Raw genomic sequence first — 55,931 nt, 5'->3', positions numbered from 1 at the left:
TCGCCCCACACCCCGCCTCGCCCGTGCCCGTCCCCGCCGGTCAGACGGTACCCACCCGGACCGCGCCCACGCCGACCGGTCCCCACCGTCGCCCCACCCGACTAACCTAGGTCGAATGACCACACAGCAGGGCCCGCAACGCCCCGCGGCCCGACGCCCCGCCCCGCAACGCCCCGGCAGGGCCGCCGCCCCCCGCACCCTCGCGGAGGAGCTCCGCGGCCGCGCGGACGACGACCTCGCCACCCTGCTCCGGTCCCGCCCCGATCTGCTCAACCCCGTTCCGGGCGACCTCACCCAGCTCGCCGCCCGGCTCTCCTCCCGCGCCTCCGCGCTGCGCGCGCTGGAACGCCTCGACCGCTTCACCCTGCAGGTCGCCGAGGCGCTGGCGGCGGCGCCGGACGGCGCTTCGCCGGCCACCGTCCGCACGCTGCTCACCGGCCCGGCCAAGGTCAAGCCGCACCCCGACGCCACGCCGCTGACCGCCGCCGACCGGGCCGCCGTCGCCGCGGCCCTCCCCCGGGCGCTCGCCACCCTGCGCGACCGCGCCCTGCTCTGGGGCCCGGAGAACGGGCTGCGCCTGGTCATCGCGGCCCGCGAGGCGCTCGCGCCGACGGCCGCCAACCCCGGCCGCACCGGCCTCGGTCCGACGCTCGCCGACGCCACCCTCGGCATGTCCCCGGCCCGGCTGCAGCAGCTCCTCACCTCCGCCGGGCAGCCCGCCACCCCGGACCCGGTCACCGCCGTCGCCGCGCTCACCGCGCTGCTCGCCGACCGGGCCCGCTGCGACGCCCTGCTCGCCACCGCCCCCGAACCGGCCCTGCGGCTGCTGGACCGGCTGGTCTGGGGCCCGCCGACGGGCACCGTCCCGGACGCCACCCGCCCGGTCACCGCCGAGGACGCCCAGAGCCCGGTGGAATGGCTGCTCGCCCGCGGCCTGCTGCTGCCCAGCGGCCCCGGCAGCGTGGTGCTGCCCCGCGAACTCGCCCTGCACCTGCGCGGCGGCCGCAGCCACCGCACGGTCGAGCCGGTCCAGCCCGAGCCGGCCCCGGCCGGAGCCCCGCGTGATCCGCAGACCGTGGACCGCGCCGCCGCCGGGCAGGCCCACACCGCCGTGCGCACCGTCGAGGAGCTGCTCGACCTCTGGGGCCTCAACCCCCCGCCCACCCTGCGGGCCGGCGGGCTCGGCGTCCGCGACCTCAAGCGGACCGCGCAGGCGCTGGAGACCACCGAGCAGCAGGCCGCCTTCTGGCTCGAACTCGCCTACACCGCGGGCCTGCTGGCCCCCGACACGGAGGCCGACGAGCGCTGGGCGCCGACCCCGGCGTACGACGGCTGGCTGCAGCAGGACATCGCCGACCGCTGGACTCTGCTGGCCGAGAGCTGGCTCGCCGCCACCCGCGTGCCCGCGCTGGCCGGCACTCCGGACGGCAAGGGCAAGCAGCGCGCCGCGCTGGGCCCCGAGCTGGACCGCACCCTGGCCCCGTCCGTCCGCCGGGCCGCCCTCGCGCTGCTCGCCGAGCTGCCGCCCGGCACCCCGGCCACCGCCGACGAGCTGCTGCCGACCCTGCGCTGGCAGCGCCCGCTGCGCGGCGGCCCGGCCACCGGCCCCGGCCCCGCCGCCGGGCCCACCGCCGGGCCCGCCCCGGCCGGCCACGGTCCGGCCCAGCAGACGTCCGCCAACGGCCAGGGCCGCGAGCTGCGCGACGACCTCACCGGCTGGACGCTCGCCGAGGCCGAACTGCTCGGCATCACCGGCCGCGGCGCCCTCGCCGCCCCCGCCCGGGCGCTGCTCACCGCCGAGGCCGACCCCGCCGAGGTGCTCGCCCCGCTGCTCCCGCAGCCGCTGGACCACGTCATCCTGCAGCCGGACCTCACCGCGATCGCCCCCGGCCCGCTGCTCACCCCGCTCGCCCAGGCGCTCGCGCTCTGCGCCGACATCGAGTCCAAGGGCGGCGCCACCGTCTACCGGTTCACCGCCGAGTCGGTCCGCCGCGCCCTCGACGCCGGGCGCACCGCCGCCGACCTCCAGGCCTTCCTGGAGCAGCACTCGCGCACGCCCGTCCCGCAGCCGCTCGCCTACCTGGTCGACGACGTCGCGCGCCGGCACGGCATCCTGCGGGTCGGCGCCGCCTCCTCGTACCTGCGCTGCGACGACCCGGCGCTGTTGGGTGAGGTGCTGGCCGACCGCCGCGCCGCCGACCTGCGGCTGCGGCTGCTGGCCCCCACCGTGCTGGCCGCCCAGGCCGCGCCCGACGTCCTGCTCGCCACCCTGCGCACCATGGGCTACGCGCCGGCGGCCGAGTCCGCCGAGGGCGACGTCCTGATCACCCGGCCGGACAGCCACCGGACCCCGCCGCGCGCGGCCCCGGTCCCGGTACCGGACGGCCCGCCCACGCCGGACGACACCCTGCTCGCGGCCGCCATCAAGGCGATCCGGGCCGGCGACCGCGCCGCCACCGCCGTACGCCGCGAGCCGGCCCCGGACGCCCAGCGGCTCCCGCGCACCCCGGCCGCCGAGACGCTGGCGGCGCTCCAGACCGCGGTGCTGCTCGGCGAGCGGATGTGGATCGGCTACCTCAACGCCGAGGGGCTGGCCAGCCAGCGGATCATCGACCCGGTCAAGGTGGAGGGCGGCTTCGTCACCGCGTTCGACCACCACGCCGACGAGATCCGGACCTTCGCCCTGCACCGGATCACCGGCGTGGCCGAACTGGAGGAGTGACCCCCGGGCGGCCGGCGGCCCCGGGCCCGAGGCCGTCGGCGGCCCGCTCAGTGGCCGCGGGCCTCCTTCATCTTCTCCTTGACCGCCTGGTCCGCCAGGGTGCCGATCTGGCCCTGGCCGACCGGCAGCTCGGGGGCGCCGGCCAGGTCGGCGAGCAGGAAGGCGGGGGCTCCCACCAGCCCGCCCGGGCCCTCGCCGATGCCCGCGAGGGCGTGGGCGGAACCGGCGGACGTGGCGGTCGCGGCGAAGGCCGTACCGACGAGGGCGAGAGCGGTGAGGGCGCGCTTCGGCTTGTTCATGCCCGGCTCAACGACCGACCGACCCGGTGGTCACCGCCTGTGGCCACCGACCGGTCGCGGCCACCCCGCCGACCGCGTCACCGACCACCTCACCGACCACCTCACCGGCCACGTCACCGGCCCTGGACGGCGGCCCCGGCCGCCGGGCGGCCACCACGGGCGGTGACCACCGCTACGCCCCTTCTCCACGGCGGAGGGCCGCCCTTGACGGCGGGTCGCACCCGGCGTACTCCGGAAGAGGGGATCCCGAAAGGAGTCATCATGCTCGGCGATCTCATCGGCGAATTCCAGGGCCAGGACACCGGTCGGCGCGTCATCTCCACCGGTGACGGCCACGTGCTGGTCGAGGTCTCCTTCGCGGGCACCGGCACCTACTACGGCACCGCGGTCAACGGCTTCGGCACCTACGAGTCCGAACTGCGGCCCGACGGCACGCTCCGCGGCGAGGGCCAGGGCGTCGACATGTCCGCCGACGGCGGCACCCTCAGCTGGCAGGGCGTCGGCATCGGCCACTTCACCGAGGGCGGCGGCACCAGCTGGCGCGGCTCGCTCTTCTTCTCCAGCGCCTCGCCGCAGTTCGAGCGGCTCAACGACGTCGTCGGGCTGTTCGAGTACGAGGTCAGCCCGGACGGGAAGTCCACCGGCAAGTACTACGAGTGGAAGTAGCCCGCCCGCCCGCGCGGCGGATGCGGGACACTGGAGGGTCTGAGTCCCGACAGACCTGTCAGCCAGTGGAGGGCTTCCCCGCGTGAACGACGGACCGCTCATCGTCCAGAGCGACAAAACTCTCCTCCTGGAGATCGACCACCCCAAGGCCGCCGACTGCCGCCGCGCCATCGCGCCGTTCGCCGAGCTGGAGCGCGCGCCGGAGCACGTGCACACCTACCGGGTCACCCCGCTCGGGCTCTGGAACGCGCGCGCCGCGGGCCACGACGCCGAGCAGGTGGTCGACGCCCTGGTCACCTACTCCCGCTACCCCGTCCCGCACGCGCTGCTGGTCGACGTGGCCGACACCATGGGCCGCTACGGCCGCCTGCAGCTCACCAAGCACCCCACCCACGGCCTGGTGCTGAGCACCACCGACCGCCCGGTGCTGGAGGAGGTGCTGCGCTCCAAGAAGATCGCCCCGCTGGTCGGCGCGCGGGTGGACCCGGACACCGTGGTGGTCCACCCGTCCGAACGCGGCCAGATCAAGCAGGTGCTGCTCAAGCTCGGCTGGCCCGCCGAGGACTTCGCCGGCTACGTGGACGGCGAGGCGCACCCCATCCACCTGGAACAGGACGGCTGGCAGCTGCGCCCCTACCAGGCCCAGGCCGTCGAGGGCTTCTGGCACGGCGGCTCCGGCGTCGTGGTGCTGCCCTGCGGCGCCGGCAAGACGCTGGTCGGCGCGGCCGCGATGGCCGAGGCCAAGTCGACCACGCTGATCCTGGTCACCAACACCGTCTCGGCCCGGCAGTGGAAGCACGAGCTGGTCAAGCGCACCTCGCTCACCGAGGACGAGATCGGCGAGTACAGCGGCACCCGGAAGGAGATCCGCCCGGTCACCATCGCCACCTACCAGGTGATGACGACCAAGCGGAAGGGCGTCTACGCCCACCTGGAGCTGTTCGACGCCCGCAACTGGGGCCTGGTGGTCTACGACGAGGTGCACCTGCTGCCCGCGCCGGTCTTCAAGTTCACCGCCGACCTGCAGGCCCGCCGCCGGCTCGGGCTGACCGCCACCCTGGTCCGCGAGGACGGCCGCGAGGGCGACGTCTTCTCGCTCATCGGCCCCAAGCGCTTCGACGCCCCGTGGAAGGAGATCGAGGCCCAGGGCTACATCGCGCCGGCCGACTGCTGCGAGGTCCGGGTCACCCTGACCGACTCCGAGCGGCTCGCCTACGCGACCGCCGAGCCCGAGGAGCGCTACCGCTTCTGCGCGACCACCGCCACCAAGCGGCGGGTGGTCGAGGCCCTGGTCAAGAAGCACGAGAACGACCAGACGCTGATCATCGGCCAGTACATCGACCAGTTGGACGAGCTCGGCGAGGCCCTGAACGCCCCGGTGATCAAGGGCGAGACCAGCAACGCCCAGCGCGAGAAGCTGTTCGACGCCTTCCGCAACAAGGAGATCGGCGTCCTGGTGGTCTCCAAGGTGGCCAACTTCTCGATCGATCTGCCGGAGGCCACCGTGGCCATCCAGGTCTCCGGGACCTTCGGCTCCCGCCAGGAGGAGGCCCAGCGGCTCGGGCGCGTCCTGCGCCCCAAGGCGGACGGCCACGCGGCCCACTTCTACTCGGTGGTGGCCCGCGACACCGTCGACCAGGACTTCGCCGCCCACCGGCAGCGCTTCCTGGCCGAGCAGGGCTACGCCTACCGCATCATCGACGCGGACGACGTCCTGTAGTCACCCGTCGGTGCCCAGTACCTGACACCGCTCAGTACCTGACACCGTCGCGCCCGAGGAGCACCACGCGCGCGGCGGTGTCGAGGGCGATGCCGAGGTTGCGGACGGCGGTCTTCAGCGGGCTGTGGCGGCGGCCGGGGACGGCCGCCGCCGTGGCGCCGGCGGGGCTGTCGGGGGTGGACTTCTGGTTCGGCACTCTCGGCGCCGTGACGTGTACGGTGCTCATACTCCAACGGTAGGTTCCGGACGCGCCGGGCACATCGCCCCAAAGGCCGTATCCGGCAGGACGTAGGTCGTCCTCCGGGTGTACGGCGCCCCTGAGGCCCCCCGGGGCCGGAACGGGCTGGAACCCCGAGGCGCGCGGGTCTAAGATCGTTCGCCTGCCCCCTCCCGAACCGTGGTACCTGCTGAGTCGCGCAGGCAGCCGGGGGAGGCGCCGACCGCACGGCAACCGGCCGGCTGTATCCACCGTGAGCTCCTACGATCCGCTGCGCCCGCTTCCGGCGCAGCCGGGAAGGTTCGCCGTGCCCGCCACCCCCACCACCGACCCCCTCCAGCGCGAACGCGACCACCTCGCCGCCTCCCGGGCCGCGCTGCGCGCCATGCGCGAGGACGTGCAGTCGCTCGACATCCGCGACGTGACCGGCACCTGGGTCACCGCCCTCGTCCTGCAGAACCAGATCGAGGCCCGGATCGCCGCCCTGGCCGACCTCTCGCACACCCCGCTGTTCTTCGGCCGCCTCGACTACCTGCACGCGATCAGTGAGCCGGGCCCCTCCTCGCCGAGGGCGGGCAAGGAGGGCCTCTCGGAGGGCTCCGGCGGCGAGAGCTTCTACATCGGCCGCCGGCACGTCCACGACGCCGACGGCGACCCGATGGTGATCGACTGGCGCGCGCCGGTCTCCCAGCCGTTCTACCGGGCCAGCCGGAACGAGCCGATGGACGTCGAGCGCCGCCGCCGCTTCGGCTACACCGGTGGCGATCTCACCGCGTACGAGGACGAGCACCTCACCGACCCCGCGGAGTCGGACACCGCCTCCGCCCTGCTCGCCGCCGAGATCGAGAAGCCCCGCGTCGGCCCGATGCGCGACATCGTCGCCACCATCCAGCCCGAGCAGGACGAGATCGTCCGCGCCGACATCGGCGGCACGGTCTGCGTCCAGGGCGCCCCCGGCACCGGGAAGACCGCCGTCGGCCTGCACCGCGTGGCGTACCTGCTGTACGCCCACCGCGAGCGGCTGGCCCGCACCGGCACGCTGGTGATCGGCCCGAACAACGCCTTCCTCTCCTACATCGAGCAGGTGCTGCCCGCCCTCGGCGAGCTGGACGTGGCCCAGGCCACCGTGCAGCAGCTGGTCGCGCACGTCGAGGTCCGGGGCGAGGACACCGCCGAGGCCGCCCGGCTGAAGGGCGACGCCCGGATGGCCGAGGTGCTGCGCCGGGCGGTCCGGTCCGGCATCGGACTGCCCACCGAGCCCTGCGTGGTGATCCGCGGCTCCCGGCGCTGGCGCGTCCCGGCCTACGAACTGGTCGAGATCATCGAGGAGTTGAAGGGGCGTGAGATCCGCTACGGCGCGGCCCGGGACGCCCTGCCGCAGCGGATCGCGCACGCCGTGCTGCTGAAGATGGAGCAGGGCGGCGAGGCCCCGGACGACCGGGTGCAGGACGCGGTGGCCCGCAACGCCGCGGTCAAGGCGGTGGTCAAGGAGTGCTGGCCGCTGGTCGAGCCGGCCAAGCTGGTGCTGCGGCTGCTCTCGGACCCGGAGTTCCTGGCCGCGTGCGCGGAGGGCGTCCTCACCCCCGAGGAGCAGGCCGTGGTGCTCTGGCCCAGGCCCGGCCGCTCGGTGAAGACCGCCCGCTGGACCGCGGCCGACGCCGTCCTGGTCGACGAGGCGACCGACCTGGTGCAGCGCACGCCCTCGCTCGGCCACGTGGTGCTGGACGAGGCGCAGGACCTCTCCCCCATGCAGTACCGCGCGGTCGGCCGCCGCTGCACCACCGGTTCGGCGACCGTCCTCGGCGACCTCGCCCAGGGCACCACCCCGTGGGCGACCGCGAGTTGGCCGGACGCCCTGCACCACCTGGGCAAGCCGGCCGCCCACGTCGAGGAGCTGACCAAGGGCTTCCGCGTCCCGGAGGAGGTCATCGCCTACGCCTCCCGGCTGCTGCCGGCGATCGCCCCCGGCCTCGCCCCGGCGAGCTCGGTCCGCGAGGCACCCGGTTCGCTGACCGTCACCGCGGTCCCGGAGGACGGGCTGGAGAAGGCGGTGGTCGAGGCCTGCCACCGGGCGCTGGAGCGCGAGGGCTCGACCGGCCTGATCGCCGCCGACGCCCGCATCCCGCTGCTGGCCGAGGCGCTGGCCGCGGCCGGCCTGCCGCACCTCGCCCCCGGCACCGAGACCAGCGCCGAGGCCCGGCTGACCCTCGTCCCGGCCTCGCTGGCCAAGGGTCTGGAGTACGACTACGTGGTGCTGGACGAGCCGGCCGCGGTGGTCGCCGGCGAGCCGGACGAGCGGACCGGGCTGCGCCGGCTGTACGTGGCGCTCACCCGCGCGGTCTCCGGGCTCGCGGTGCTGCACGCCGAGCCGCTGCCCGCACAGCTGGCCTGACACCGGGCGCACGGTTCGGGCACCGGACCCGCGGTTGCGGCACCGGACCCGCCGTTGCGGCGCCGGACCCGCCGTTGCGGCACCGGACCCGCCGTTGCGGCACCGGACGCGCCGTTCCGGCACCGGACATGGGAAGGGGACCGGCGCCCGCCGGTCCCCTTCCCACCGAGCCGCCGGCCGCCGATCGCTCAGCCGTCGGCGCTCCCACGCTCAGCCATCGATCAGCGACCGCCACTCGGCGACCCTGCCGGCGTCCACCGGCGACCGCCACCCGTCGGGGCGCACCGCGCCGCCGACGTGGAAGGCGTCGAAGCCCGCCGCCCGCAGCCCCGGCACGTGCTCGGCCCGCAGCCCGCCACCGATCAGGATCCGCTGGCCGTACCCGGGCCCGCCGGCCCGCGCCAGCTCGGCCAGCAGGACGTCCCGGCCGGCGTCCACCCCACCGGCCGCACCGGAGGTGAGGAAGGTGTCGAGGCCGGGCAGCCCGCCGACGGCGGCGCGGACGGCGGCCCGGTCGGCGCTGTGGTCGAGCGCCCGGTGGAAGGTCCAGCGACAGCCGGCCACCGCCTCGGCGACGGCCGCGGTGGCGGCCAGGTCGACGCCGCCGTCGGCGTCGAGGAAGCCGAAGACGAACTCGTCGGCGCCCTCGGCCCGCAGGGCGTCGGCGCGGGTGCAGAGCCCGTCCAGGTCGCCCGGGGCGAAGCCGTCCCGCAGGCGGAGCATGACGCGGAGCGGGAGCTCCACGGCGGCACGGATCCCGGCGAAGTCCCGGACGGACGGGGTGAGACCGTCGGCGGCCATGTCCGTGACCAGTTCGAGCCGGTCGGCGCCGCCCGACTCGGCGGCCTGGGCGTCCTGGGGCGTCAGCGCGATGACTTCGAAAATTGGTCTAGACATATCGGTAGACTGCCACACCCCGAAGCCCGCGGCGACACCCACCCCGCCGGCCCGCCGGGTTCACGCCGCCGGGTCACACCAGCTGCCGGTCCCCGTCACCCGGAGCCGCCCCGCCGGTCGGCCGGCGCAGCATGAGCAGCCCGACCATCGCGGCCACCACCAGCACGGCCGCCGGCAACAGCCTGGCGATCCCGCCGGCCTGCTGCCAGAGCCCGTGGAGGTTGGCGCTGAGCGTCCAGGGCAGCGCGGCCAGCCCGGGCACCGCGACCACGTACCAGCGGCGCAGTGCCGCCAGCGCCATGAACAGCGGCACGCCGACCATCAGACCCCGCCACAGCGGATCGATCGTGCTCCAGGAGGCGTAGGCGTCGATCGAAACGGCCACAGCCGGGGCCGCCACCGCCGACACCAGCACCAGGCACCACTCCCGCCAGGCGGGCGACGGCAGGGCGTCCCGGGGAGCGGCGAGCTGCACCAGACTCCAGAGCAGGAAGGCGCCCTCGAACTGGAACGCGTACATGGCCACCCAGATCCCGTCCCCCGGCGCCGTGACCGCCGCCAGCAGGGCCAGGTGCGCCAGCACCGCGAACGCCGTTCCACCGGCCAGCACCCGCGCGGCCGACCACCGCCCGAACAGGGCGGCGACCGCCCCGAGCACCGGCAGCGTGGTCATCGCCGCCACGACCAGGAAGAACGGCACGTCCCTGGCCCCGTCGGGGAGTTCGACGTGGAGCCAGGAGTGCCCGACGAGATGGTAGGCGGCGGCCAGCCCGGCCGACGCGCCGGCGGCGAGCGGCGCCGTCAGCGCCGTCAACCGCCCGCCCGACGAACTGGACGTCAACCCGGTCCGGATGCGCAGGCCGTACGCCGCGAGGTCGAAGGCCTCCCGCGCGGTGGACAGCCGTCCGGAGCCCGCCGTGGTGTCGGCGAAGACGGCGGCCATCTCGTCGGCCCGCTCCCGGCGGTAACGGGCCGGGTAGAGCCGCAGGGCGGCCCTCAGGGTCAAATCGGTCATGCGAAGGCCCCCCTGACCCTCGGACGGACAATGGCGACGGCCAGCCGCCGCTGGGCCTCCTCGGCGACGGCGCGCAGCCGCTGGGCCTCGGCGGCCAGCACCTCGCGGCCACCACCGGTGAGCGCGTAGGTGCGGCGGGCCCGGCCGTCGACGACCTCCTCGGCGGCGACCTCGATCAGGCCCTGCTGGAGCAGCCGGTCCAGGGCACCGTAGAGCGTGCCGGTACGCATCTTCACCCGACCGTCGGAGATCGCGGCGACCTCCTGGATGAGCGCGTAGCCGTGCCTGGGCGCATCGGCCAGCGCGGTGAGCAGGAGCATCGTGGGCTCCTGCATGGCTCGTTCTGTCATGGGACTACATATACCGGTCAGCGACATATACAGTCCAGAGGAATCGCCGGATCGACCGCCCGCACCCAGCAGAATGGCCCCCATGCCCGACCGAGACCTGCTCGCCGACTGGACCGCCCTGCTCCGCCGTTGCGGCGCGAGCGCCGACCCGGAGCCCTCCGGGCGCGAACTGCTGCGCCGCTGGGCCGAGCCGCAGCGGCGCTACCACACCACCGCCCACCTGCGGGCGGTGCTCGACCACGTGGACGCGCTGGCCGCGCACGCCGCGGACCCGGACGCCGTCCGGCTGGCCGCCTGGTTCCACGACGCCGTCTACCGGCCGGACCGCTCCGAGAACGAGGAGCGCAGCGCCGCCCTCGCCGCCCGGGCCCTCACCGAGGCGGGCCTGTCGGCGGAGCGGGTGGCCGAAGTGGTCCGGCTGGTCCGGCTCACCGTCACCCACCGGCCCGAGCCGGGGGACCGCGACGGGGAGGTGCTCTGCGACGCGGACCTCGCCGTCCTCGGCGGCGCCCCGGAGGCGTACGCCGGCTACGCGGAGGCCGTGCGGGCGGAGTACGCCTTCGTCCCCGAGCCGGACTTCCGGGCCGGGCGGGCCGCGGTCCTGCGGCAGCTGCTGGCGCTCCCCGCGCTCTACCGCACCCCGGCCGCCCACGAGCGGTTCGACGCCCGGGCCCGGGCCAACCTCGCCACCGAACTCGGCGCGCTGGAGGCTTAGGGTCTCTCGCGGACGGGCCCGGGCGTCCGGGCCTCACGCGGACGTGCGGGCCCGTCCGCGGACGACTTCACGCGTACGGGCCCGGGCGGGCGGCCTCAGGCCAGCTGCCCGACGGGCGCGACCACGGCGCCCTCCTTGCCGCAGACCCAGTGCGGGTCCGGCCCCAGCTCGGGCTCCACGCTGAGCGCGTGCGGATCCCCCTCCGCCGCGCACGCGGCGCAGAGCGGCCAGCGGCCGTACGCCTCCAGCAGCGCGTCCTGGACGTCCTGGGCGACCAGCCCGAGCACGTACTCGGTGCCGTCCGGCCACTGCTCCAGCCACCAGCGCCGGTGCGTCACCGCCTTCTCGACCAGCGACACCACGGCGGCGTCCGCCACGTCCCGGGCGGTCAGGTCGGCCAGGATCAGTGCCCGCGCACTGTGCAGCGCGGTCTCGATGTCATCTGCGGAAGCCATCCGTCCATTCTCCCAGAGAACGCCGCACGGGCGGCTCCCCGAGGGGAACCGCCCGTGCGATCGAAGACTTGACCGATCCGGCGAGGGATCAGAAGTCCATGTCACCGCCCGGCATGCCGCCGCCGGCGGCCGCAGCGGCCTTCTCCGGCTTGTCGGCGATGACGGCCTCGGTGGTGAGGAACAGCGCCGCGATGGAGGCGGCGTTCTGCAGCGCGGAGCGGGTGACCTTGGCCGGGTCGATGATGCCCTCGGCGACCAGGTCGACGTACTCGTTGGTGGCGGCGTTCAGGCCGTGACCGGCGGGGAGGTTGCGCACCTTCTCCACCACGACGCCACCCTCCAGGCCGGCGTTGGTCGCGATCTGCTTGATCGGGGCCTCCAGCGCGACCTTGACGATGTTGGCACCGGTGGCCTCGTCGCCGTCCAGCTCCAGCTTGTCGAAGGCGACACCGGCCTGCAGCAGCGCGACGCCACCACCGGCGACGATGCCCTCCTCGACGGCGGCCTTGGCGTTGCGGACGGCGTCCTCGATGCGGTGCTTGCGCTCCTTGAGCTCCACCTCGGTGGCCGCGCCGGCCTTGATGACGGCCACGCCGCCGGCCAGCTTGGCGAGGCGCTCCTGGAGCTTCTCGCGGTCGTAGTCCGAGTCGCTGTTCTCGATCTCGGCGCGGATCTGGTTCACGCGGCCCGCGACCTGCTCGCTGTCGCCGCCACCGTCGACGATGGTGGTCTCGTCCTTGGTGATGACCACCTTGCGGGCGGTGCCCAGCAGGTCGATGCCGGCGTTCTCCAGCTTGAGGCCGACCTCCTCGGAGATCACGGTGCCACCGGTGAGGATGGCGATGTCGCCGAGCATGGCCTTGCGGCGGTCGCCGAAGCCCGGGGCCTTGACGGCGACGGACTTGAAGGTGCCGCGGATCTTGTTCACGACCAGGGTCGACAGGGCCTCGCCCTCGACGTCCTCGGCGATGATGACGAGCGGCTTGCCGCTCTGCATGACCTTCTCCAGCAGCGGGAGCAGGTCCTTGACCGAGCCGATCTTGGAGTTGGCGATGAGGATGTAGGGGTCCTCGAAGGTCGCCTCCATCCGCTCCAGGTCGGTGGCGAAGTAGGCCGAGATGTAGCCCTTGTCGAAGCGCATGCCCTCGGTGAGCTCCAGCTCCAGACCGAAGGTGTTGCTCTCCTCGACGGTGATGACGCCTTCCTTGCCGACCTTGTCCATGGCCTCGGCGATGAGCTCGCCGATCTGGGTGTCGGCGGCCGAGATGGAGGCGGTGGAGGCGATCTGCTCCTTGGTCTCCACGTCCTTGGCCTGGGCCAGCAGCTGGTCGGAGACGGCCGCGACGGCCTTCTCGATACCGCGCTTCAGGGCCATCGGGTTGGCGCCGGCGGCGACGTTGCGCAGACCCTCGCGGACGAGCGCCTGGGCCAGCACGGTGGCGGTGGTGGTGCCGTCACCCGCGACGTCGTCGGTCTTCTTGGCGACCTCCTTGACGAGCTCCGCGCCGATCTTCTCGTAGGGGTCCTCGAGCTCGATCTCCTTGGCGATGGAGACACCGTCGTTGGTGATCGTGGGGGCGCCCCACTTCTTCTCCAGCACGACGTTGCGGCCCTTGGGGCCGAGCGTGACCTTCACTGCGTCGGCGAGCTGGTTCATGCCACGCTCAAGGCCGCGGCGAGCTTCCTCATCAAAGGCGATGATCTTGGCCATCAGAAGTGGTCCTCCGGGACACGGTCGACTGCTCGGACCAAGGGGTGCCCGCGACGGACGGCCCTGGTGTGCGGGGGTCCTTTCCCCTACCGCTCCCGGGGGCCTCACCGACCCGGTCCGCTGTCACTCTCACGCTGTGAGTGCTAACGCCAATGATTAGCACTCCGGGTAGGCGAGTGCAAGCCCAATCGCCAACCCGCGAGCCGCGCCGCACCCCCGCGCCGCGCTCGCACCGGGCCCGCCGACGGGCCCGGACCGCGCCCCGCGGCCGGCCCGCACCCGCGCCCCCGCACACGGCGGCGGGCCCGCACGACACGTGTCGTGCGGGCCCGCCGCGAAGCAAGAGGTGCACCAGCCGATGGGCCGAGCCGAACTCCTGGGTGTCGGAAAGGTCAGACCGCCGCGCGGACCATGTCCGCCTGCGGGCCCTTCTGCCCCTGAGAGATCTCGAACTCGACCCGCTGGCCCTCCTCAAGGGTGCGGTAGCCGTCCATCTGGATCGCGCTGTAGTGGACGAAGACGTCCGCACCACCGTCGACCGCGATGAAGCCGTAACCCTTCTCCGCGTTGAACCACTTGACGGTGCCCTGAGCCATTCCGAACTCCCCTAGTGCTGTGCTGGCCCTTCACGCGCCCGCGGGTCTGCGGGTGCGGGTCTGGTTGAGGCCGGCCCGGGGAACCCCCCCTGGGCACAGCCGTGCACGCCGCAATCCCCGCCGAGACCACCGAACGGCGTCCGGTGCACGGGCGATTGCGTCGACCGCGGCTGAATGTATCCGGATCGACGCCCTCTGCAACAGGCCCAATCGCCGTGAATTCACCGGGCCCGCCAAGGGGCAGATCCGACGGAATCGGAAGGAACGTCGCAATTCACGCCGGACATAGCGGACGAATTACCCAAATCCCCTGAAGAATTCTGACATCGGCCTGACATGTTTCACGGCCGCGGAGCGGTCTACGGCCTCGGCGGCCGGACGGGAAACGGCGGTGCGGGCGCGGACGGATTCGACCACCGGTGCGAGGGGGAGGGGAGCCCCGTTCCCGGTCGAGCCACACTCTACTCCGACTGGGACCGCAAATATTCCCGCCAAAATACGACCGGCCGCCCCGGGTCGGAATTCCGTCCCGGGGCGGCCGACTCGGCGGTCGGACGGCTCAGCAGCCGCCGGCCACCGCCGGAATGATCGAGACGCTAGCGCCGTCCTTGATCTCGGTGGCCAGGCCCTCCGCGAACCGCACGTCGTCGTCGTTGACGTAGACGTTGACGAAACGCCGCAGCTTGCCGGTGTCGTCCAGGACGCGCGCGGCGATCCCGGCGTGGTTACGGTCCAGGTCGGCGATCACCTCGCCCAGGGTGGCGCCCTCGGCGCTCACCTCGGCGGCGCCGCCGGTGTAGGTGCGCAGGATGGTCGGGATGCGGACGTTGGCGCTCATGGGGGGGCTTCTCCTAGCTGCGGGTGGGTCAGGCGGAGGCGAGGCCGGCGTCGCGGAACGAGGCCAGCGTCGGGCGGATGACGGCGGTCATCCCGGCGTCGGAGACGGCGTCCAGCGTCTTCAGGCCGTCGCCGGTGTTGATCGCGACGGTCTCCTTGGCCGGGTCCAGCTGTCCGGTCTCGACCAGCTTCTTCAGCACGCCGACGGTGACGCCGCCGGCGGTCTCCGCGAAGATGCCCTCGGTGCGGGCCAGCAGCTTGATCGCGGCCACCACCTCGACGTCCGTCACGTCCTCGACCGCACCGCCGGTGCGCCGGGCGATGTCCAGCACGTACGGGCCGTCGGCCGGGTTGCCGATCGCCAGCGACTTGGCGATGGTGTCCGGCTTGACCGGGCGGATCACGTCGTGGCCGGCCTTGAACGCCGCCGACACCGGCGAGCAGCCCTCGGCCTGGGCGCCGAAGATCTTGTACGGCCGGTCCTCGACCAGGCCGAGCTTCACCAGCTCCCGCAGCCCCTTGTCGATCTTCGTCAGCTGGGAGCCCGAGGCGATCGGGATGACGATCTGCTCCGGCAGGCGCCAGCCCAGCTGCTCGCAGATCTCGTACGCCAGCGTCTTGGAGCCCTCGCCGTAGTACGGGCGCAGGTTGACGTTGACGAAGCCCCAGCCCTCGCCGGCCGGGTCGCCGATCAGCTCCGAGCAGAAGCGGTTCACGTCGTCGTAGTTGCCCTCGATGCCGACCAGCTCGCCGCCGTAGACACCGGCCATGACGACCTTGCCCTGCTCCAGGTCGTGCGGGATGAACACGCAGGACTTGAAGCCGGCCCGGGCGGCCGCGGCGCCCACCGCGCCGGCCAGGTTGCCGGTCGAGGAGCAGGAGAGCGTGGTGAAGCCGAACGCCCGCGCCGCCTCGATCGCGCAGGCGACCACGCGGTCCTTGAAGGAGTGGGTCGGGTTGCCGGAGTCGTCCTTGATGTGCAGCTGCGCGGTGAAGCCGAGCTCGCGGCCCAGGTTGTCCGCCTTGACCAGCGGGGTCCAGCCCGGGTTCAGGTTCGGCTTGGTGGCGACGTCGGCCGGCACCGGCAGCAGCGGGGCGTAGCGCCAGATCGACGCCGGGCCGGACTCGATCCGCTTGCGCAGCGCCTCGGCGCCCTCGCTCCCGAAGTCGTACGCGATCTCCAGCGGCCCGAAGCACTCCAGGCAGGCGAAGCTGGGGCCGAGCGGGAAGCGGGTGCCGCACTCGCGACAGGACAGCGCGGCGGCGGGGCCGAGATCAACGGTGCTGACGGGTGCGGCTGTGTCGATAGCCATGGTGGCGGAGGCCTCTCTCCTCATCTTCCCCGCGGCGCGGTCGCGCCACAGGCCGGAATTGGCACCTGTCCCGCCGGGGCCTGTGACGACAGCCGCGCGAGAAGGTTGCCGGGACGTCAACGGGCCGTTCCCTCAGTCCCTCTGGATGAGCTCTGTGAAGTTGTCGGTCGTGCTCAGCGGCGACCCCGGCGTGCGAAGGTCCGACCGCTGTACGAAGACTGTATCCGAAGGCGTGAAGCTTGAACGGGACCGTCCGCCACGCGAGATGGCCCGTTCCACCCGCCCCTTCCACCCCGATCAGCTCCACCCGATCCCGCCGAGGAGAGACCCGTGCCCGCCGACCCGACACCCGAGCTCGTCCCGCAGGCGGCGTCCTGGCTGCGCCGCCGCTCGTGGAGCGCGGCCGACCGTCCGGTGCGCACCCTGCTGGAGGCCAAGCGGGCCGCCGGCCGCGCGGGCAGCGTCAGCGTCGTCCTGCCCGCACTCGACGAGGAGGCCACGGTCGGCGACATCGTCCGGACGGTCCGCCGGGAGCTGATGGAGCGCCTGCCGCTGGTCGACGAGCTCGTCGTGGTCGACTCCGGCTCCGCCGACGGCACCGCCGCCGTGGCCGCCGCGGCCGGCGCCCGGGTGGTCCACCGGGACGAGATCCTCCCCCGGCTGCCCGCCGCCCCCGGCAAGGGCGAGGTGCTCTGGCGCTCGCTGCTGGTCACCCGCGGCGAGATCGTCTGCTTCATCGACGCCGACCTGCGCGAGTTCGACCCGGCCTTCGTCTCCGGCATCGTCGGGCCGCTGCTCACCGACCCCGGCATCCAGCTGGTCAAGGCCATGTACGACCGGCCGCTCGAAGTGACGCCGAGCGACTCCGCCGCGGGCGACGCCGCGGTGGTCCCGTCCGGCGGCGGCCGGGTCACCGAACTGGTCGCCCGCCCCCTGCTGAACCTGCACTGGCCGGAACTCGCCGGTTTCGTCCAGCCGCTCGGCGGCGAGTACGCGGCCCGCCGCTCACTGCTCGAACGGCTGCCCTTCCCCACCGGCTACGGCGTCGAGCTCGGGCTGCTGGTCGACGCACTGGAGACCGCCGGTCTGGACGCCCTGGCCCAGGTGGACGTCGGCGTGCGCCACCACCGCCACCAGGACGGCCAGGCGCTCGGCCGGATGGCCGCCACCATCTACCGCACCGCACTCGAACGGCTCGACCGGACGCACCGGCTCAAGGCCTCCGCCGATCTGGTGCACCCGCTGCTCACCCAGTTCACCCGCGATCCGGAGACCAGGGAGTTCACCGCCCACACCCACCCGGTCACGGCCCTGGAACGGCCCCCGATGCACACCGTCCCCGAGTACGCAGGCCGCCACCTGCCCCGCTGAGGGGTTTGCGGCCCCGGGCCCCCGGCAACCTACCCATCATGGGCGATCTCACGACCGAGCGTTCGAATCCGACCGGCACCGCCCCGGTCCTGGTGGCCTCCAACCGGGGACCGGTGTCGTTCAGCACGGCGGAGGACGGCACGCTGGCCCTCCGCCGGGGCGGCGGGGGCCTGGTCTCCGGGCTCTCCGCGATCGGCGACCCCGACGCCGTCTGGGTCTGCGCGGCCCTCGGCGACGCGGACCGCCGGGCCGCCCGGGAGGCCCCGGACGGCCGCCTCGACCGGGCCGGCCACGACGTCGGCGGGCAGGCCGTCCGGATGCTGGACATCGACCCGGAGACCTTCGCCCGCGCCTACAACGGCGTGGCCAACTCGACCCTCTGGTTCGTCCACCACCTGCTCTACGCCACCCCCACCGCCCCCGCCTTCGGCGCCGCCTTCCGCACCGAGTGGCAGGCGTACACCGCCTACAACGCCGCCTTCGCCGAGGCGCTGGCCGCCGAGGCCGCCCCCGGCGCCGCCGTCCTGGTGCAGGACTACCACCTCTCGCTGGCCCCCGCCCTGCTCCGCGCCGCCCGGCCGGACCTGCGGATCGGCCACTTCTCGCACACCCCGTGGGCCCCGCCCGAGTACTTCCGGCTGCTGCCCGACGACGTGGCCGAGTCCGTGCTGACCGGCATCCTCGGCGCCGACCGGGCCGCCTTCCTGACCCGCCGCTGGGCGCTCGCCTTCGCCGAGTGCTGCGCCGCGGTGCTCGGGGCCGAGGTCGACCGCGAGGCCCTCACCGTCACCCACGCGGGCCGCACCACCCGCCTCGGCGTCCACGGCCTCGGGGCGGACGCCGACTTCCTGCGCGAGCGCGCCCACCGCCCGGACGTCGAGGAGCGGCTCGCCGCGCTACGCGAGGCCGTCGGCGACCGCCGCACCGTGGTCCGGGTCGACCGCACCGAGCTGAGCAAGAACATCGTGCGCGGCTTCCAGGCCTACCGGCACCTGCTCCGCACCCGCCCGGAGTGGCACGACCGCGTCGTCCACATCGCCTTCGCCTACCCCTCGCGGACCGACCTCGCCGAGTACCGCGACTACACCGCGCGGGTCCGGGAGCTGGCCGCGGAGATCAACACCGAGTTCGGCACGGACTCCTGGCAGCCGCTGATCCTGCACGTCAACGACGACTTCCCGCGTTCGCTCGCCGCCTACCGGCTGGCCGACGTCGCCCTGGTCAACCCGATCCGCGACGGCATGAACCTGGTCGCCAAGGAGGTGCCGGTGGTCTCCGACCGGGGCTGCGCGCTCGTCCTCTCGCGCGAGGCCGGCGCGCACGCGGAGCTCGGCGAGGACGCGCTGAGCGTCAACCCCTACGACGTGATCGCCACCGCCGACGCGCTGCACACCGGGCTCACCATGGCCGCCGACGAGCGCGCCGACCGCACCAAGCGGCTCGCCGCCGCGGCCACCGCGCTGCCGCCCCAGCAGTGGTTCCTCGACCAGCTGGACGCGCTCCGCTGACCGCCCGGACGCGCTGAGCCGACCGCCCGGACGGCTCGGCGCTCAGCCCTCCGCGCCGAGCGCCGTGCCGAGCGCCGTCAGCAGCTCCACCACGCCGGCCGGGCCCGCCACCACGAGGTCGGCCCGGTCGGCGAGCTCCTTGACCGGCGCGTCGCCCACCGTGCCGCTGCAGACCAGCAGCCCCGCGACGCCCTCGCCGCGCAGCCGCTCCACCGCGTCGAAGGCCGCCAGGTCGCCCAGGTCGTCCCCCGCGTACAGCACCGCGCGCGCTCCGCGCTCGCGCAGGTAGCCGGTCAGCGCGGCCCCCTTGTCGACCCCCGGCGGACGCAGCTCCAGCACCAGCCGGCCCGGCTCCACCACCAGTCCGTGGGACTCGGCCAGCGCCCCGACCGGCGCACGCAGCAGCGCCAGCGTCTCCTCGGGTGCCTCGGTGCGCCGCGTGTGCACCGCCAGCGACCGCCCCTTGTCCTCCACCCACGTCCCGGCCGGCGCCCCGGACTCAGCCAGCACCGCGGCCAGCTCGGCCCGTGCCCGCTCGACCCCCGGGTGCACCGGCGGCGCGGTCAGCTCCCCCGACTCCCAGCGCTCGGCGCCGTAGTGGCCGAGCACCACCACACCGGTGAGCGTGTCCAGGCCTCCGTACTCCACCGCCAGCGCGGCTGGCCGGCCGGTCACCACCACGATCGACCCGACCCGCGGCGCCAGGGCGGTCAGCGCCCCGGCCGCGTCCGGGTGCGCCCGTGCGGACGCGGGGTCGGCCACGATCGGCGCCAGCGTCCCGTCGAAGTCCAGTGCGACCACCGCGTCCCGAGGCGCCCGGAGGATCTCCGCCAGGCCCGCGCGCCCGGCGTCCGTGGTCGGCAGCACACTCTGCTCAAGGCCCATGCCCGGACCCTACCCACGCGGCCGCGCCCGGACTCCCGCTAGCGGGCGGCCCGGCGGGCGTCCCGGATCCGGCGCAGCCGGTTCACCAGGACCGGAGCGTGCGCCAGCGCCTCCGGCCGGTCCAGCAGCGCGTTCAGCAGCTGGTAGTACCGGGTGCTGGAGAGGCCCAGCTCCTCCCGGATGGCCCGCTCCTTCGCCCCGGCCGTCCGCCACTGGCGGCCTTCGAGCTCCAGTACCGCCAAGTCACGCTCACCGAGTCCACCCGTGCCGGCCACGAGCCACACCTCCGCCCACCACTACGGAGTGTCATTCTGCCCCGCGGACCCGACACACTCTGCGCCCCGCGGCCGGAGCCGTCCCCGGCTAGCGTCGACCCCATGACCGCCACGACGCCCAGCTTCGCCCTGCACATCCCCGCCGCCGAGCTCGAACCCGACCCGCTCGACCCGGCCCAGATCGTCTCCGGAACCCCCGAGGTCTCCGGCCGCGTGCTCTCCGAGTCCGCCGACGGCCGCCAGCTCCGCGGGATCTGGCAGATCACCCCGGGCGTGGTCACCGACGTGGAGGCCGACGAGATGTTCGTGGTGCTCAGCGGCCGGGCCACCATCGAGATCGAGGACGGCCCGACGCTCCACGTCGGCCCGGGCGACTGCGGCGTCCTGCGCGCCGGGGACCGCACCACCTGGACGGTCCACGAGACCCTCCGCAAGGCCTACGCGATCAGCCTCTGACGCTGACCGCGCAGCCCACGATGGCAGCTCGGGTCCTCACTTTCGGACTCGGGCTGCTTCCTTCACCGCGGCCTCCTGCAGCCCCTCCAGCACCTGCTTGGGGTCGCCGGTCACGGCACCGCCGATGCCCGTCTTGATGCGGTTGCTGACCTCGGCCCAGGCCGGGTCCCCGAACGGGTAGAAGCTGGCGCTGGCCAGCCCGGCCGCGAACTGCTTCAGGTCCTCGTGCCGGCCGCCGCCCCTGGTCATCTCGGTGAAGGCGTCCTGGGTGACCGGCAGCAGGTTGTAGGCCTCGTCGAACTTGAGCTGGTTCTCCTTGGCGTAGACGAAGGAGAGGAACCTGCGGATCTCGTTCTTGTGCCCGTTGGCCTTGAACGCCATCATCCAGTCCGCCACGCCGAGGCTGGCGGTCTTCGCCAGGCCGTCCTTCCGCGGGATCGGCGCCGTGCCGAAGTCGACCTTGGCGTTGGCGGCCATCCGCAGCAGCGTCGGGTGCCCGTTGAGCATCGCCACCTTGCCGGCCGCGAAGTCGGTGAACACCGGGGTGCGGTTCATCCTGCCCGGCTCGGGGTACGTCAGCTTCGTCTCGACCAGGTTGGTCCGCAGCCATCCGAACGTGGCCTGGTTCTGGGCACTGTCGATGGTGTAGTTGCCGACGTCGTCGGAGAGGCTCCCGCCGCCGCTCAGCGTCCACAGCATCGACTCGGCCGGCGCCTCCTCGGGCCCCAGCGGCAGCCCGTACGGCACGACCCCGGGTACCTTCGCCCGGATCTTCTCGGCAGCCTGCCGCAGCTCGTTCCAGGTGGCCGGCGGCTGGGTGATGCCGGCCTTCTGGAAGATCGCCTTGTTGTAGAAGAGCACCCGCGAGGAGGAGACGAACGGGATCCCGTACTGCGTGCCGAGCACCTGCCCGGCGTGGCTGAACGACTCCAGCATGTTGGCCTGGGTGTCCAGCGAGAGCACGTCGGCGACCGGGTAGAGCCGGTTCGCGGCGGCCTGGTCGGCGAAGCCGCCGGTCTGCACCAGGTCGGGCGACTTGCCGCTGCCCACCAGGTCGGCGACCCGCTTGCCGATGTCCGTCCAGCCGACCACCTCGACGTCGACCCTGATGCCCGGGTTGGCGGTCTCGAAGCGGCGGGCCACGTCCTCCCAGTAGAGCTTGGAGCTGGTGGCGGCGTCCTCGCCGTAGTCGGCCGCCACCAGCTTGAGGGTGACCGTCCGGTCGCCCTGGCCGCCGCAGCCGGTGAGCAGCAGCGCTCCGGCCAGCGCGGTGCCGAGCAGCCGGGTGGGGGCCTGGGCACGCCTGTTCAACGCGGGTACCGCCTTCGGGGGGAGGAAACCGGCCGGACGGGGGGAAATCCGGCGGGCAGGCCGCCACCCTGCCAAACCTCCGGCACAGTGGTCCAGACCTCCGGGCGGTACCCGGCAGGTAGTTACCGAAGTGCGGGGGTCGTTGCGCGATGCGCAACGACCCGGCTCCGAACCGGGGCGAACCCGGCCGTGCGGGGCGCGCGCAAAGTGCCGCACACCACATGGATCTGCGACAAAGCTCACCCCAGTTGGACCAGACCAATCCGACAACTGGACTAGACCTCTCCGACCTGGCCAAGGGAAACTGTCCTCCGTGAAGCACGTCATCGCACTCGATGTAGGCGGCACCGGCATGAAGGCCGCGCTGCTCGCCCAGGACGGCTCCGTGCTGTTCGAAGCACGCCGACCGACCGGGCGGGAGCACGGCACGGAAGCCGTCGTCGCCGCCATCCTCGACTTCGCCGCCGATCTGGCGGACGAGGGCCGCAGCCGCTTCGGCGTCGCGCCGCTGGCGGCGGGGGTCGCCGTCCCGGGGACGATCGACGAGAAGAACGGCGTCGCGGTCTTCTCGGCCAATCTCGGCTGGCGGGACCTCCCGCTGCGCGAGCTGCTGGGCGCGCGCCTGGCCACGCCGGGCGGCGCGGCGATGCCGGTCGCCCTGGGCCACGACGTGCGCTCGGGCGGCCTGGCCGAGGGCCGCCTCGGGGCCGGGCGCGGTGTCGACCGCTTCCTGTTCGTCGCCCTCGGGACCGGCATCGCCGGCGCCATCGGCATCGACGGCCGGATCGAGGCCGGCGCCCACGGCTACGGCGGCGAGATCGGCCACGTCGTGGTCCGCCCGGGCGGACCGCCGTGCGGCTGCGGCGCCCGCGGCTGTCTGGAGACCCTCGCCTCCGCCTCCGCCGTCTCCCGCGCCTGGGCCGGGGCCAGCGGGGACCCCGACGCCGACGCGGCATCCTGCGCCGTCGCGGTGGACGCCGGGGACGCCCGCGCGGTCGCGGTCTGGCAGCACGCGGTGGACGCCCTCGCGGACGGGATCGTGCTCGCCCAGAGCCTGCTCGACCCGTCCACCGTGATCGTCGGCGGCGGGCTGGCCGAGGCCGGCGACACCCTCTTCACCCCCCTGCGCGCGGCCGTCGCCGAGCGGCTGACCTTCCAGATGCCCCCCGAGGTCGTACCCGCCATGCTCAAAGACACCGCCGCATCCCTGGGCGCCGGACTGCTCGCCTGGGACCTGCTCTCGATGGAGGTGGCCGCGTGATTGCCGCGGATCGTACTGCACTGTCCGGCGCCCGGTTGGTCCTGCCGTCCGGGGTGGTCGAGGACGGCCGTCTGGTGGTGGAGGGCGCGGTGGTGGCGGGTGTCGGCGGTCCGGTGGTGCCGGGGGACCTCGATCTGTCGGGGTTCACGGTGGTGCCGGGGTTCGTGGACCTGCACGTGCACGGTGGTGGTGGTGCGTCGTACGCGTCGGGGGTGGCGGAGGAGGCGCTGCGGGTGGCGCGCACGCATCTGGAGCACGGTACGACGACGACGATGGCCTCGACGGTGACCGGGGAGATCGACGAGGTGGCGCGGCAGGCGGCGGTGCTGTCGGAGCTGGTGGAGGACGGCGTGCTGGCCGGGATCCACTTCGAGGGGCCGTTCATCTCGCACAACCGGTGTGGTGCGCATCGTCCGGACCTGTTGCGGGATCCGGATCCGGCGTTGGTGCGCAAGCTGGTGGACGCGGCGCGGGGGCGGGCGCGGATGGTGACGTTGGCGCCGGAGCTGCCGGGTGGGCTGGAGTCGGTGCGGATGCTGGCGGAGCTGGGGGTGGTGGCGGCGGTGGGGCACACCGATGCGGACTACGGGCGGACGTTGGAGGCGGTGGAGGCGGGGGCGACGGTGGCGACGCACCTGTTCAACGCGATGCCGGGGATCGCGCACCGGGCGCCGGGGCCGATCGTGGCGTTGTTGGAGGACGAGCGGGTCACGGTGGAGCTGATCAACGACGGGGTGCACCTGCATCCGTCGGTGCTGGATCTGGCGTACGGGACGGCGGGGGCGGCCCGGGTCGCGCTGATCACGGACGCGATGGGGGCGGCGGGGATGGGTGACGGGCTGTACCCGCTCGGCCCGCTCCAGGTCGAGGTCAGGGACGGCGTCGCCCGGCTGGTCGAGGGCGGCGCGATCGCCGGTTCGACGCTCACCCTGGACGTGGCCTTCAAGCGGTCGGTCACCGTCAACGGGCTGACGCTCGGCCAGGCCGTCGAATCGCTCTCCGCCACTCCGGCGCGGTTGCTCGGCCTCGCCGACCGGGTCGGCTCGCTGGAGCCCGGCAAGCAGGCCGACCTGGTCGTGCTCGACTCCGCGGGCTACGACCTGGTGGCCGTGATGCGCAGCGGCGAGTGGATCGTCGGCGGCGACGCGTTCGCCCCGGTCGCGGCGGCCTGACGCCCCGACGGCGACGGCCGCCCGTCCCCTGGTGGGGACCGGGCGGCCGTCGCCGGGTGCGGGGCGGATCAGGACGCCTCCACCACCACCTGGTCGATCAGGATCGTCCCGCCGGCCGGGCCGGAGATCGTGATGGTGTTCGACCCCGCCTGCAGCGCCGGCGTTATGTACGTCGTGTACCAGGAGGAGGCGGGCTCCTTGCCCGGCGAGTAGTTCCGGAAGGACAGCCCGCTCGGCCAGTCCTTGCCGTTCACGCTCGCCGCGGCCTTGACGTCGCCGCCCGGGTTGTTGAAGTGCACGGTGAACTTGTACGTGCCGGCCGCGGCCACCTCGCCGGTCCAGCTGACCGACCCGCCCGGCTGGAGCGTCAGGTAGCCGCCGTCCGCCGACTTGGCACCCTTGACGGTGTTCCCGGACGGCGCGTTCTGGCCCTGCAGCTGCGCCGCGTCGACCGCGCCCAGGGCGGACGCCCCGGAGGCACCCGCCGACGGCGAGGCGGAGCCGGAGGCCGACGCGGTGCCGCCGGTCGTGCTGCTCGGGGCCGGCGGCGCGGCGGTCTGGGTGGCGTTCTTGGCGCTCTTCTCGCCGCCGTCCTGGTCCCCGGTGGACAGCGCGATGCCCGCACCGATCGCGATGGCCGCGACCACCGCCACCGCGCCGATCACCGCGCCCTTGCTCCGGCCGCTACTCGGCCGCTCCTCGCCCGGCTGCGGGCGGGAGTGCTCGGCGTACCGGGCCTGCTGGGTGGGCGCGCCGCCGAACTCGGCCTGCGGCGGGTAGGGGCGGCCCTGCGGGTGGCCCGGCTGCTGCGGCGGGTACGGCTGCTGGCGTTGCTGCGGGTAGGGGTGCTGCCCGTACTGCGCCCGGCCGACCTCCATCGGGCGGCTGTACGGCGTACGCGGCACGCCCTGCTGCGGCTCGGCCGACTGCGCGGCGCTGCCGTCGGCCGGGCGGTAGAGGTAGCCGAAGGGGTCGTCGTCCTGCGGGGCACCGCCCTCCGGGCCCTCGGGCACTCCGTTGCTGCCGGCGGTCGTCACGGTGGTCAACTCCCCCATCGCGGTCGCGCCGCCTGGCAGCCGTGCCGGCGGCGCTCCTGGTGTCGCTCGTACCCGGGCACCCTACCTGCCGCCCCGGGTCCTTCGAAAAGAACCCTTGACAACTCGCCGGTAGCTTTGTCCGGGCGCGGCGCCGGAGCGTGCCCTATCCGGCCCGCCGGTGCGAGCGTTCACCGCGGGCTCCGCGCACCGCGCCGCCCCGGGCCCGCTTCTCGTCGTACATCCGCTCGTCGGCGGTGTGCAGCACCTCTTCGATGCTCATCCCGCAGCCCGCCCAGCCGATGCCGAGGCTGACGCCGACCCGCATCGCCCGGCCGTCGATCCGCATCGGCGGGATGATCGCGTTGCGCAGCCGGTGGGCGAGGTCCTTGGCCTCCTCCCGCCCGATGCCGTCGGCGAGCACCACGAACTCGTCGCCGCCGAGCCGGGCCACCGTGTCGCCGTCCCGGACGGCCTGGCTGAGCCGGCGGGCCACCTCGACCAGCACCGCGTCACCGGCGTTGTGGCCGAACCGGTCGTTGATCGACTTGAACCCGTCCAGGTCACAAAAAAATGACGGCGAGGCCCTTGTCCGCCGGTGCTGCCCCGCCCGAGCGGAAGGGGCCGGACCAGACGTCGCCGGCGGCGGCGTGGTCGGCCGGGACCACCGCGTGCACGTGCTCGCCGTAGCCGAGCGGGCCGTCGGTCACGGCCGGCGGCGGGTAGCCCTCCGCGCCGTAGTGGTGCACGGGCTCGACGCGCAGCTCCGCACCGTCCGGGCCGTCGAACCCGGCGTACGGGTCCGCCTGGTAGCCGCCGTACGGCTGCGGGTGGGCCCCGTCGCCGGGCCCGGCGACGGCGCCCGCGGTCTGCGGCTCGGGACAGAGCCGCCGGGCCAGCCGAGCCTTCAGCTCGGCGCTGTTCGGGAGGCCGGTCAGCGCGTCGTGGCTGGCCCGGTGGGCGAGCTGCAGCTCGTGCCGCTTGCGGTCCTCGATGTCCTCGACGTGGGTGAGCAGGAAGCTCGGCCCCTCCGCCGCGTCGGCGACGATCGAGTTACGCAGGCAGACCCACTGGTAGCCGCCGTCGCGCCGGGACAGGCGGAGTTCGGCCCGGCCGCTCTCGGCGCTGGTGCGCTCCAGCAGGGCCCGGTCGTCGGGGTGGACGAGGTCGGCGAAGCTCTGCTGGCGCAGCACCGCCCGGGGGCGGCCGAGCAGCCGGCAGAGCGCGTCGTTGACCCTGGTCAGCTGGCCGCGCCCGGCGCCGTGCAGTTCGGTGATGGCCATCCCGCTGGGCGCGTACTCGAAGGCCTGGCGGAAGCTCTCCTCGCTGGCCCGCAGGGCCTGCTGCTCCTTCTCCAGGCGGGCCAGCGCGCGCTGCATCTCGGCCCGCAGGCGGGCGTTGCCGATCGCGATCGAGGCCTGCAGCGAGAACATCTCCAGTGCCTCGCGGGTCCAGGCCCCGGGCCGCTTCCCGCTGCGCGGGCGGTCCACCGAGAGGACCCCGAGCAGGTCGCCGCCGGCGCTGTACATCGGGGCGAGCAGGCCGTCGGCGGGGTGCCAGTCGTTGGCGTAGACGGGCATCGGACCGTCGCCGATCCAGCGCGGGATGTCGCTGGCCACGGCCCAGCCGCGGTCGTAGGGGAGGAAGCGGAGCGTGCCCCAGTGGTCGCTGACGCCGAGCAGCCGGTCCCAGGACTCGCGCGAGCCGACCTGCCCGAGCAGCACGGAGGGGCCGCCCATGGCGCTCTCCTCCAGCTCCCAGACGGCCGCCACCACCAGGTCGCCGTCCGGCCGGACCAGGCTCACCGCGGCGGCGTCGAATCCGAGCCCGTGCACCGCACCCTCGACGACGGCCTGCAGCGTGCCCGCCAGGCTGCGGGCAGCGTTGAGGTCCGCCACGACCCGGTGCAAGGTGCGGAGGGTCGCGAGACGGACGTAGGGCTCCGACTCGGCTTCCATGCGGGGGCTCCCCGGCTGCTTCGGATAGTTCTTGAATGGTTATCGTCCGATTGCCAGAAGAACTGAATCACAGGGAGCACAGCGTTCGGCACGCTCGGTCAGCAATAGGCCGTCACTTGTGACTTAAATCACACGAGACTTATGCGCCTTTATTCAGCTCATCCGCCCCAGAGTGGGACACAAGGCTTTATCGGAACATTTCCGGTGGTCGGCCGCATTGGTCGGGCGCTGAAGCCGCCTGGCGGCCGGCAGGCCCCCTGCCTTCACTCCTGGGGGTGAGCGCGGCCGGGAACCGTAACTTCTGCGCCGCTGGTCCTACGACCACGGCCCGATGCCGTTCACGGCCGGCGCCGACTACCGTGCGGTACGTGTACTCGTCCCCGCAGCCGGAAGCTGCCACCCAAGCCACGCCCGATGAGTTCCGGGCGGCACTCTCCCAGCTCGCTTCGGGCGTGAGCCTGGTAACCGTCCACGACCCGGACGACGGCGAGGACGTCGGCATGACCGCGACGTCGTTCCTGTCCGTGTCGCTGGAGCCGCCGCTGGTGCTGATCTCGGTCCGCGAGGACTCCCGGATGGACGAGGTGCTCTCCCGCGCCGAGACCTGGGCGGTCTCGCTGCTCTCCGAGGAGCAGAAGGCGCTCGGCTCGCGGTTCGCCATGAAGGGCCGGCTCAGCGACCGGCTGCTGTTCGCCGACGCACCGCACCACCGCGGCCCGTTCAGCGGGGCGCCGCTGATCGACGGCGCGCTCGCCACCGTCGAGTGCCGCACCGAGCAGCGGATACCCGCCGGCGACCACACCCTGCTGCTGGGCCGCGTCCTGGAGGCCGTGGTGCCCGACCCGGGCGGCCGCCCGCTCCTCTACTTCCGCGGCGGCTACCGGCAGCTCGGCTGAGCCGCCCGCCGCTCCGGCCGGCGGCTACTCGCCGCCGCGCGGCGACCGCCGCCCCTGCTTGAGCTCGGAGCGGTGCCGCTTGTTGGACAACCGCCGCTCGACCATGCCGCGGCTGGGCTTCGTCGCCCTGCGGGCCTTCGGCGGCGGCGCGGTGGCCTCGCCCAGCAGCGACGCCAGCCGGGCCGCGGCGACCTCGCGGTTGCGCCACTGCGAGCGGTGCTCGGAGGCGCGCACCACCAGCACCCGGCCGTCGACCAGGCGCCCGGCCAGCCGCTCCAGGGCGCGCTGCTTCCACACCTCGGGCAACGCCTCGGAGGCCGCCAGGTCGTAGCGAAGCTCGACCTGGGTGTCGGAGGTGTTGACGTGCTGGCCACCGGGGCCGGAGGAACGCGAGAAGCGCCAGACGAGCTCGGCGTCGGGGACGACCACCGACCCCCGTACGCGGATGGGCTCGGGCATGCGTCCATCATCCCGTGCCCCGGTGGCGCCGGTCACCCGGTTTATCCCCGGCGCCCGCAGCCCCGACAATGGCCTGTGTGATCGAGCTCGGCTACTCCCTCTCCAACCGCTTCCCGGACCCCCCGCAGACCGACTACCGGACCGCCTCGGTCCAGGCGCTGCGGTACGACCTCTTCTGCGGCGACGTCTACCTGGAATCCGACGGCGCCGAGGTGTCCACGGCCTGGGGGTGGGTGCCGGTCCTCGACTTCGCCTGGGCGCTGTGCGACATCGCCGAGCAGCTCGACCGGGATCCGGACGGCAGCCGCTCGGCCCGGGTGCAGACCGCCGACCTCGACTTCACCCAGAACACCGAGCTGCTGCGGTTCGCCCGCCGCTTCAACTGGGTCGAGGTCAGTGCCACCTGGCTGCCGGACGAGGAGCCGGTCGTGGTCCGCCACAGCGACCTGCGGCGCGAGGCCCGCGACTTCCTGCAGGACACCCTGGCCGACCTCTTCGACATGCACCCCGATCTGGCCGACAATCCCAACGTCTGGTCGCTCCAGGGCCGCTTCCGGAGAATCTGACCCGCCGTCCACCGGTCGTTGCCCGATCCGGCCGCGACCCCGAGAATCTGCCGGGGAGCGTGGAACCAAGCCCGGGCTCTCCCGCGTTATCCCGGGCACAAGCAACGAAGGGACAGCACACACCATGCCAGTGAGCCTCTCCAAGGGTGGCAACGTCTCGCTGACCAAGGAGGCCCCCGGCCTGTCCTCGGTCACCGTCGGCCTCGGCTGGGACGTCCGCACCACGACCGGTGCCGAGTTCGACCTCGACGCCAGCGCGATCGTGCTGAACGCGGACGGCAAGGTGCTGTCCAACGGTCACTTCGTCTTCTTCAACAACACCAGCACCCCGGACAACACGGTCGTCCACACCGGTGACAACCGCACCGGCGAGGGCGCCGGCGACGACGAGGCGATCAACGTCAACCTGGCCGGCCTGCCGGCCGAGGCCGTCAAGATCACCTTCCCGGTCTCGATCTACGACGCCGTGGCCCGGTCGCAGAACTTCGGCCAGGTCCGCAACGCCTACATCCGCGTGATCAACGCGGCCGGCGGCGCCGAGATCGCCCGTTACGACCTCTCCGAGGACGCCGCCACCGAGACCGCCATGATCTTCGGCGAGCTCTACCGCAACGGCGCCGAGTGGAAGTTCCGCGCCGTCGGCCAGGGCTACGCCTCCGGCCTCGCCGGCATCGCCCAGGACTTCGGCGTCCAGCTCTGACGCGGCTCCACCGCGCGAAGCGCCGGCCCCAGGGGCCGGGCGCTTCGCCGTTTCCCGGCCCGGAAAGGGCCACGGCGCGGGGAGCCTGGTGGCTCCCCGCGCCGAGGTGGTGAGGGATCAGCGGGATCAGCGGGATCGGCGGTCGAGGGACCGGCGGGACGGGGTCAGCGCGAGGCGCGCAGCTCCGGGAGCTGGATCAGCTCGGTCTCGTCGTCCGGCGTCAGGTCGACCACCTCCGGGGTGGTCTCCTCCGTCGCGCGGTCCGGGGCCGCGGCCGACGCCTCGGCCCGGTCCCCGTCCTTCGCCCGGTGCTGCGCGGCGACCGCCTCGTCCCCGACCACGTCCGCCAGGTCGGCGCGCTCGCCGAGCTCGGCGACGCTGCCGACGGCCGGTGCCGGGGCCGCGGGCCGGGCCGCCGCGCCGGAGGTGCGCCCGAAGAAGCTGAAGTTGCGGCCCGCCCCGGGCTGCGCCGGACGCAGCCGCTGCCGCTCGACCGGCGCCACGGGCACGGTCGGCGTGCCGCCCAGCTGACCGACCGTCGCCGTCAGCGCCGGCCGGACCGGGGCGGCGGGAGCCGCCACCGCGGGCTTGGCCGCCGCCGGAACGGGCACCGCGGGGGCCGCCGGAGCCGGAGCCACCGGAGCCGGAGCCACCGGAGCCGGGGCCGGGGCCGGAGCCGCCGGGGCGAGGGCCGCCGGCGCGGGAACGGCTGGCGCGGGCACCGCCACGGGCGCCGGCGCGGCCGCCGGAACGGGCGCCGTCCGGGCACGCAGGGCGAGCTCCGCCCCGGCCGCGCGCTGGCGCTGCTCGTGGGCCGCCGCGGCCCGCCGCTCCAGCTGCCGCAGCACGGACGCGGCCCGCACGAACGCGGCCGGGCTGGCCGGGTACTTGGGGCGGCTCGCCGCGAGCGTCCGCTGGGCCGCCTCGACCTCCTTGAGCGCCTGCTCGGCGACCATCACGGCACGCTCGCGCAGCAGCCGGGCGATCTCCGTCTCGGCCTTCGCCAGCCGCGACTTCTCCGCCGTCAGCCGGCGCCCGAAACGGGTGGCCCGCTCCTCGGCGACCTCCGCCGCGTACTCGGCCTCGGCGAGCTGCTCCTCGAAGCGCTCCTCGGCCCGCAGCCGCTGCGCGACGGAGACCTCGGCGGCCGTCCGGGCGGCCCGGTCGCGCTGGCGCAGCAGCACCGCGATCCCGAGCGCGGCGAGCACCGCCGCGACGCCCATCGAGCGGACCAGGATGGTGTCCTGACTGAACAGCAGCGCGGCCACCGCGGCGACGATGAGCACGCCGGCCGCAGTGGGGGGAAGGACCCGGCCGAGGAAGGAGGAATGACGGTGGCGTCCGCGAGACATGCCAAGAAACTAGCGTGCGAATTGGGGCCGTGTCAGCCCAGGGTCGGCTTTGGCCCTTGACACCGCCGAAGCGGTACCGCTCGTGTCGGGGCCCTCACCCGTGATCACCGCCGGCCCCGCCGGCCGGCGGGGGGAGCGCACGCGCTCAGCGGTGCGTGGCCGCCGGACCGCTCGGGTCGTCGTGGTTCTCCGGCAGCTTGCAGACGTGCTGCAGCCAGAGCGCCGCCGCGATCACCGCGGCACCGGCCAGCACCGCGAAGCCGGCCGTGACGGCCTGGTCCTTGCGGGCCGGCACGTCGAGCTCGCCGAGCAGGTAGATCCCCGCGCCCGCGTAGATGCCGGTGACCACCGCCGCGACCAGCGCGCTCGCCTGCCCCAGCACCACCGCCCGGGCCGCACCGATCGGGTCGACCCGCTTGGCGCCGGGCTGCCGCTCGCGCGCCGCCTTCAGCCGGGAGCGCAGCGAGATCGCCGTGGCGAGCAGGATCACCGCCACCGCCGCCAGTACCACCGGGGCCGCGCCGGGGACGGCGGGCAGCGTGTCCAGGGAGGCCCACAACTTGGCGCCGGCCCAGGACAGCGCCGTCATCGCGGCGGTGATGCCGACCAGCAGGCGGAGGCGAAGCAGCTTCACTCGGACGTGGTCCTTCCGGGTACCAGGGTCGGGCGGCCGGGGCCCGCTCCCCGGCCCGGCGGGCGGGAGGCGCCCCGGGTCCGGCGGCGGGCGGGGGCTGGGTACGACGGCGCCAGGCCACCGTACCGGGCCGGCCCCGACGGGCACCCTCGTGCGGGCCGGACACCTACTCGTACGGCCGGGCCCCCGCCCGAGTTCCCGGGGCCCGCTCCCGGGCTCCGTTCACCCCGGGCGGGCCCCGGCCGTGCGGTCCTACTCCGGCAGCGTCAGCCGGATGTCGTCGCGCCGGCGGACGCCCTGGGCGTCCGCGCCGCCGAGCGCGTCCAGCAGCGCGCCGACCCGCCCGTGGCCGGGCAGCTCGGCCTCCGGCTGGGCGTCCAGCCAGGGGGCGAGCACGAACGCCCGCTCGTGCGAGCGCGGGTGCGGCAGCAGCAGCTGCGGGTCGTCGCTGGTGACGCCCTCGTAGGCGAGGATGTCGACGTCCAGGGTGCGCGGGCCCCAGCGGACGGTGCGGACGCGGCCGAACGCGTCCTCGATCGCGTTGCCGCGCTCCAGCAGGTCGTGCGGGGGCAGCGAGGTGCGCAGCACCACCACCGCGTTGTAGTAGTTCGGCTGCTCGTCCGGACCGCCGACGGCCTCCGTCTCGTACACGGCGGAGACGGCCTTGATCCGGAGCCCGGGGGTGTCGGCCAGGGCGTCCACGGCACCCTGGAGGGTGTCCAGGCGGTTGCCCAGGTTGGAGCCGAGGGCGATCACCGCGCAGCGCTGGCCGTGCAGCGTGGTGTCGGCCGAGTCCACCCGGCGCTCCAGGTCGAACGTGCTCGGCGAGGCGGTCGGGTCGCTGGTGCTCATCGGGCGTCCTCTACAGCAGGAAGGGGGGCTTGACGGCGGGAACGGGGCGCACGGCAGCGGTCATGCGCGGCCCCGGTGGATGGTCACGGTCACGTCGTCGAACGGCACGGTGATCGGGGCGTCCGGCTTGTGCACGGTCACCTCGACCTCCTCCACCGCCGCGTGCTTCAGGCACTGGTCGGCGATGCGCTGCGCCAGGGTCTCGATCAGGTCCACCGGCTCGCCGGCGATGATCGCGGTGACCTCCTCGGCCACGATGCCGTAGTGCGCCGTGCGGGTGAGGTCGTCGCCGGACGCGGCGGGGCGGGTGTCCAGGTACAGCACGAGGTCCACCACGAAGGTCTGGCCCTCGACGCGCTCACGCTCGAAGACGCCGTGGTGGCCCCGGGCACGCAGACCCCGCAGGGTGACGCGGTCCAGCAAACGAATCACTGCTCCCAGTCGGACGGACCCTGCCCGGACGAAGCGGGCAGGCAGGGCGAAGGCGGGCATCGCGCCCGCCACTCCGTTTCGAATCTACCTGCGAGCGCGGACAACGCCTGACCGTCCTACCCGGCACGAACCTTCGCCACGCGCACCGGAATGGCGATTGACGTGAACGTTCGGTGACCGTCCGGAAATTCCCGGGCGACCGTCGGTAGCCCATTTCCCGACGGTCCCCGGATCAGTCCTCGTCGTCCTCGTCGCCGCTGGTCAGCACCGGTGACCCGTGGTGGGACCAGAGCTTCCAGCCGGCCGGGGTCCGGCGGAAGAGATTGGTCGAGACGACCTTTCCGCCGACCAGCGGACCGAGCTCGCCCTCCTCCTCCGCCTCACCACCGGAAAGGATGTTCTCCGTGCACGTGACAAGAGCCACATCACCGTGCACCTCGGCCTCGACGTCGGTCAGGATGAACTGGATGTACTCGGTGTTCGCCATGATCAGCATGTACGAGCGGGTCACCTGGGCCCGTCCGCGCAGCACCGGCCAGCCGGGGTGCACGCACACCACGCCGCCCTTGTCGTCGGCCTCGGCGGCCCCCAGCCAGGCGTCCTCGACCGCCTCCAGATCGCCGTTCTCCAGCGCCTCGTAGAGCGCCCGGTTGGCCTCCAGGACGGCCTCCAGGTCCGCCTCCCGGGCCCGCTGTCCCGCGGTCTCTCCGCTCAACCTGCCGTCACCTGCCACAGACCCTCCCGTCTCGCCCTCCGTGCCCGCCGTCGGGCCGGAGGGTCCCTACCGGGCCGCGCGCTGCCAGGCCGCGACCACCCGCACGGCGTCCGCCGTGCCCGACACGTCGTGCACCCGCACCGCCCAGGCCCCCGCCTGCGCCGACAGCACCGACACCGCGGCGGTCGCGTCGTCGCGCTCCCGCGCCGGACGCAGCTCCCCGGTTTCCGGGTCGGCGAGCAGCGTACCCAGGAACCGCTTGCGCGATGCGGCGACGAGGACGGGACGGCCGAGCCCGGTGATCGCGTCCAGCCGGCCGAGCAGGGCCCAGTTGTGCGCGGGGGTCTTGGCGAAGCCCAGGCCCGGGTCCAGGATCAGCTGCTCCTCCTTGACGCCGGCCGCCAGCAGGGCGTCCACCCGGGCGGTCAGCTCGGCGACCACGTCGGCGACCACGTCGTCGTACACGGCCAGCCGGTCCATGTCGGCGGACTGCCCGCGCCAGTGCATCACCACGAAGGGGACGCCGGTCTCGGCCACCACCCGGGCCATCGCCGGGTCGGCCAGCCCGCCCGAGACGTCGTTGACGATCCGGGCGCCGGCCGCCACCGCCTGCTCGGCGACCGAGGCGCGCATGGTGTCGACGGAGACCACCACCCCCGCGTCGGCGAGCTCGCGGACCACCGGGAGCACCCGGCCCAGCTCCTCCTCCTCGGGCACCCGCGCCGAACCGGGGCGGGTGGACTCGCCGCCGACGTCCACCAGGTCCGCGCCGCGGGCCCGCAGCGCCAGGCCGTGCGCGATGGCGCGGGCGGGGTCGTGCCACATCCCGCCGTCCGAGAAGGAGTCGGGGGTCACGTTGACGACGCCCATCACGGCGCAGCGGTCGAGCCGCGGCAGCCCGGCCGGCAGGGAGAAGGACAGCGAATCGCTCATAAACCCCATTATCGAACCGGACCCCGGCCGGAGGACTTCCGACCGGGGTCCGGTGCGTGGTCGAGCGGCGCGCGGCCGTGGCCGCGCGCCGGTCAGGCGGCCTCGGTGACCTCCGGGCGCGGGGCCGGCATCAGGCCCTCGCGCTGCGGCTTGCGGCCGAAGCGCGGCATGCCGAGCGTGATGAAGGCCTCGGCCTGCATCGCGGCGAAGCCGATCCGGGGCAGGTCCCGGGTGTTCGGGAAGACCAGGAAGCGCGGCTCCCACTCCGGCTGGAACTTCGCGTTGAACTTGTACAGCGACTCGATCTGGAACCAGCGCGAGAGGAAGACCAGGAGCCCGCGCCAGGCGCGCAGCACCGGGCCGGCGCCGATCCGCTCGCCGCGCGCCAGCGCGGAGCGGAACATCGCGAAGTTGAGCGACACCCGGCGGATGCCCATCGCCGGCACCGCCTGCAGGGCGGCCACGATCAGCAGCTCGTTCAGGCCCGGGTCGGCGGCGCGGTCGCGGCGCATCAGCTCCAGCGAGATGCCGTCCGGCCCCCAGGGGACGAAGTGGAGCACGGCCTTCAGGTCGTCGCCCTCCTCGCCCTCCTCCGGGGCCTTGTGCGCGGTGACCACGACGCAGGCGTCGTCCAGCGGGTCGCCGAAGCGGCCCAGCGCCATCGAGAAGCCGCGCTCGGTGTCGGTGCCGCGCCAGCGGGCGGCCGCGTCGGCGATCCGGTACTTCTCCTCCAGGGTCAGCTCGGAGACCCGGCGCACCTGGCAGGAGTAGCCGTTGCGCTCGATCCGCTTGACCATCTGGCGGACGTTGCGCATCGCCCGGCCGGAGAGCGAGAAGCTCGCGGTGTCGACGATCGCCTCGTCGCCCAGCTCCAGCGCGTCCAGGCCCGCCTCGCGGGTCCAGACCTCGCCGCCGACCTCGCTGCAGCCCATCACGGCCGGCACCCAGGCGTGCTCGCGGGCCTCGGCCATGAAGGTCTTGATCGCACCGGGCCAGGCCTCGACGTCGCCGACCGGGTCGCCGGAGGCAAGCATCACGCCGGAGACCACCCGGTAGGAGATCGCGGCCTTGCCGGAGGGCGAGAACAGCACGCTCTTGTCGCGGCGCAGCGCGAAGTAGCCGAGCGAGTCCCGCTCGCCGTGGCGGTCGAGCAGGCCGCGGACCTTCTCCTCGTCCTCGGCGGTCAGCTCCGGCTTGGGCTTCTCCGGGCGCAGCGCCAGGTACGCGGTGGTGAGCGCGGTGATCAGGCCCATCCCGCCGAGCAGGTAGGCGACCAGGTCGGAGACCCGGTCCGAGCTGTAGCCGAGCGGTCCTTCGAAGCCGAACAACCCGTACCCGACGTGCTCCAGCCGGTGGAGCAGGCTCGGGTCGCCGAGCTCGTACTTGGTCCGGGTGGAGACGATCAGCAGGCCGAGCAGCACGCTGACGGTGCCCATCACGACCAGGTTGACCAGCGCCCGCCAGCGGGTCCGCGGGTCGGCCTTGGCGTAGAACTCGCGCCGGTGCACGAGCATCACCACGAAGAGCACCAGCGAGACGACCGCCGGGCCGATCTGGTGCCAGCGCAGGACGTGCAGCGCCACGCCGATCGGCAGCAGCACGCAGACCGCCCGCCAGGCGCGCCGCTTGCGGCGGCGCAGGGCGTGGGCGAGCAGCACCAGCAGCAGGCCGACCATCAGGGTCCCGGCCGCGGCCAGGGTGGTGGTGCCGCCGGGCAGCTGTCCGGCGAAGGTGTGCACCTTGGTGTGCCGGAGCTTGGGGAACACCGCGCTGGCGATGTCCACCAGACCGATCAGCAGACAGGCGTAACCGACCGCGCCGGGGAGCCAGGCCCTCGGTACGGCGGCCGCTTGGGTACGAAGCGTCTGCAGGCCGCGGCGACGCGGCGGCTGCTCGGGGCTCGGCTCAACGGACACGGGAACGCTCATGGAAGCTCAGCGTAGAGGCTGCGGTGTGCAGTCCTGCCACTCCGGAGGAGGAGTTGTGAGGGACCTTCATGCCTTTTCCTTCATCAGGCAATGCGCACACCAAGGAACGGGAAACGGTCGGTAAACCGGCCCCGGGTGGGCGCTGCGATTGAGCCGTGGGTGGGAGCCGAAGCCCCGTGCCGCGTGGCGCGACGAGCCCCTGCGTACGCGGTACGTACGGTGGACGCCGCATTCTAGGGCGCCGGTTGCGCCGACCCCTCCTCGCCCTCCCGCCCCGCCCCGGCGCCCGGACAGCCTAGCCGCGATGGCCGCAGCTGACGGACCGCCAGACGATGAAGCCTGCACCGACAGTGTCCCACCGGAAGGCCGACGGCATGGAACTGACCAGCGACGCGCTGGTGAACTCGCTGCTCGCGCTCGGCGCGGCGGCCCTGCTCGCAACACTCTGGCTCTGGCCGCGGCTGGCCCGCCAGCGCCCCCTGCCGGTGCTCGGCCGGATCGGACTCCTGACGGTGACCCAGGTCTCGGTGCTGGCCGTCCTCGCGCTGTCGGTCAACAACTCCTTCGGCTTCTACACCTCCTGGGACGACCTCTTCAGCCCCGGCGGAGCCAAGCTGGCCCTCACCAGCAACGAGAACCACCACGGCGGCACCCCGGTCTCCGACGCGCCGATCCAGCCGACCGACGAGGGCGACCTGGAGAGCATCACCGACCTGCCGAAGGGTCCCCCGGAGGAGGTCGGCAAGATCCAATCGGTCCGGGTCACCGGGAAGGAGACCGGCCTCTCCGACCAGATGTTCGTCTACCTGCCGCCGGAGTACTTCGACCCGAAGCTCTCCATGGTCCGCTTCCCCGTGCTGCTGGCGCTCTCCGGCTACCCCGGCACCACCCAGCACCTGGTGAAGGAGCTGGCCCTGCCGCAGACCGCCTGGGAACTCCGCAAGGCCGGCAAGCTGACGCCCTCGATCATCGTGATGGCCCGCCCGGCCGTCGTCGCGCCGCGCAACACCGAGTGCGTGGACGTCCCCGGCGGGCCGCGCACCGAGACCTGGTTCGCCAAGGACGTCCCCGACGCACTGCGCGCGACCTACCGGACCAGCCGCTCGCCCTCCTCCTGGGGCGTGCTCGGCTACTCGACCGGCGGCAGCTGCGCCCTGCGGCTGGCGATGCGCTTCCCCGACGTCTTCGGCAACGGGACGGGCATGCACGGCGACTTCAAGGTGGTCGAGGACCAGTTCACCGGCGACAGCCTCTTCGGCGGCGACCGGGCGCTGGCCGACCGGAGCGACCTCTCCTGGCGGCTGCAGAACCTCCCGGCGCCGAACCTCTCGCTGATGGTGATCAGCACCCGCAAGGAGACCGACTACCCCGACACGGTGAAGTTCGTCGACCTCGCCGAGAAGGTGGCCGCCACCAACCCGCAGTTCAAGGTCGAGTCGCTGTACCTGGACGACGGGGGCCACAATTTCGACAGCTGGGTGCGCGAGCTGCCCGCCGCCCTGGAGTGGATGAGCGCCCGGCTGACCTGGAACTGAGCGGCGGCGCGACGGCCGGACGGGCCGCCGGTCGGGTGATTACCGGCCGGTCGGCGGGCCGCCGGCACACCGGGGGGAACGTATCGCGGCCGTGGCCGAACGGCCGCACCGCCCCGGATCCGAGCAGGAGGCCCCATGCTCAGTACTCGATCGCTCTTCGACGAGATCTACCGGAACGACGAGGCCTACCAGCTGTTCTGCAGCATCGCGGCCGGCGGCGAGGACCAGGGCGGCTGGGAGAACGAGCGGATCACCGCGCTCACCCGGGACCCGGTGCTCGCCCCCAAGATCGCCCGGCACGGCGCCGACGAGCGCAAGCACGGCCGGATCTTCACCCAGCTGCTCCACAAGCGCGCCCTGCCCAAGGTGGCGGTCCCCGCCGACGCCGACTACTGCATGCTGCTGGAGCGCCAGGGGGTCGGCCTCTCCCACGAGCGGCTCAACAGCGAGGTGCCGCTGACCGAGCGCGAGATCATCACCTATCTGGCCCACAGCCGGGTCACCGAGCAGCGCGCGGCCGAGCAGATGCGCCAGCTGGTCAAGGTCTACGGGGACAACCCGGACCTCGGCCGGGCGATGCGGATGATCTCCGCCGACGAGGACAACCACCTCGCCTACTGCCACGAGGAGCTGCTCCGCTACACCGCCGAGGGCCACGGCCCGTACATCCGGCACACCCTGGAGACCAGCGCCCGCGGCGAGATCCGCACCCACCGGGACGTCGGCCTCGCGGTGACCTCCCGGATGGCCCGGATCCTCCGGTGGCCGCGCTGGCAGCTGGCCGTGGTCACGGCCGGCGTCCACACGCTCTACCTGTACGACCGGGCCATCGGCTGGCGGCGGATGGTGAAGCTGCGGATGCCCGAGCGCCGCAACGCCCTGGGCACCCCGGCCCCGCCGCACGCCGAGCACGAGGTGCTCTGAGCCCCCGGGCGCCGAGCAGCCAGGCCGCCCGGCGCCCCGCGCCTCAGCGCCCGATGATGAGGCTCATCGCCTCGGCCCGGGTGGCGGGGTCGCGCAGCTGGCCGCGCACGCAGGACGTGATGGTCTTGGCGCCCGGCTTGCGGATGCCGCGCATCGACATGCACATGTGCTCGCACTCGACCACGACGATCGCCCCGCGCGGCTCCAGGATCCGCATCAGCGCGTCCGCGACCTGGCTGGTCAGCCGCTCCTGCACCTGCGGGCGCCGGGCGTAGACGTCGACCAGCCGGGCCAGCTTGGACAGGCCGGTGATCTTCCCGCTGGTGGACGGGATGTAGCCGACGTGCGCGACGCCGCGGAACGGCACCAGGTGGTGCTCGCAGACGGACGTCAGCTCGATGTCCTTGACCAGCACCATCTCGTCGTGGCCGAGGTCGAAGGTGGTGGTGAGGACGTCCTCCGGCTCCTGCCAGAGGCCCGCGAATATCTCCTTGTAGGCCCGCGCGACCCGGGCGGGCGTCTCCAGCAGACCCTCGCGGTCCGGGTCCTCCCCCACGGCGAGCAGCAGCTCGCGAATGGCGTTCTCGGCCCGCTTCTGGTCGAAGGTCCCGACGGCGGGCGGACCGTCGAGCGTCACCGGGTCGATCATGCGGGCCTCGCTTACTTGTGGGACTACGTGGGCTGAACAGCACGGATGCCGCGCCTCCAGGGTACAAACCCCGGTGACGCGGCATCCATTCCGTTCCGAACGGTGGGCGGCTCAGCCCTCCGTGGGCGGCTCCGTCGGGAGCGGCGGGAGCTTCACCACGTCGACCTGGGCGGCGTCGGTGGCGGCGGTCGCGGCGCCGTTGGTCAGCGCCAGCTCCTTCGGCGACTGGACCGGCGGGCGGGTGGACGGCGTCCGGCGGGCGGATCCCGTCCAGGCCGGCCGGGCCGGGCGCTTGACGATCGGGGCGAAGATCTCGGCGATCTGCTCCTTGTTGAGGGTCTCCTTCTCCAGGAGCTCCAGGACCAGGTTGTCGAGCACGTCGCGGTTCTCGACCAGGATCTCCCAGGCCTCGTTGTGCGCGTTCTCGATGAGCTTCTTGACCTCTTCGTCGACCAGCCCGGCGACCTCTTCCGAGTAGTCGCGCTGGTGACCCATCTCACGGCCCAGGAACGGCTCGGAGTTGTCACTGCCGAACTTGATCGCACCCAGGCGCTCGGTCATGCCGTACTGGGTGACCATGGCCCGCGCGGTGGCGGTGGCCTTCTCGATGTCGTTCGAGGCGCCCGTGGTCGGGTCGTGGAAGACCAGCTCCTCCGCCGCGCGGCCGCCCAGCATGTACGCCAGCTGGTCGAGCATCTCGTTGCGGGTGGTGGAGTACTTGTCCTCGTCCGGCAGCACCATGGTGTAGCCGAGGGCCCGGCCGCGGGACAGGATGGTGATCTTGTGCACCGGGTCGCTGTTCGGGCACGCCGCCGCCACCAGGGCGTGGCCGCCCTCGTGGTACGCGGTGATCTTCTTCTCCTTGTCGGACATGATCCGCGTGCGCTTCTGCGGACCGGCCACGACGCGGTCGATCGCCTCGTCCAGGATGCCGTTGTCGATCAGCTTCTTGTCCGAGCGGGCGGTCAGCAGAGCGGCCTCGTTGAGGACGTTCGACAGGTCCGCGCCGGTGAAGCCGGGGGTGCGCTTGGCGACGGCCGAGAGGTCGACGTCCGGCGCGATCGGCTTGCCCTTCTGGTGCACCTTGAGGATGTCCAGGCGGCCCTGGAGGTCGGGGCGCTCGACCGCGATCTGACGGTCGAAGCGGCCCGGGCGCAGCAGCGCCGGGTCCAGGATGTCGGGGCGGTTGGTCGCGGCGATCAGGATCACGCCGCCCTTGACGTCGAAGCCGTCCATCTCGACCAGCAGCTGGTTGAGGGTCTGCTCACGCTCGTCGTGGCCACCGCCGAGGCCCGCACCGCGGTGCCGGCCGACGGCGTCGATCTCGTCGACGAAGACGATCGCCGGGGCGTTCGCCTTGGCCTGCTCGAAGAGGTCGCGGACGCGGCTGGCGCCGACGCCGACGAACATCTCGACGAAGTCCGAGCCGGAGATCGAGTAGAACGGCACGCCGGCCTCGCCCGCGACGGCGCGCGCCAGCAGGGTCTTGCCGGTACCGGGCGGGCCGTAGAGCAGCACGCCCTTGGGGATCTTGGCGCCGACGGCCTGGAACTTGGCCGGCTCCTGCAGGAACTCCTTGATCTCGTGGAGCTCCTCGACCGCCTCGTCCGCACCGGCGACGTCCGCGAAGGTGGTCTTCGGGGTGTCCTTGGTGAGCAGCTTGGCCTTGGACTTGCCGAACTGCATGACGCGCGAGCCGCCGCCCTGCATCTGGTTCATCAGGAACAGGAAGACCAGGACGATGATCACGATGGGCAGCATCGACAGCAGCAGGCTGACGAAGGTGCTCTGCTTCTCCGGGCTGATGGTGTAGCCCTCGGGAAGCGTGTTCTGGTCGTTGTCGTTGATCTGCGCCTGCAGCTTGTCGGCGATGCCGACACCCTGGTCGCCGATGTACGAGGCCTGGAACTTGCTGCCGGACGGGGTCTTGCCCGTACCGGCGTCGGACAGCTTGGCGCCGTCCTTCAGCTGGATCTTGATCGTGTTCGAGTCACCAGTGGTGATCTGCGCCGACTTGACCTGCTTGGCGTCGATCGCTGCGACGACCTGCCCGGTGTCCACCGTCTTGTAGCCGTTCGAGTCCGAAACGACCTGCATCAGCACGATGACGGCGAGGACGGCCAGCACGATCCACATGATCGGCGCACGGAAGTATCGCTTGACGTCCATCCATGCGGGGCGTTGCCGCCCCGTCCCTCCTGCCACTCAACGGCGCCGCGGGGCTTTGGCCGCCGGCGCATCCGGTCTGTGCTCATGTGAAGAGCGGTTTATTGGACCGTACCGCAGTCCACCCCACCAGTGGCGGGAGCACAGCGGCACGACGTGTTTCCATTTCCCCCCGTCCAACGGGCGGGAACGGCGTACTGTTCCCGCCCGTAGCCCGAACGGGGCTCGCGGACCGTGCCTCAGCCGCCGTAGACGTGCGGCGCGAGGGTCCCGATGAAGGGGAGGTTGCGCAGCTTCTCCGCGTAGTCGAGGCCGTAGCCGACCACGAACTCGTTGGGGATGTCGAACCCGACGTACTTGACGTCGATTTCGACCTTGGCCGCGTCCGGCTTGCGCAGCAGGGTGCAGACCTCCAGCGAGGCCGGTCCGCGCGAGCCCAGGTTGCCGAGCAGCCAGGAGAGCGTCAGGCCGGAGTCGATGATGTCCTCGACGATCAGGACGTCCCGGCCGGCGATGTCGGTGTCCAGGTCCTTGAGGATCCGGACGACGCCGGAGGACTTGGTGCCCATCCCGTACGACGAGACGGCCATCCAGTCCATGGTCACCTGCGAGTGCAGGGCACGGGCGAGGTCGGCCATGACCATCACGGCCCCCTTGAGGACGCCGACGATCAGCAGGTCCTTGCCTGCGTAGTCCCGGTCGATGCGCTCGGCCAGCTCCAGGAGCTTGGCGTCGATCTCGTCCTTGCTGATGAGCACCTTCGCGAGGTCAGCGCCCATGTCGTTCTGGTCCACCGGGGATACGTCCTCAAACGTTCGGGGTCTGGATGGCCGGCGACCGACGCCCCCGGACATGCCTGCCCGTCAGTCGCCCTGCCGCCGAAAGACCAGCGTGCCACACCTGCGGGTGGCTTCGACGCCCCCGGGTAGGTGCAAAGGCCCCTGGCCGCGCCATCCGGTGACCAGCAGGTCGATCGTTTCGAGGTGGCGCGCGAAGAGGTCCCCGGCCGGACAGCCCGCCCGCAGCGCGGCCCGGCGCAGCACCCGGCGGCGCACCGCGGGGGGCAGTTCGGCGAGTTTCACGGCGTCCAGGGTGCCTTCGCCCGTCCGGAGGTCGCGCTCGGCGAGCGAGGCCCACTGGTCCAGCGCGTCGGCGTCGTCGCGGAACAGCCGGGCGGTGCGGGCCAGCGCCTCCACCACGCCGCCGCCGAGGTGCTTCTCCAGCACCGGCAGCACCTCGTGGCGCACCCGGGAGCGGGTGTAGGCCGGGTCACAGTTGTGCGGGTCGTCCCAGACCGGGATCGCCTGGGCGGAGCAGGCCTGCCGGGTGGCGGCCCGGTCCAGCTCCAGCAGCGGGCGCCGGTAGCGGCCCTTCTGGGCCGGCATGCCGGCCAGCGAACGGGAGCCGGAGCCGCGGGCCAGGCCCAGCAGCACCGTCTCGGCCTGGTCGTCCCGGGTGTGGCCGAGCAGCACGGCGAGCGCGCCGTGGCGCTCGGCGGCCTCGTCCAGCGCCGCGTAGCGGGCGTCCCGCGCGGCCGCCTCGGGGCCGCCGGCCCGGCCGACCCGGACCGGGATCGCCTCGACCGGGTCGAGCCCGAGCGAGCGGAGCCGCTCGGCCACCTGCGCGGCGCGGTCCGCGGAGCCGTCCTGGAGCCCGTGGTCGACGGTGACGGCGCCGATCCGCAGGCCGATCTTGGGGGCCTCGAAGGCGGCCGCGATGGCCAGCGCCATCGAGTCCGCGCCGCCGCTGACGGCGACCAGGACCAGCGGCGAACCGGGCGCGGCCGGGGTGCGCGGGAGCCCGGAGGGGTGGCGGTGGGCGTTGCCGATCAGGGTGGTGCCGGCGGCGGCGCCCACCAGCGGCGCCCCGCTCGGGCGCTCGCGGGGCTCGCGCACGGGCGCGGTGAAGGTGGTACCGGCCTCTGCGGCGAGGTCGGTGAGCGTGCGGCGTACGGCCAGGCGTATCGCGGCGACAGCGGGGTGTGGGCCCACGGCGGACGGCTCCTTGGCGGAGGGGACGGGACGGCGGTGGGCGCGGCGGGGACCGCGCATCCGTGAGCGCCGCGTTACCGGGCGCTCACAGATGGTGGCAGAAAGGAGGCACCCGCTACGCCACCCGCGCCACCGGTACGACCACCGTCCCACGTTCGGGTGAATGGAGAAACGTATCTTCACCCGCCATCTGCACGACTGGACCACTCGTACGAACGGGATTGACCGCTGCCGACCGGTGGACGGGCGGGACCCGACCCGGTCGGGCGCGTCGCCCCGAGCGGGCGGATCGCCCGGCCCGCGGGCGGGTTACCTCCCGACGCGGGCGACCCAGGCGGCGGGGTCGTGGATCTCCTCCTTGGTCGGCAGCGTGTTCGGCGACGTCCAGACCCGGTTGAAGCCCTCCATGCCGACCCGCTCCACCACGCCGCGCACGAAGACCGCGCCGTCCTGGTACTGGCGGAGCTTGGCGTCCATGCCGAGCAGCCGGCGCAGCACCAGGTCCAGCCGGTTGGCGCCGCGGTCCCGGCGCTGCTGGAACTTCTCCCGGATCTCGGCCACGCTCGGCACCACCGCCGGGCCGACGCCGTCCATCACCACGTCCGCGTGGCCCTCCAGCAGCGACATCACGGCCGTCAGCCGGCCCAGGATCTCGCGCTGGGCGGGCGACTGGACGATCTCCAGCAGGCCGGTCGAGGCCTGCCCGGACTCGCCGCGGCCGCCGAGACCGGGCAGGCCGCCGCCGAGCGAGCCGGCGGCGTCCCGCAGCCGGTCCAGCAGGGCGCCCGGGTCGACGTCCGTCTCGGCGAGGAAGGACTGCACCTCGGACTGGATGTGGTCGCGCAGCCAGGGCACCGCGGTGAACTGGGTGCGGTGGGTCTCCTCGTGCAGGCAGACCCAGAGCCGGAAGTCGGCCGGGTCGACGTCCAGCTCGCGCTCGACGTGCACGATGTTCGGCGCCACCAGCAGCAGCCGGCCGGGGCCGGGCCCCTCGGGGCCGAGCCGGGGCTTGTCGAAGAGCGCGGCCGGGCTGTCCGGCGCCTCCAGCGAGGGCTCGGCCGGGGCGAAGGTCTCGTACTGGCCGAGCACCTTGGTCGACAGGAAGGCCAGCAGCGCGCCCACCTCGATGCCGGTGGCCTTCTCCCCCACCGTGCCCAGGACACCGGCGGTGGCGCTGTTGGCCCGGCGGGCCTGCAGCTTCTCCACCAGCGGCTGGACGACCGTGCGGAACCCCGCCACGTTGGCCCGCACCCAGCCGGGGCGGTCCACGATCAGGACCGGGGTCGCGGCGGCGGCGGCGAGGCTGCTGGAGCGCATGCCGGTGAACTCCCGGACGTGCTCCTCCGCCTCCAGGGCGTGCCGGCGCAGCTCGGCGACCACCGCCGCCGCCTCGGCGCGGCTCACCTCCGGCCCCGGCCGCACCAGCCTGGTCGCGGTCGCGACCGCGAGATTCCAGTCGACCATGTCGGCACCACCGCTCGCGCTCGTCATGCCCTCACCGTACGTGCTCGGACCCATCGAGGGGAGCCACCCGTGGCAACGGCCCGCGAACGGGACGGGGCCGGGGGCCTCCGGAGGCCGTTGCGCGGGCCGGCGGGGCGCTGACGGCGCGACAGCCGGTCAGTGGCAGCCGCAGGCGGCGATCCGGGCCACCACGCGGTCCATGGCGGCGCGGGCGGTGTCGGCGGGGGCGGTGGTCTTCGTCATCACGGCGAACACCAACAGCCGGCCCTCACTGTCCACCACCGTGCCGGCCAGGGTGTTGACGCCGCTGAGGCTGCCGGTCTTGGCCCGGACCAGGCCGGCCGCGTCGACCGCGCCCGACCCGGAGCCGAACCGCTTGCCGAGGGTGCCGGTGAACCCGGCGATCGGCAGGCCGGTGAGCACCGGGCGCAGTGCCGGGTGCTGCTCGGAGGCGGCCAGCGCCAGCAGGTGGACCAGGACGGCCGGCGGGATCGCGTTGTTCGGGTGCAGCCCGCTGCCGTCGTTGAGCACCACGCCGGCCATCGGAACGCCGAGCCGGGCGAGCTCCTGGGTGACGGCGGTGGCCGCGCCCTCGAAGCTGGCCGGCTGGTGCGCGGCGAGGGCGGCCTGACGGGCGATCGCCTCGGCGAGGGTGTTGTCCGAGGTGGTCAGCAGCCGCTCGACCAGCCTGGCGACGGTCGGCGAGTCCACCCGGCCGAGGACGGGCGCGGTGGCGGCCGCCGGGGCGGCGGCGGGCTTGGCCTTGCCCTCGACGGTGATGCCCTGGGCCTTCAGCAGCGCGGCGAAGGCCTCGGCGGCCTGCCCGGCCGGGTCGGCGACGCGCGGCGGGGCGTCCTCCCGGCTCTTCGGGTCGACCTTGCCCTCGTCCACCATCAGCGGGGTGACCAGCGCGATGTTCTCGGCGTCGTGGTTCTTGTGCTGGGGGTTCCCGGAGTAGAGCGAGAGGTCGTAGTCGAGCTTGACCGCGGTGGTGCCGGCGGCCTTGAGCGCCGCCGCGGTCTGCCGGGCGAGCGCGTCCAGCGAGGCGGGGGCGGTGTCGGCGTCGGCGGGCAGGCCGCCGATCTGCACCTGGTCCGCGGGCAGCGCGGTGAGGGTCGGGTCGCCGCCACCCACCAGGGTGATCTCGCCGGGAGCCGCGCCCTTGACGACCCGGGTGGTCAGCCGGGTGTCGGCCGGGATCAGCGAGAGCGCGGCGACCGAGGTCGCCAGCTTGGTGGTGGAGGCGGGCGTCGCCGGGGTGTTCTCGCCCGAGCCGTAGAGGAGTTGGCCGCCGGCGGCGTCGGCGACGGCGAAGCTGACGGTGCCCAGGTTCTTGTCGCCGAGCGCGGCGGCGAGCGCCTGCTGGAGCCCCTTGGCGGTCGGCAGCCCGGTGCTCGGGCCGGCCTCGGCCAGCGCCAGGACGGCCCCGGCGGCGGGCGCCGGGCGCGCGGCGCCCGGGGAGGCGGCGCCCGGGGAGGCGGCCGAGGAGGCCGGGGCGGAGGAGCCGGCCGAGGGGGCCCGGGTGGCGGAGGCCGTCCCGGTCGGGCGGGGCGTCTCGGTGGCGCCCGTGCGCCCCTTGCCCTTGCCGTTGCCCCCCTTGTTGTCGTTGTCGCCGCCGGGCCTGCCGTCCCGGCCGTCGTCCTCGTCGTGGCCGGCGCTGTGCCCGCCGGGCGGCGGGGAGGGCTGTGCGTACGCGCCACCACCCGAGGTCAGGACCGTACCGGCGACCAGCAGCGCCGCCCCGACCAGCCCCGCGGCCGTCCCCCTGCGGCGGCGACCCGCCCCGACCCCTGCACCCACCGACCGGCCCCTTTCCTGAGCACTCACTCCCGTAGGAGACACTTGGATTCTGTCAGTCCCTACCTTGGAGGAACCGTTGGAGTTCGACGTCCTTATCGAAATCCCGAAGGGCTCTCGTAACAAGTACGAGGTCGACCACGAGACCGGCCGCCTGCGGCTCGACCGGATGCTCTTCACCTCGACCCGCTACCCGGCCGACTACGGCTACGTGGAGGGCACGCTCGGCGAGGACGGCGACCCGCTGGACGCGCTGGTCATCCTGGACGAGCCGACCTTCCCCGGCTGCCTGATCAAGTGCCGCGCGATCGGCATGTTCCAGATGACGGACGAGGCCGGCGGCGACGACAAGCTGCTCTGCGTCCCGGCGACCGACCCGCGCTGGGAGCACCTGCGGGACATCCACCACGTGTCGGAGTTCGACCGCCTGGAGATCCAGCACTTCTTCGAGGTCTACAAGGACCTGGAGCCCGGCAAGTCGGTCGAGGGTGCCAACTGGGTCGGCCGCGCCGAGGCCGAGGCCGAGGTCACCGCGTCGATCAAGCGCCTGGCGGAGCAGGGCGGTCACTGAGCCGTCGTGCCGATCTCGTCGGCCCGGGGCCGTTCGAGGTAGGTCGAGGCAGTCGGAGGCCGGGGTACGCGGAGCAGTCCGCGGCCCCGGCCTTCGCCGTTCCCGGAGCCGGCCACATCGTGCCGACACCCTGTCGGCATCCAGATAACTTAGGTTAGGCTAACCATAATTCGAGGTCGATTCGATCCCTGGAGGCCGCATGACCGCGCCCGAGCAACCCGCCCCGTTCTCGACCGTGCTCCGCACCGCCAGCAGCGAGGAGCACGCGGCCGCGGAGCAGTCGCCGTTCATGAGCCGCCTGCTCGGCGGGCAGCTCGGGATCGACGCCTACGCCGACCTCACGGGCCAGCTCTGGTACGTCTACCGCGCCCTGGAGGAGCGGGCCGACGTGCTCGCCGGGCACCCGGTGGCCGGGCCGTTCATCGACCGGGCACTGCTGCGCACGGCCGCCATCGAGCGCGACCTGGCGCACCTGCGCGGGCCCGACTGGCGCACCGGGCTGTCGCCGCTGCCGGCCACCTCCGCCTACGCGGACCGGGTGGCGGAGCTGGCGGCCGAGTGGCCCGCCGGGTACGTGGCGCACCACTACACCCGTTACCTGGGTGACCTGTCGGGCGGCCAGATCATCCGCGGGATCGCCGAGCGGACCTGGGGCTTCGAGCGCAGGGGCGACGGCGTCCGGTTCTACGTCTTCGAGGAGGTCGCCAACCCGGCCGCCCTCAAGCGCGAGTACCGGGCCAAGCTGGACGCGGCCGGACGCGCCCTCGACGAGGTCGGGCGCCGGCGGGTGGTCGAGGAGTGCAAGCGCGCCTTCGCCCTCAACGGCGCGGTCTTCCGCGCCCTGGACGCGCGCTACCCGCTGAGTGCCTAGCCGGACGCAGAAACGATTCTTCCGACGGCCGGGCCCCGGCGAGCGACTGCTCGCCGGGGCCCGGCCCGTTCTGCCGCCGGGTCAGGACTGCGGGCTCCGGCGGCGGACCAGCACCGTGGCACCGCCGCCGGCCAGCAGCAGCCCGGCCGCCGTCGCGAGCAGCGGCACCACCGGGGTGGACGAACCGGTCGAGGCCAGCACGCCGCCGCCGGGGCCGGCACTGCCGCCGGTGGTCAGCGAGGCTCCGGCGACCACGCCGGTACCGGTGAGGGCGGCGGCCCTGGCGCCGGTACCGGCCGCGGGGCCGCCCGCCGGGGCGGCCGGCAGCTCGGCGGCCCGGTCGACGGCCAGCGAGACGGTGACCGGGTCGAGCGCCTCACCGGCCGGGTAGCTGCCGAAGACGGGCACCCCCTCGGCCGTCAGGGTGGCCGGGACGCCGGAGAGCGCCACCACGCCGCCGACCGGGGCCGGGTTCGCCCGGGAGAGGTCCAGCTTCGCGATCCTGGCGGCGGTCAGCGCGACATCGGGCTTGCCGTCGCGCGACTTGGCGCGGACGTCGGCGGTCAGGTAGGCACCGTCCCGGTCGACGGCCAGGCCGAGCTTCGAGAGCGTGGTGTCCAGCTGGTACCCGCCGCCGGCCTCGGGGTGGCCGAGGAAGCGGACCGAGCCGCTGAAGCCGACCGCCACCGCGTGGTTGACGGTGTCGTAGCTGCCGGTGGCACCGCCGAATCGGTAGTCGGACGCGCCGCCGCCGAACTCCACCTTGCCGCCGGTCATCGGCTTCGCCAGGTAGCTGCGGAAGCTCTCCTTCACCGACCAGTCGAGGGTGCCGTTCACGACGGCGAGCCGTCCGGTGCCGGTCGGGGCGGCGGTCCCGGTCGGGGCGGGCGTGCCGGTGGCCGTCGGGGAGGCGGACGCGGACGGCGAGCCGGTGGCGCTCGGGGACCGCGTCGCGGACGGGGAGGCGGTCGAGGTCGCGGACGGGCTCGCGGACGGCGAACCCGTGGCCGTGGCGGTCGCCGTCGGCGAGGCGGTGGTGCTCGGGGACCGCGTCGCGGACGGGGAGGCGGACGGCGCGCCCGTGACCGTGGCGGTCGGCGACGGTTCGGCCGGGCGCTGCTGCAGCAGCAGCGCCAGCGGATCCATCTCCGTACCCGCCGGGTAGAAGCCCGCGAAGGCCTTCGCCCCCTGCTCGGTGAGCTTGGCCGCGGTTGGCACGCCCGTCGTGGTGTCCCGGCCGACGGTGAACGTCACCAGCGGCACGTCGTCCCGTCGGGTGGTCTCGGCGGCGCCGACCGACTCCTTGGAGGCGGTGTCGGCGGTGAGCGTGCCGGTCGTGCCCGAGGTGGTGAGCTTCAGGTCGCTCAGCGCCACGTCCAGCGCGCCGTGGTGGGCGGTGAACCGGACGCCCCCGGTGAACGCCGCGGTGAGGGCGTGGGTGGCCAGGTCGTAGCGCGCGTTCGCCAGCGCGAAGTGGAAGCCGCCGTCGGCGTTGGCGGTGGCGCCGCCGCTGAGCTCCACCGCGCCCTGCCCGACCGGCCCGGTGACGTAGCTGCGGAAGCTGGCCTTGACCCCCCAGTCCAGCGCACCGGTGGCGTAGTCGATGCTGCCGGGCCCACCCGCGCCGAACGCCAGTGCGGGGGCGCCGAAGGCGGTCAGGCCGAGGCCGGCGGTGGCGGCTGCGAGGGCGGCCAGCCGGGTGCGGTTGCGGCGGCCTGCGGGCAGGGCGGTGCTGCGGGACATGGCGGTACTCCGTTTCGGTGAGCGGGGGGACGGGCCGACGTCAGGCCGGATCGGCGGGGGTGGCGTCGGAGGGGGTGGCCGCGGCGGCGTCCCGGTCGGCCGGGACGGCCCGGCGCCGGCGGCGGGCGAGCACGCCGCCGCCGACCGCGGCCAGGGCGGCCGCCAGCACGGCGCCGGCCACCACCGCGACGGGGAGGCCGTCCGAGGAGGAGGGTGCGGCCGCGGGTGCGGCGGCGGGCGTCGCGGTGGCGGCCGGGCTCGGCGCGGTGGGCGGGGCGCTGCCGAGGTCGGGCAGCGGGGGGAGCGCGGCGCCCGGTTCGAGGGCGACGGCGAAGCTCAGCGGGTCCATCTCGGTGCCGGGCGGGTAGAGCCCGCCGAAGGCCCTGGAGCCCGCCTCGGTGAGCCTCAGCGGCAGCTCGGCGGCCTTGAGCAGACCGCCCTCGGGCTTCAGGCCGGCCGCGTCGAACACGGCCAGCTCGACGCCGCTCAGCTGCTGCGTGCTGCCGTCCGGCGTGCGGCCGGAGACGTCGGCGAGCAGCCGGCCCCGGCCGTCGGCGACCTCCACCGCCGGACGGGCCAGGGTGAGGTCGAGTCCGTAGGCGTCGCCCGTGCGCATGCCGGTGAAGCGGACGGTCCCGGTGAAGGCGGCGGTCAGCGCGCCGGTGGCGGGCTCGTAGCGGCCCTCGGCCGGGGTCCAGCGGAAGTACGCGCCACCGTCGGCCGCCCCGCCGCCGAGCTCCCAACGCCCCTGCGCGACGGCGCCGGTGACGTAGTCGCGGAAGGTCCTGCGCACGCCCCAGTCGAGCGCGCCGGCCGAGAAGGCCGTCCGCTCGGGGGCACCGGGGGCACCGGGGGCGGCGGTCGGGTCGGGCACCGGCGTGGCGGAGGCGTTGGCGGGAGGAGCGGTGGCGGAGGGCTCGGCGGCCGGCCCCGAGGCGGTGACCGGGGGCGGACTCGACGGTGCGGCGGGGAGGTTGACGGAGAGGGCGACCGGGTCCAGCGCCGTGCCGGCCGGGTAGAAGCCGCCGAAGGCCCGGGCCCCGGCGTCGGTCAGCGTGGCGGGCACCCCGGTGAGGGTCAGCGTTCCCGCCGCGCCCCGCAGGTCGACACCGGCCAGCGAGAGGTCGGCCAGCTTGGCCTGGCCCACGCGGTCGACCCGGCCGGTCTCCCGCGACTTGCTGCTGACGTCCGCGTACAGCCCGGCCGCCCCGCCCGGGGCGGCCCGGAACGTGAGCCGGGCGATGCTCAGGTCGAGGGCGTCGGCCCCGTTCTCCCGGTGCCCGGTGAACCGGACCCCGCCGGAGAACGCGGCGCTCAGCGCGCCGGTCGCCGGGTCGTAGACACCGTCGGCCGAGTGGAACCGGAAGGTGTTCCCGCCGACCGTCGCGGCGCCCCCGCTCAGGCTCCAACCACCCTTGGCGACGGGACCGGTGACGTACGTCAGGAAGGACTGCCGGATCCCCCAGTCCAGCCGCCCGCCGGAGACCCGGCCCTCCGCCGCCACCGCCGCGACCGGCGGCAGCGCCACCGTCAGCAGGGCGGCGAGGGCGGCCACCAGGGTGGCTGCCAGGCGACGGAACCGTCTGGGCAGAGGCACGGCGGATCACTCCTCGGCGCGACAGGGGAAGGGGCCGGCGCGACACCGACCCCCTTGCGAAACTCAGGTAAGGCTAACCTAATATACGAGTCAAGAGTCCCGCCGCCCGCCCGCGCCACCGGCCCGCCGAGCGGCGCCAACTCCCTCCGAAGGGAAGAGTGTTGAGCAGCCGAATGATCCGAAGCCGGGTGGCCCGCGGGCCTGCGCTCCTCCTGCTCGCCCTCGGCCTGCTGCTCATGCCGACCGCCTGCGGACCGGCCTCCGGCCCCGCCGGCGCGGCCCCGGGCGCCGGCACCGCGAAGGCCCCCGACACCGTCGAACCGCTGCCCGGCGAACCCGCCCCGCAGCTGCCCGCCACCACCGCCTCCGCCGACGGCCGCCAGGTCACCGTGGCCAGCGCCGAGCGGATCGTCCCGCTCAACGGCAGCCTCGCCGAGATCGTGTTCAGCCTCGGCCTCGGCCCCAGGGTGGTCGCCCGGGACGTCTCCACCACCTTCCAGCAGGCCGCCGCCCTGCCCGTGATCACCCAGGCCCACGACGTCTCCGCCGAGGGCGTGCTCTCGCTGCGCCCCACCGTCGTCCTCGCCGACCGCTCCACCGGCCCGGCCGAGGCCGTCGCCCAGATCCGCGCGGCCGGCGTCCCGCTGCTCGTCCTGGACGACGCCAAGCGGATCGCCGACGTCGGCCCCCGGATCGACACCGTCGCCGCGGCGCTCGGAGTCCCGGACGCCGGAAGGCGGTTGAAGGAGCGCACCGAGCAGCGGATCGCCGAGGCGAAGGCCGCCACCACCGCTCCCGGGCACCGGCCCAAGGTCGCCTTCCTCTACCTGCGCGGCAGCGCCTCGGTCTACCTGCTCGGCGGCCCGGAGTCCGGCGCCGGCTCGCTGATCGAGGCGGTCGGCGGGGAGGACGCCGGCACCGCCGCCGGGCTCACCGGCGACTTCACCCCGCTCACCAGCGAGGCCCTGGTCAAGGCCGCCCCCGACGCGATCCTGGTGATGAGCAAGGGCCTGGAGTCGGTCGGCGGTGTCGACGGCCTCCTCCGACTGCCCGGCGTCGCACAGACCCCGGCCGGCCTCGACCGGCGGATCGTCTCCGTGGAGGACGGCCAACTGCTCAGCTACGGCCCGCGCACCCCGCAGGTCCTGCGCGAGATCGCCGAGCAGCTCCACCCGGCGGCCGCCCGGTGAGCACCGCCGTCCGGGGGAAGGGCCTCCCGCTGCCCGCCGTCCGCAGCCGCACCGCGCTGCTCACCGCCGGGCTGGCGGCCGCCCTGCTGCTCTGCGTCCTGCTCGCGGCCGGCCTGGGCGCCTACCGCATCCCGCTCGGTGACGTCCTCGCCTCCGGCGCCCACCGGCTCGGCCTCGGCGGACACGCCCTGGACCGCGTCCCCGAGTCCGTGCTCTGGAACGTCCGGCTGCCCCGGGTGGTGCTGGCCCTGCTGGTCGGCGGCTCGCTCGGCTGCGCGGGCGCGCTGATGCAGGGCGTGTTCGGCAACCCGCTGGCCGAACCCGCCGTGATCGGCGTCTCCTCCGGCGGCGCGGTCGGCGCGGTCGGCTGCATCGTGCTCGGCCTGGACGCCCTCGGCAGCTGGACGGTGACCGTCTCCGCCTTCGCCACCGGCCTGCTGACGGTCTTCGCGGTCTACGCGATGTCCCGCGCCGGCGGCCGCACCGAGGTGGTGACGCTGATCCTCACCGGCGTCGCCGTCAACGCCTTCTGCGGCGCGCTGATCGGCATCTTCCTGTTCACCGCCGACTCCGCCGCGATCAGCCAGGTCACCTTCTGGCAGCTCGGCTCGCTCGCCCAGGCGACCTGGGGCAAGGTGCTCGCCGTCCTGCCGTTCGCCGCCGCCGGGCTCCTGGCGGCCCCGCTCCACGCGCGCCGGCTGGACCTGCTGGCCCTCGGCGAGCGCCCGGCCCGCCACCTCGGCGTGGACGTCGAGCGGATGCGGCTGGTGCTGATCACCGTCGTCGCGCTGCTCACCGCCGCCGCCGTCGCGGTCAGCGGCATCATCGGCTTCGTCGGGCTGGTCGTCCCGCACCTGCTGCGGATGGCCGCCGGCCCCGGCCACCGCTTCCTGCTGCCCGCCTCGGCCCTCGGCGGGGCACTCGTCCTGGTCGCCGGCGACCTCGCCGCCCGGACCCTCGCCCAGCCCGCCGAACTCCCGCTCGGGGTGCTCACGGCACTGATCGGCAGCCCGTTCTTCTTCTGGCTGCTGCGCCGTACCAGGACCAAGCAGGGAGGCTGGGCGTGAGGCTGGGCATGAGGCTGCGCACCCGCCGCGAGGTGCCCGAACGGCCCCTGCCGGGGGCGGAACTGCTCACCGCCGAGGCGGTCCGGCTGGCCGTCGGCGGTCGCGAGCCGCTGGCCGGCGCCTCGGTCCGGGTCCGGGCCGGCGAGGTGCTGGCGCTGCTCGGGCCGAACGGCGCCGGGAAGTCCACCCTGCTCTCCGTCCTGGCCGGTGACGTCCCGCCGACCGCCGGCGAGGTCCGGCTGCACGGCCGCCCGCTGGCCGGCTACGGGGCCGCCGAGCTCGCCCTGCACCGGGCGCTGCTGCCGCAGTCCGCGGAGCTGTCCTTCCCGTTCCCGGCCGGCGAGGTGGTCCGGATGGGCCGCGCCCCCTGGGCCGGTACCCCGGCCGCCGCCGAGGACGGGGCGGTGATCGCCGAGGCGATGGCCGCCACCGAGTCCACCGTCTTCGCCGGCCGCCCGTTCACCGCGCTGTCCGGCGGCGAACGGGCCCGGGTCGCACTCGCCCGGGTACTGGCCCAGCGGGCCCCGCTGCTGCTCCTGGACGAGCCCACCGCCGCCCTCGACCTGCGCCACCAGGAGCTGGTGCTGCGGGTCGCCCGGGCACGCGCCGCCGCCGGCGACGCCGTGGTGGTGGTGCTGCACGACCTCTCGCTGGCGGCGGCCTACGCGGACCGGGTGGTGCTGCTGGCGGCCGGCGCGACCGTGGCGGACGGGCCGGTGGCCGAGGTGTTGCGGGCGCCGCTGTTGAGCGAGGTGTACGGCCACCCGGTGGAGGTGCTGCCGCACCCGCACACCGGCGTCCCGCTGGTGCTGCCGGAACGCGGGTAGCGCCGGCGCCCGCCGCCGCGGCGGTGTGGGTGGCGGCGGGTCAGGCCTCGTCGTCCAGCCGGAAACCGATCTTCAGGCCGACCTGGAAGTGCTGGATCCGGCCGTCCGCGAGGTGGCCCCGGACCTGCGTCACCTCGAACCAGTCGAGGTTGCGCAGCGTCCGGGACGCCCGTTCGACCCCGTTGCGGACGGCCGCGTCGATCGACTCGGTCGAGGACCCGACGATCTCGGTCACCCGGTACACGTGCTCGCTCATGACCACTCCCTCAGCTGTGCGACGGCCCCCGGTCCACCGTGCACCGCGTCCGGGCGGTCCGCACGCCGGGGGCAGCCGGCCAGGGCGGCTCAGAAGGCGGCGCGGACCCCGCCCACCGGCACCCCGCCGCCGAGCAGCGGCGCGGCGGCGATCCGCTCCAGCGTGCCGTCCGCGGCCGTCACGCCCAGCCGGCGCAGCGCGGCCGCCAGGACCGGTCCGCGGGCCCGCTCGGCGCCGTCGTCGATCTTGAAGGCGAGCGCCCGGCCGTCCGGCAGCGCCACCACCTGCACCGCCTCGGCGCCCATCTTGGAGAGCGCGCCCGGCACCGCGCGCATCAGCCAGGTGTCGGCCCGGCGGGTGCCGGCCACGTACTCGGGGTGCGCCCGCATCGCGTCCGCGACCCGGCGCTGCGGGGTGCCCTCCTCGGCCAGCAGCAGCGCGCGGTAGCCGCGGGCCAGGCCGGTCAGCGTGACGGCCAGCAGCGGCGCGCCGCAGCCGTCCACGCCGGCGTGCGCGACCGGCTCGCCGGTGGCCTCCTGCAGGGCCTCGCCGGCCAGCTGCTGGACCGGGTGGGCCGGGTCCAGGTAGCTGTCGGTGGGCCAGCCGTTGGCGACGCAGGCGGCCAGCCAGCCGGCGTGCTTGCCGGAGCAGTCCATCAGGATCGGGGCGCGCTCGCCGCC

General features: G+C 74.1%; 52 protein-coding genes, 1 pseudogene and 1 riboswitch (1 of these 54 running past the window's edge). Of the genes and pseudogenes, 20 read left to right on the top strand and 33 right to left on the bottom strand.

Annotation, left to right across the window (positions count from 1 at the left end; all coding sequences use genetic code 11):
• The first annotated feature begins 115 nt into the window (after positions 1 to 115).
• On the top strand, positions 116 to 2,722 hold the full coding sequence (locus RMN57_RS22230) for a helicase C-terminal domain-containing protein (RefSeq protein ID WP_313765091.1): 2,607 nt from the start codon (positions 116 to 118) through the stop codon (positions 2,720 to 2,722).
• A 47-nt stretch (positions 2,723 to 2,769) separates the two neighbouring features.
• On the opposite strand, the gene RMN57_RS22225 is transcribed toward RMN57_RS22230, so the two are convergent.
• Positions 2,770 to 3,021, bottom strand: coding sequence for a hypothetical protein (locus tag RMN57_RS22225; protein ID WP_313765090.1), 252 nt, complete (start codon positions 3,019 to 3,021; stop codon positions 2,770 to 2,772).
• 261 nt (positions 3,022 to 3,282) lie between these two features.
• Between RMN57_RS22225 and RMN57_RS22220 the strand changes: the two genes are divergently transcribed.
• Both RMN57_RS22220 and RMN57_RS22215 read left to right on the top strand, forming a co-directional pair.
• Positions 3,283 to 3,687 carry a hypothetical protein gene (locus RMN57_RS22220; protein WP_313765089.1) on the top strand — a complete coding sequence of 135 codons (405 nt, stop codon included), beginning with the start codon at positions 3,283 to 3,285 and terminating at the stop codon, positions 3,685 to 3,687.
• A gap of 82 nt (positions 3,688 to 3,769) precedes the next feature.
• Positions 3,770 to 5,407, top strand: coding sequence for a DNA repair helicase XPB (locus RMN57_RS22215; protein WP_313765088.1), 1,638 nt, complete (start codon positions 3,770 to 3,772; stop codon positions 5,405 to 5,407).
• A gap of 31 nt (positions 5,408 to 5,438) precedes the next feature.
• Here RMN57_RS22215 and RMN57_RS22210 read toward each other — a convergent pair whose 3' ends face one another.
• Complete coding sequence (locus tag RMN57_RS22210) at positions 5,439 to 5,633, bottom strand: hypothetical protein (protein WP_313765087.1); 195 nt, start codon at positions 5,631 to 5,633, stop codon at positions 5,439 to 5,441.
• A gap of 376 nt (positions 5,634 to 6,009) precedes the next feature.
• Between RMN57_RS22210 and RMN57_RS22205 the strand changes: the two genes are divergently transcribed.
• The gene (locus RMN57_RS22205) at positions 6,010 to 8,016 is read left to right on the top strand and encodes an ATP-binding domain-containing protein (RefSeq protein WP_313767912.1); all 2,007 of its coding nucleotides are present in this window, start codon (positions 6,010 to 6,012) and stop codon (positions 8,014 to 8,016) included.
• Positions 8,017 to 8,226: 210 nt separating this feature from the next.
• Here the strand turns inward: RMN57_RS22205 and RMN57_RS22200 are convergent, their stop codons facing one another.
• The 3 genes from RMN57_RS22200 to RMN57_RS22190 all read right to left on the bottom strand — a co-directional run bounded on the left by RMN57_RS22200 (position 8,227) and on the right by RMN57_RS22190 (position 10,278).
• On the bottom strand, positions 8,227 to 8,913 hold the full coding sequence (locus RMN57_RS22200) for a copper homeostasis protein CutC (RefSeq protein WP_313765086.1): 687 nt from the start codon (positions 8,911 to 8,913) through the stop codon (positions 8,227 to 8,229).
• A 73-nt stretch (positions 8,914 to 8,986) separates the two neighbouring features.
• The gene (locus RMN57_RS22195) at positions 8,987 to 9,928 is read right to left on the bottom strand and encodes a hypothetical protein (protein ID WP_313765085.1); all 942 of its coding nucleotides are present in this window, start codon (positions 9,926 to 9,928) and stop codon (positions 8,987 to 8,989) included.
• Entirely contained in the window at positions 9,925 to 10,278 is a 354-nt protein-coding gene (locus tag RMN57_RS22190; protein ID WP_313765084.1) for a PadR family transcriptional regulator, read from the bottom strand. The genes RMN57_RS22195 and RMN57_RS22190 overlap by 4 nt, the downstream gene beginning before the upstream one ends.
• 73 nt (positions 10,279 to 10,351) lie before the next feature.
• Here RMN57_RS22190 and RMN57_RS22185 point away from each other — a divergent pair, with 73 nt between their 5' ends.
• Entirely contained in the window at positions 10,352 to 10,993 is a 642-nt protein-coding gene (locus RMN57_RS22185; protein WP_380235761.1) for a hypothetical protein, read from the top strand.
• A 95-nt stretch (positions 10,994 to 11,088) separates the two neighbouring features.
• On the opposite strand, the gene RMN57_RS22180 is transcribed toward RMN57_RS22185, so the two are convergent.
• The 5 genes from RMN57_RS22180 to thrC form a co-directional block, all read right to left on the bottom strand.
• Entirely contained in the window at positions 11,089 to 11,448 is a 360-nt protein-coding gene (locus RMN57_RS22180; RefSeq protein ID WP_313765082.1) for a hypothetical protein, read from the bottom strand.
• An 88-nt stretch (positions 11,449 to 11,536) separates the two neighbouring features.
• Positions 11,537 to 13,159 (bottom strand): chaperonin GroEL, encoded by a 1,623-nt coding sequence (gene groL, locus RMN57_RS22175; protein ID WP_270144962.1) that lies wholly within the window; start codon positions 13,157 to 13,159, stop codon positions 11,537 to 11,539.
• 392 nt (positions 13,160 to 13,551) lie between these two features.
• Positions 13,552 to 13,755 (bottom strand): cold-shock protein, encoded by a 204-nt coding sequence (locus RMN57_RS22170; protein WP_030289665.1) that lies wholly within the window; start codon positions 13,753 to 13,755, stop codon positions 13,552 to 13,554.
• A gap of 559 nt (positions 13,756 to 14,314) precedes the next feature.
• Positions 14,315 to 14,593 (bottom strand): MoaD/ThiS family protein, encoded by a 279-nt coding sequence (locus RMN57_RS22165; RefSeq protein WP_313765081.1) that lies wholly within the window; start codon positions 14,591 to 14,593, stop codon positions 14,315 to 14,317.
• A 28-nt stretch (positions 14,594 to 14,621) separates the two neighbouring features.
• A complete protein-coding gene (gene thrC / locus RMN57_RS22160) occupies positions 14,622 to 15,905 on the bottom strand; it encodes a threonine synthase (protein WP_313765080.1) in 1,284 nt (427 codons plus the stop codon).
• A 17-nt stretch (positions 15,906 to 15,922) separates the two neighbouring features.
• Positions 15,923 to 16,057: riboswitch (SAM riboswitch) on the bottom strand.
• 178 nt (positions 16,058 to 16,235) lie between these two features.
• On the opposite strand from thrC, the gene RMN57_RS22155 reads away from it, so the two are divergent.
• Together RMN57_RS22155 and RMN57_RS22150 are read left to right on the top strand one after the other, a co-directional pair.
• Positions 16,236 to 17,276: a glucosyl-3-phosphoglycerate synthase gene (locus RMN57_RS22155; protein WP_313765079.1), complete on the top strand. Its 1,041-nt coding sequence runs from the start codon at positions 16,236 to 16,238 to the stop codon at positions 17,274 to 17,276.
• Between the two features lie 38 nt (positions 17,277 to 17,314).
• Positions 17,315 to 18,784, top strand: coding sequence for a trehalose-6-phosphate synthase (locus tag RMN57_RS22150; RefSeq protein WP_313765078.1), 1,470 nt, complete (start codon positions 17,315 to 17,317; stop codon positions 18,782 to 18,784).
• Between the two features lie 42 nt (positions 18,785 to 18,826).
• Here RMN57_RS22150 and otsB read toward each other — a convergent pair whose 3' ends face one another.
• Together otsB and RMN57_RS22140 are read right to left on the bottom strand one after the other, a co-directional pair.
• Positions 18,827 to 19,669: a trehalose-phosphatase gene (gene otsB / locus RMN57_RS22145; RefSeq protein ID WP_313765077.1), complete on the bottom strand. Its 843-nt coding sequence runs from the start codon at positions 19,667 to 19,669 to the stop codon at positions 18,827 to 18,829.
• 38 nt (positions 19,670 to 19,707) lie between these two features.
• Positions 19,708 to 19,953, bottom strand: coding sequence for a DUF3263 domain-containing protein (locus tag RMN57_RS22140; RefSeq protein WP_380235766.1), 246 nt, complete (start codon positions 19,951 to 19,953; stop codon positions 19,708 to 19,710).
• Between the two features lie 93 nt (positions 19,954 to 20,046).
• Here RMN57_RS22140 and RMN57_RS22135 point away from each other — a divergent pair, with 93 nt between their 5' ends.
• Positions 20,047 to 20,400 carry a cupin domain-containing protein gene (locus RMN57_RS22135; protein ID WP_313765076.1) on the top strand — a complete coding sequence of 118 codons (354 nt, stop codon included), beginning with the start codon at positions 20,047 to 20,049 and terminating at the stop codon, positions 20,398 to 20,400.
• A gap of 36 nt (positions 20,401 to 20,436) precedes the next feature.
• Here RMN57_RS22135 and RMN57_RS22130 read toward each other — a convergent pair whose 3' ends face one another.
• Positions 20,437 to 21,711 (bottom strand): extracellular solute-binding protein, encoded by a 1,275-nt coding sequence (locus RMN57_RS22130; RefSeq protein ID WP_313765075.1) that lies wholly within the window; start codon positions 21,709 to 21,711, stop codon positions 20,437 to 20,439.
• A gap of 313 nt (positions 21,712 to 22,024) precedes the next feature.
• On the opposite strand from RMN57_RS22130, the gene RMN57_RS22125 reads away from it, so the two are divergent.
• Both RMN57_RS22125 and nagA read left to right on the top strand, forming a co-directional pair.
• Positions 22,025 to 22,972 carry an ROK family protein gene (locus RMN57_RS22125; protein ID WP_313765074.1) on the top strand — a complete coding sequence of 316 codons (948 nt, stop codon included), beginning with the start codon at positions 22,025 to 22,027 and terminating at the stop codon, positions 22,970 to 22,972.
• Entirely contained in the window at positions 22,972 to 24,144 is a 1,173-nt protein-coding gene (nagA, locus tag RMN57_RS22120) for an N-acetylglucosamine-6-phosphate deacetylase (protein ID WP_313767911.1), read from the top strand. The genes RMN57_RS22125 and nagA overlap by 1 nt, the downstream gene beginning before the upstream one ends.
• Before the next feature lie 68 nt (positions 24,145 to 24,212).
• Here nagA and RMN57_RS22115 read toward each other — a convergent pair whose 3' ends face one another.
• Both RMN57_RS22115 and RMN57_RS22110 read right to left on the bottom strand, forming a co-directional pair.
• The gene (locus RMN57_RS22115; RefSeq protein ID WP_313765073.1) at positions 24,213 to 25,190 is read right to left on the bottom strand and encodes a hypothetical protein; all 978 of its coding nucleotides are present in this window, start codon (positions 25,188 to 25,190) and stop codon (positions 24,213 to 24,215) included.
• Positions 25,191 to 25,344: 154 nt separating this feature from the next.
• Positions 25,345 to 27,136 (bottom strand): annotated as a pseudogene (locus tag RMN57_RS22110) (diguanylate cyclase domain-containing protein).
• Positions 27,137 to 27,495: 359 nt separating this feature from the next.
• Between RMN57_RS22110 and RMN57_RS22105 the strand changes: the two are divergent.
• The gene (locus tag RMN57_RS22105; RefSeq protein WP_313765072.1) at positions 27,496 to 28,032 is read left to right on the top strand and encodes a flavin reductase family protein; all 537 of its coding nucleotides are present in this window, start codon (positions 27,496 to 27,498) and stop codon (positions 28,030 to 28,032) included.
• Between the two features lie 24 nt (positions 28,033 to 28,056).
• Here the strand turns inward: RMN57_RS22105 and arfB are convergent, their stop codons facing one another.
• Complete coding sequence (arfB, locus tag RMN57_RS22100) at positions 28,057 to 28,491, bottom strand: alternative ribosome rescue aminoacyl-tRNA hydrolase ArfB (RefSeq protein WP_313765071.1); 435 nt, start codon at positions 28,489 to 28,491, stop codon at positions 28,057 to 28,059.
• A gap of 68 nt (positions 28,492 to 28,559) precedes the next feature.
• On the opposite strand from arfB, the gene RMN57_RS22095 reads away from it, so the two are divergent.
• Both RMN57_RS22095 and RMN57_RS22090 read left to right on the top strand, forming a co-directional pair.
• Entirely contained in the window at positions 28,560 to 29,057 is a 498-nt protein-coding gene (locus RMN57_RS22095; protein WP_255751988.1) for a hypothetical protein, read from the top strand.
• 124 nt (positions 29,058 to 29,181) lie between these two features.
• A complete protein-coding gene (locus RMN57_RS22090) occupies positions 29,182 to 29,757 on the top strand; it encodes a TerD family protein (RefSeq protein ID WP_313765070.1) in 576 nt (191 codons plus the stop codon).
• A 164-nt stretch (positions 29,758 to 29,921) separates the two neighbouring features.
• On the opposite strand, the gene RMN57_RS22085 is transcribed toward RMN57_RS22090, so the two are convergent.
• The 7 genes from RMN57_RS22085 to RMN57_RS22055 form a co-directional block, all read right to left on the bottom strand.
• Positions 29,922 to 31,109, bottom strand: a complete 1,188-nt coding sequence (locus RMN57_RS22085) for a hypothetical protein (RefSeq protein WP_313765069.1) — start codon at positions 31,107 to 31,109, stop codon at positions 29,922 to 29,924.
• 145 nt (positions 31,110 to 31,254) lie between these two features.
• A complete protein-coding gene (locus tag RMN57_RS22080) occupies positions 31,255 to 31,743 on the bottom strand; it encodes a DUF3180 domain-containing protein (RefSeq protein ID WP_313765068.1) in 489 nt (162 codons plus the stop codon).
• A 252-nt stretch (positions 31,744 to 31,995) separates the two neighbouring features.
• Entirely contained in the window at positions 31,996 to 32,595 is a 600-nt protein-coding gene (folK, locus tag RMN57_RS22075) for a 2-amino-4-hydroxy-6-hydroxymethyldihydropteridine diphosphokinase (RefSeq protein WP_238861181.1), read from the bottom strand.
• A gap of 60 nt (positions 32,596 to 32,655) precedes the next feature.
• On the bottom strand, positions 32,656 to 33,015 hold the full coding sequence (gene folB, locus RMN57_RS22070; protein WP_313767910.1) for a dihydroneopterin aldolase: 360 nt from the start codon (positions 33,013 to 33,015) through the stop codon (positions 32,656 to 32,658).
• A 244-nt stretch (positions 33,016 to 33,259) separates the two neighbouring features.
• Positions 33,260 to 33,742 (bottom strand): nuclear transport factor 2 family protein, encoded by a 483-nt coding sequence (locus tag RMN57_RS22065; protein WP_313765067.1) that lies wholly within the window; start codon positions 33,740 to 33,742, stop codon positions 33,260 to 33,262.
• A 66-nt stretch (positions 33,743 to 33,808) separates the two neighbouring features.
• Positions 33,809 to 34,675, bottom strand: coding sequence for a dihydropteroate synthase (gene folP / locus RMN57_RS22060; protein ID WP_380237329.1), 867 nt, complete (start codon positions 34,673 to 34,675; stop codon positions 33,809 to 33,811).
• A 92-nt stretch (positions 34,676 to 34,767) separates the two neighbouring features.
• Positions 34,768 to 36,603: a phosphatidylglycerol lysyltransferase domain-containing protein gene (locus RMN57_RS22055; protein WP_313765065.1), complete on the bottom strand. Its 1,836-nt coding sequence runs from the start codon at positions 36,601 to 36,603 to the stop codon at positions 34,768 to 34,770.
• Positions 36,604 to 36,977: 374 nt separating this feature from the next.
• Between RMN57_RS22055 and RMN57_RS22050 the strand changes: the two genes are divergently transcribed.
• Together RMN57_RS22050 and RMN57_RS22045 are read left to right on the top strand one after the other, a co-directional pair.
• A complete protein-coding gene (locus tag RMN57_RS22050) occupies positions 36,978 to 38,138 on the top strand; it encodes an alpha/beta hydrolase-fold protein (protein WP_313765064.1) in 1,161 nt (386 codons plus the stop codon).
• Positions 38,139 to 38,273: 135 nt separating this feature from the next.
• Positions 38,274 to 39,062 carry a ferritin-like domain-containing protein gene (locus tag RMN57_RS22045; protein WP_313765063.1) on the top strand — a complete coding sequence of 263 codons (789 nt, stop codon included), beginning with the start codon at positions 38,274 to 38,276 and terminating at the stop codon, positions 39,060 to 39,062.
• Positions 39,063 to 39,105: 43 nt separating this feature from the next.
• On the opposite strand, the gene folE is transcribed toward RMN57_RS22045, so the two are convergent.
• The 6 genes from folE to dacB all read right to left on the bottom strand — a co-directional run bounded on the left by folE (position 39,106) and on the right by dacB (position 47,132).
• A complete protein-coding gene (gene folE, locus RMN57_RS22040) occupies positions 39,106 to 39,711 on the bottom strand; it encodes a GTP cyclohydrolase I FolE (protein ID WP_030309924.1) in 606 nt (201 codons plus the stop codon).
• 111 nt (positions 39,712 to 39,822) lie between these two features.
• Positions 39,823 to 41,880, bottom strand: a complete 2,058-nt coding sequence (ftsH, locus tag RMN57_RS22035) for an ATP-dependent zinc metalloprotease FtsH (RefSeq protein ID WP_313765062.1) — start codon at positions 41,878 to 41,880, stop codon at positions 39,823 to 39,825.
• A gap of 236 nt (positions 41,881 to 42,116) precedes the next feature.
• Entirely contained in the window at positions 42,117 to 42,671 is a 555-nt protein-coding gene (gene hpt / locus RMN57_RS22030; protein WP_030059589.1) for a hypoxanthine phosphoribosyltransferase, read from the bottom strand.
• 69 nt (positions 42,672 to 42,740) lie between these two features.
• Positions 42,741 to 43,868: a tRNA lysidine(34) synthetase TilS gene (tilS, locus tag RMN57_RS22025; RefSeq protein ID WP_313765061.1), complete on the bottom strand. Its 1,128-nt coding sequence runs from the start codon at positions 43,866 to 43,868 to the stop codon at positions 42,741 to 42,743.
• A gap of 309 nt (positions 43,869 to 44,177) precedes the next feature.
• Complete coding sequence (locus tag RMN57_RS22020) at positions 44,178 to 45,359, bottom strand: zinc-dependent metalloprotease (RefSeq protein WP_313765060.1); 1,182 nt, start codon at positions 45,357 to 45,359, stop codon at positions 44,178 to 44,180.
• 129 nt (positions 45,360 to 45,488) lie between these two features.
• Positions 45,489 to 47,132, bottom strand: coding sequence for a D-alanyl-D-alanine carboxypeptidase/D-alanyl-D-alanine-endopeptidase (gene dacB / locus RMN57_RS22015; RefSeq protein ID WP_313765059.1), 1,644 nt, complete (start codon positions 47,130 to 47,132; stop codon positions 45,489 to 45,491).
• A gap of 76 nt (positions 47,133 to 47,208) precedes the next feature.
• Here dacB and RMN57_RS22010 point away from each other — a divergent pair, with 76 nt between their 5' ends.
• Positions 47,209 to 47,700 carry an inorganic diphosphatase gene (locus tag RMN57_RS22010; protein WP_030244505.1) on the top strand — a complete coding sequence of 164 codons (492 nt, stop codon included), beginning with the start codon at positions 47,209 to 47,211 and terminating at the stop codon, positions 47,698 to 47,700.
• Between the two features lie 199 nt (positions 47,701 to 47,899).
• Positions 47,900 to 48,571, top strand: a complete 672-nt coding sequence (locus tag RMN57_RS22005; protein WP_313765058.1) for a biliverdin-producing heme oxygenase — start codon at positions 47,900 to 47,902, stop codon at positions 48,569 to 48,571.
• 81 nt (positions 48,572 to 48,652) lie between these two features.
• Here the strand turns inward: RMN57_RS22005 and RMN57_RS22000 are convergent, their stop codons facing one another.
• Complete coding sequence (locus RMN57_RS22000; RefSeq protein ID WP_313765057.1) at positions 48,653 to 50,314, bottom strand: HtaA domain-containing protein; 1,662 nt, start codon at positions 50,312 to 50,314, stop codon at positions 48,653 to 48,655.
• 40 nt (positions 50,315 to 50,354) lie between these two features.
• Positions 50,355 to 51,905, bottom strand: coding sequence for an HtaA domain-containing protein (locus tag RMN57_RS21995; RefSeq protein WP_380237353.1), 1,551 nt, complete (start codon positions 51,903 to 51,905; stop codon positions 50,355 to 50,357).
• A gap of 179 nt (positions 51,906 to 52,084) precedes the next feature.
• Between RMN57_RS21995 and RMN57_RS21990 the strand changes: the two genes are divergently transcribed.
• From RMN57_RS21990 to RMN57_RS21980, 3 genes are read left to right on the top strand one after another with little or no spacing between them, the layout of a single operon-like run.
• Positions 52,085 to 53,101 (top strand): ABC transporter substrate-binding protein, encoded by a 1,017-nt coding sequence (locus RMN57_RS21990; protein WP_313765055.1) that lies wholly within the window; start codon positions 52,085 to 52,087, stop codon positions 53,099 to 53,101.
• Positions 53,098 to 54,168, top strand: a complete 1,071-nt coding sequence (locus RMN57_RS21985) for an iron ABC transporter permease (RefSeq protein ID WP_313765054.1) — start codon at positions 53,098 to 53,100, stop codon at positions 54,166 to 54,168. Before RMN57_RS21990 ends, RMN57_RS21985 begins: the two co-directional genes overlap by 4 nt.
• Positions 54,169 to 54,176: 8 nt before the next feature.
• A complete protein-coding gene (locus tag RMN57_RS21980; protein ID WP_313767909.1) occupies positions 54,177 to 54,995 on the top strand; it encodes a heme ABC transporter ATP-binding protein in 819 nt (272 codons plus the stop codon).
• A gap of 40 nt (positions 54,996 to 55,035) precedes the next feature.
• On the opposite strand, the gene RMN57_RS21975 is transcribed toward RMN57_RS21980, so the two are convergent.
• Together RMN57_RS21975 and RMN57_RS21970 are read right to left on the bottom strand one after the other, a co-directional pair.
• Positions 55,036 to 55,251, bottom strand: a complete 216-nt coding sequence (locus tag RMN57_RS21975) for a dodecin (RefSeq protein WP_238861161.1) — start codon at positions 55,249 to 55,251, stop codon at positions 55,036 to 55,038.
• Between the two features lie 89 nt (positions 55,252 to 55,340).
• Positions 55,341 to 55,931 carry the 3' portion of an asparaginase gene (locus RMN57_RS21970; RefSeq protein ID WP_313765053.1) on the bottom strand. The gene runs 369 nt beyond the window's last position, so only the last 591 of its 960 coding nucleotides appear in the window; its start codon lies off the right edge, out of view — the gene reads right to left on this strand; it ends in the stop codon at positions 55,341 to 55,343.

The sequence above is a fragment of the Kitasatospora sp. CM 4170 genome, from assembly GCF_032110285.1.
Lineage (GTDB): Bacteria > Actinomycetota > Actinomycetes > Streptomycetales > Streptomycetaceae > Kitasatospora > Kitasatospora aburaviensis.
This window is presented reverse-complemented; position numbering and strand designations above follow the sequence as displayed.

Coding starts and splice junctions, on each gene's coding strand:
- RMN57_RS22050 (WP_313765064.1), top strand. CDS start 36,978: ATGGAACTGACCAGCGACGCGCTGGTGAACTCGCTGCTCGCGCTCGGC.
- RMN57_RS22135 (WP_313765076.1), top strand. CDS start 20,047: ATGACCGCCACGACGCCCAGCTTCGCCCTGCACATCCCCGCCGCCGAG.
- RMN57_RS22210 (WP_313765087.1), bottom strand. CDS start 5,633: ATGAGCACCGTACACGTCACGGCGCCGAGAGTGCCGAACCAGAAGTCC.
- RMN57_RS22195 (WP_313765085.1), bottom strand. CDS start 9,928: ATGACCGATTTGACCCTGAGGGCCGCCCTGCGGCTCTACCCGGCCCGT.
- RMN57_RS22095 (WP_255751988.1), top strand. CDS start 28,560: ATGGCCTGTGTGATCGAGCTCGGCTACTCCCTCTCCAACCGCTTCCCG.
- RMN57_RS22020 (WP_313765060.1), bottom strand. CDS start 45,359: ATGACGAGCGCGAGCGGTGGTGCCGACATGGTCGACTGGAATCTCGCG.
- RMN57_RS22085 (WP_313765069.1), bottom strand. CDS start 31,109: ATGTCTCGCGGACGCCACCGTCATTCCTCCTTCCTCGGCCGGGTCCTT.
- thrC (WP_313765080.1), bottom strand. CDS start 15,905: ATGGCTATCGACACAGCCGCACCCGTCAGCACCGTTGATCTCGGCCCC.
- RMN57_RS22185 (WP_380235761.1), top strand. CDS start 10,352: ATGGCCCCCATGCCCGACCGAGACCTGCTCGCCGACTGGACCGCCCTG.
- RMN57_RS22005 (WP_313765058.1), top strand. CDS start 47,900: ATGACCGCGCCCGAGCAACCCGCCCCGTTCTCGACCGTGCTCCGCACC.
- RMN57_RS22150 (WP_313765078.1), top strand. CDS start 17,315: ATGGGCGATCTCACGACCGAGCGTTCGAATCCGACCGGCACCGCCCCG.
- RMN57_RS22220 (WP_313765089.1), top strand. CDS start 3,283: ATGCTCGGCGATCTCATCGGCGAATTCCAGGGCCAGGACACCGGTCGG.
- RMN57_RS22205 (WP_313767912.1), top strand. CDS start 6,010: ATGCGCGAGGACGTGCAGTCGCTCGACATCCGCGACGTGACCGGCACC.
- RMN57_RS21975 (WP_238861161.1), bottom strand. CDS start 55,251: ATGAGCGAGCACGTGTACCGGGTGACCGAGATCGTCGGGTCCTCGACC.
- otsB (WP_313765077.1), bottom strand. CDS start 19,669: ATGGGCCTTGAGCAGAGTGTGCTGCCGACCACGGACGCCGGGCGCGCG.
- RMN57_RS22225 (WP_313765090.1), bottom strand. CDS start 3,021: ATGAACAAGCCGAAGCGCGCCCTCACCGCTCTCGCCCTCGTCGGTACG.
- ftsH (WP_313765062.1), bottom strand. CDS start 41,880: ATGGACGTCAAGCGATACTTCCGTGCGCCGATCATGTGGATCGTGCTG.
- RMN57_RS22090 (WP_313765070.1), top strand. CDS start 29,182: ATGCCAGTGAGCCTCTCCAAGGGTGGCAACGTCTCGCTGACCAAGGAG.
- RMN57_RS22000 (WP_313765057.1), bottom strand. CDS start 50,314: ATGTCCCGCAGCACCGCCCTGCCCGCAGGCCGCCGCAACCGCACCCGG.
- RMN57_RS22230 (WP_313765091.1), top strand. CDS start 116: ATGACCACACAGCAGGGCCCGCAACGCCCCGCGGCCCGACGCCCCGCC.
- RMN57_RS22165 (WP_313765081.1), bottom strand. CDS start 14,593: ATGAGCGCCAACGTCCGCATCCCGACCATCCTGCGCACCTACACCGGC.
- RMN57_RS22190 (WP_313765084.1), bottom strand. CDS start 10,278: ATGACAGAACGAGCCATGCAGGAGCCCACGATGCTCCTGCTCACCGCG.
- RMN57_RS22045 (WP_313765063.1), top strand. CDS start 38,274: ATGCTCAGTACTCGATCGCTCTTCGACGAGATCTACCGGAACGACGAG.
- groL (WP_270144962.1), bottom strand. CDS start 13,159: ATGGCCAAGATCATCGCCTTTGATGAGGAAGCTCGCCGCGGCCTTGAG.
- RMN57_RS22180 (WP_313765082.1), bottom strand. CDS start 11,448: ATGGCTTCCGCAGATGACATCGAGACCGCGCTGCACAGTGCGCGGGCA.
- RMN57_RS22055 (WP_313765065.1), bottom strand. CDS start 36,603: ATGAGCGTTCCCGTGTCCGTTGAGCCGAGCCCCGAGCAGCCGCCGCGT.
- folK (WP_238861181.1), bottom strand. CDS start 32,595: ATGAGCACCAGCGACCCGACCGCCTCGCCGAGCACGTTCGACCTGGAG.
- RMN57_RS22200 (WP_313765086.1), bottom strand. CDS start 8,913: ATGTCTAGACCAATTTTCGAAGTCATCGCGCTGACGCCCCAGGACGCC.
- folE (WP_030309924.1), bottom strand. CDS start 39,711: ATGATCGACCCGGTGACGCTCGACGGTCCGCCCGCCGTCGGGACCTTC.
- RMN57_RS21990 (WP_313765055.1), top strand. CDS start 52,085: ATGATCCGAAGCCGGGTGGCCCGCGGGCCTGCGCTCCTCCTGCTCGCC.
- arfB (WP_313765071.1), bottom strand. CDS start 28,491: ATGCCCGAGCCCATCCGCGTACGGGGGTCGGTGGTCGTCCCCGACGCC.
- RMN57_RS22170 (WP_030289665.1), bottom strand. CDS start 13,755: ATGGCTCAGGGCACCGTCAAGTGGTTCAACGCGGAGAAGGGTTACGGC.
- folP (WP_380237329.1), bottom strand. CDS start 34,675: ATGAGCGATTCGCTGTCCTTCTCCCTGCCGGCCGGGCTGCCGCGGCTC.
- RMN57_RS21980 (WP_313767909.1), top strand. CDS start 54,177: ATGAGGCTGCGCACCCGCCGCGAGGTGCCCGAACGGCCCCTGCCGGGG.